This is a genomic window from Pedobacter sp. AK013, assembly GCF_014205835.1.
GTDB lineage: Bacteria > Bacteroidota > Bacteroidia > Sphingobacteriales > Sphingobacteriaceae > Pedobacter.
In genome coordinates this window covers 1-57,671 of the sequence record NZ_JACHCQ010000037.1, presented here as the reverse complement: position 1 = coordinate 57,671, position 57,671 = coordinate 1, and the positions used below count along the sequence as shown (strand labels likewise).

At 37.9% G+C, this 57,671-nt stretch carries 38 protein-coding genes; 17 read left to right on the top strand and 21 right to left on the bottom strand.

Annotated elements, in window-relative coordinates:
* Positions 1–58 precede the first annotated feature (58 nt).
* Positions 59–1,360 (bottom strand): UDP-N-acetylmuramoyl-tripeptide--D-alanyl-D-alanine ligase, encoded by a 1,302-nt coding sequence (gene murF / locus HDC90_RS20920; RefSeq protein ID WP_184469877.1) that lies wholly within the window; start codon positions 1,358–1,360, stop codon positions 59–61.
* 179 nt (positions 1,361–1,539) lie between these two features.
* On the opposite strand from murF, the gene HDC90_RS20915 reads away from it, so the two are divergent.
* The 15 genes from HDC90_RS20915 (at position 1,540) to HDC90_RS20845 (ending at position 30,749) form a co-directional block, all read left to right on the top strand.
* Positions 1,540–4,584 (top strand): SusC/RagA family TonB-linked outer membrane protein, encoded by a 3,045-nt coding sequence (locus HDC90_RS20915; RefSeq protein WP_184469875.1) that lies wholly within the window; start codon positions 1,540–1,542, stop codon positions 4,582–4,584.
* 11 nt (positions 4,585–4,595) lie between these two features.
* Positions 4,596–6,014 (top strand): SusD/RagB family nutrient-binding outer membrane lipoprotein, encoded by a 1,419-nt coding sequence (locus tag HDC90_RS20910; protein WP_184469873.1) that lies wholly within the window; start codon positions 4,596–4,598, stop codon positions 6,012–6,014.
* A gap of 162 nt (positions 6,015–6,176) precedes the next feature.
* Positions 6,177–8,666, top strand: coding sequence for a M14 family metallopeptidase (locus HDC90_RS20905; protein ID WP_184469871.1), 2,490 nt, complete (start codon positions 6,177–6,179; stop codon positions 8,664–8,666).
* Positions 8,667–8,971: 305 nt separating this feature from the next.
* Positions 8,972–11,944 (top strand): TonB-dependent receptor, encoded by a 2,973-nt coding sequence (locus HDC90_RS20900; RefSeq protein WP_184469869.1) that lies wholly within the window; start codon positions 8,972–8,974, stop codon positions 11,942–11,944.
* Positions 11,945–11,955: 11 nt separating this feature from the next.
* Positions 11,956–13,368, top strand: a complete 1,413-nt coding sequence (locus HDC90_RS20895; protein ID WP_184469867.1) for a RagB/SusD family nutrient uptake outer membrane protein — start codon at positions 11,956–11,958, stop codon at positions 13,366–13,368.
* Between the two features lie 533 nt (positions 13,369–13,901).
* Positions 13,902–17,075, top strand: coding sequence for a TonB-dependent receptor (locus HDC90_RS20890; protein ID WP_184469865.1), 3,174 nt, complete (start codon positions 13,902–13,904; stop codon positions 17,073–17,075).
* Positions 17,076–17,101: 26 nt separating this feature from the next.
* On the top strand, positions 17,102–18,622 hold the full coding sequence (locus HDC90_RS20885) for a RagB/SusD family nutrient uptake outer membrane protein (protein ID WP_184469863.1): 1,521 nt from the start codon (positions 17,102–17,104) through the stop codon (positions 18,620–18,622).
* A 328-nt stretch (positions 18,623–18,950) separates the two neighbouring features.
* Positions 18,951–19,118 carry a hypothetical protein gene (locus HDC90_RS20880; RefSeq protein ID WP_184469861.1) on the top strand — a complete coding sequence of 56 codons (168 nt, stop codon included), beginning with the start codon at positions 18,951–18,953 and terminating at the stop codon, positions 19,116–19,118.
* Between the two features lie 203 nt (positions 19,119–19,321).
* A complete protein-coding gene (locus HDC90_RS20875; protein WP_184469859.1) occupies positions 19,322–22,468 on the top strand; it encodes a TonB-dependent receptor in 3,147 nt (1,048 codons plus the stop codon).
* A gap of 12 nt (positions 22,469–22,480) precedes the next feature.
* Entirely contained in the window at positions 22,481–23,950 is a 1,470-nt protein-coding gene (locus HDC90_RS20870) for a RagB/SusD family nutrient uptake outer membrane protein (protein WP_184469857.1), read from the top strand.
* A 33-nt stretch (positions 23,951–23,983) separates the two neighbouring features.
* Positions 23,984–24,385 (top strand): hypothetical protein, encoded by a 402-nt coding sequence (locus HDC90_RS20865; protein WP_184469855.1) that lies wholly within the window; start codon positions 23,984–23,986, stop codon positions 24,383–24,385.
* Positions 24,386–25,630: 1,245 nt separating this feature from the next.
* The gene (locus HDC90_RS20860) at positions 25,631–25,780 is read left to right on the top strand and encodes a hypothetical protein (protein ID WP_184469853.1); all 150 of its coding nucleotides are present in this window, start codon (positions 25,631–25,633) and stop codon (positions 25,778–25,780) included.
* A gap of 191 nt (positions 25,781–25,971) precedes the next feature.
* Entirely contained in the window at positions 25,972–27,324 is a 1,353-nt protein-coding gene (locus HDC90_RS20855; RefSeq protein ID WP_184469851.1) for a TonB-dependent receptor plug domain-containing protein, read from the top strand.
* 20 nt (positions 27,325–27,344) lie between these two features.
* Positions 27,345–29,078 (top strand): hypothetical protein, encoded by a 1,734-nt coding sequence (locus tag HDC90_RS20850; protein WP_184469850.1) that lies wholly within the window; start codon positions 27,345–27,347, stop codon positions 29,076–29,078.
* A gap of 33 nt (positions 29,079–29,111) precedes the next feature.
* Positions 29,112–30,749, top strand: coding sequence for a RagB/SusD family nutrient uptake outer membrane protein (locus HDC90_RS20845; RefSeq protein ID WP_184469847.1), 1,638 nt, complete (start codon positions 29,112–29,114; stop codon positions 30,747–30,749).
* Positions 30,750–30,859: 110 nt separating this feature from the next.
* Here HDC90_RS20845 and HDC90_RS20840 read toward each other — a convergent pair whose 3' ends face one another.
* Positions 30,860–31,267, bottom strand: a complete 408-nt coding sequence (locus HDC90_RS20840; RefSeq protein ID WP_184469845.1) for a DoxX family protein — start codon at positions 31,265–31,267, stop codon at positions 30,860–30,862.
* Position 31,268: 1 nt separating this feature from the next.
* Positions 31,269–32,168 (bottom strand): LD-carboxypeptidase, encoded by a 900-nt coding sequence (locus HDC90_RS20835; protein WP_184469843.1) that lies wholly within the window; start codon positions 32,166–32,168, stop codon positions 31,269–31,271.
* 40 nt (positions 32,169–32,208) lie between these two features.
* Between HDC90_RS20835 and metG the strand changes: the two genes are divergently transcribed.
* A complete protein-coding gene (gene metG / locus HDC90_RS20830; RefSeq protein ID WP_184469841.1) occupies positions 32,209–34,317 on the top strand; it encodes a methionine--tRNA ligase in 2,109 nt (702 codons plus the stop codon).
* Positions 34,318–34,468: 151 nt separating this feature from the next.
* Here metG and HDC90_RS20825 read toward each other — a convergent pair whose 3' ends face one another.
* The 4 genes from HDC90_RS20825 to HDC90_RS20810 form a co-directional block, all read right to left on the bottom strand.
* Complete coding sequence (locus tag HDC90_RS20825; protein ID WP_184469839.1) at positions 34,469–35,335, bottom strand: PorP/SprF family type IX secretion system membrane protein; 867 nt, start codon at positions 35,333–35,335, stop codon at positions 34,469–34,471.
* Between the two features lie 43 nt (positions 35,336–35,378).
* A complete protein-coding gene (locus HDC90_RS20820; protein WP_184469837.1) occupies positions 35,379–42,263 on the bottom strand; it encodes an MBG domain-containing protein in 6,885 nt (2,294 codons plus the stop codon).
* Between the two features lie 433 nt (positions 42,264–42,696).
* The gene (locus tag HDC90_RS20815) at positions 42,697–44,469 is read right to left on the bottom strand and encodes a hypothetical protein (RefSeq protein WP_255497787.1); all 1,773 of its coding nucleotides are present in this window, start codon (positions 44,467–44,469) and stop codon (positions 42,697–42,699) included.
* Between the two features lie 237 nt (positions 44,470–44,706).
* Complete coding sequence (locus HDC90_RS20810) at positions 44,707–45,426, bottom strand: SDR family oxidoreductase (RefSeq protein WP_184469835.1); 720 nt, start codon at positions 45,424–45,426, stop codon at positions 44,707–44,709.
* Between the two features lie 333 nt (positions 45,427–45,759).
* Here HDC90_RS20810 and HDC90_RS20805 point away from each other — a divergent pair, with 333 nt between their 5' ends.
* The gene (locus HDC90_RS20805) at positions 45,760–46,812 is read left to right on the top strand and encodes a site-specific integrase (RefSeq protein WP_184469833.1); all 1,053 of its coding nucleotides are present in this window, start codon (positions 45,760–45,762) and stop codon (positions 46,810–46,812) included.
* A gap of 166 nt (positions 46,813–46,978) precedes the next feature.
* On the opposite strand, the gene HDC90_RS20800 is transcribed toward HDC90_RS20805, so the two are convergent.
* The 14 genes from HDC90_RS20800 to HDC90_RS20735 form a co-directional block, all read right to left on the bottom strand.
* Positions 46,979–47,482 carry a hypothetical protein gene (locus HDC90_RS20800; RefSeq protein WP_184469831.1) on the bottom strand — a complete coding sequence of 168 codons (504 nt, stop codon included), beginning with the start codon at positions 47,480–47,482 and terminating at the stop codon, positions 46,979–46,981.
* A 118-nt stretch (positions 47,483–47,600) separates the two neighbouring features.
* On the bottom strand, positions 47,601–48,062 hold the full coding sequence (locus HDC90_RS20795) for a RadC family protein (protein ID WP_184469829.1): 462 nt from the start codon (positions 48,060–48,062) through the stop codon (positions 47,601–47,603).
* 158 nt (positions 48,063–48,220) lie between these two features.
* Positions 48,221–48,961 (bottom strand): hypothetical protein, encoded by a 741-nt coding sequence (locus HDC90_RS20790; protein ID WP_184469827.1) that lies wholly within the window; start codon positions 48,959–48,961, stop codon positions 48,221–48,223.
* Positions 48,961–49,491: a Pycsar system effector family protein gene (locus tag HDC90_RS20785; protein ID WP_184469825.1), complete on the bottom strand. Its 531-nt coding sequence runs from the start codon at positions 49,489–49,491 to the stop codon at positions 48,961–48,963. The genes HDC90_RS20790 and HDC90_RS20785 overlap by 1 nt, the downstream gene beginning before the upstream one ends.
* A gap of 28 nt (positions 49,492–49,519) precedes the next feature.
* On the bottom strand, positions 49,520–50,224 hold the full coding sequence (locus HDC90_RS20780; RefSeq protein ID WP_184469823.1) for an adenylate/guanylate cyclase domain-containing protein: 705 nt from the start codon (positions 50,222–50,224) through the stop codon (positions 49,520–49,522).
* A gap of 215 nt (positions 50,225–50,439) precedes the next feature.
* Positions 50,440–51,435, bottom strand: coding sequence for a hypothetical protein (locus HDC90_RS20775; RefSeq protein ID WP_184469821.1), 996 nt, complete (start codon positions 51,433–51,435; stop codon positions 50,440–50,442).
* 267 nt (positions 51,436–51,702) lie between these two features.
* Positions 51,703–52,095, bottom strand: a complete 393-nt coding sequence (locus tag HDC90_RS20770) for a hypothetical protein (protein WP_184469819.1) — start codon at positions 52,093–52,095, stop codon at positions 51,703–51,705.
* An 86-nt stretch (positions 52,096–52,181) separates the two neighbouring features.
* On the bottom strand, positions 52,182–53,051 hold the full coding sequence (locus HDC90_RS20765) for a DUF5677 domain-containing protein (RefSeq protein ID WP_184469816.1): 870 nt from the start codon (positions 53,049–53,051) through the stop codon (positions 52,182–52,184).
* Between the two features lie 2 nt (positions 53,052–53,053).
* Positions 53,054–53,233 carry a hypothetical protein gene (locus tag HDC90_RS20760; protein WP_184469814.1) on the bottom strand — a complete coding sequence of 60 codons (180 nt, stop codon included), beginning with the start codon at positions 53,231–53,233 and terminating at the stop codon, positions 53,054–53,056.
* A 330-nt stretch (positions 53,234–53,563) separates the two neighbouring features.
* Positions 53,564–54,742, bottom strand: a complete 1,179-nt coding sequence (locus HDC90_RS20755) for a HEPN/Toprim-associated domain-containing protein (protein ID WP_184469813.1) — start codon at positions 54,740–54,742, stop codon at positions 53,564–53,566.
* 4 nt (positions 54,743–54,746) lie between these two features.
* Positions 54,747–55,094: a hypothetical protein gene (locus tag HDC90_RS20750; protein ID WP_184469811.1), complete on the bottom strand. Its 348-nt coding sequence runs from the start codon at positions 55,092–55,094 to the stop codon at positions 54,747–54,749.
* Between the two features lie 111 nt (positions 55,095–55,205).
* Entirely contained in the window at positions 55,206–56,156 is a 951-nt protein-coding gene (locus HDC90_RS20745; protein ID WP_184469809.1) for a hypothetical protein, read from the bottom strand.
* 418 nt (positions 56,157–56,574) lie between these two features.
* Positions 56,575–56,673, bottom strand: a complete 99-nt coding sequence (locus HDC90_RS25790; protein WP_221451914.1) for an HNH endonuclease — start codon at positions 56,671–56,673, stop codon at positions 56,575–56,577.
* 90 nt (positions 56,674–56,763) lie between these two features.
* The gene (locus HDC90_RS20735) at positions 56,764–57,558 is read right to left on the bottom strand and encodes an AIPR family protein (protein WP_370576660.1); all 795 of its coding nucleotides are present in this window, start codon (positions 57,556–57,558) and stop codon (positions 56,764–56,766) included.
* Positions 57,559–57,671 lie beyond the last annotated feature (113 nt).

Sequence of the window (57,671 nt, the reverse complement as noted above, 5' to 3'; positions counted from 1 at the left end):
GAATGACGTACGTTACAATAATATTCAATTTGAGGCAGCTTTTCTTTTAGAAGAGAAGCTATAAATATTGCAGTAAACTTTCCAGTTTCATCCCTCTCGAACCTTTCAATAAAACTAAATGATCTTGAACAGGGTTTTCTTGCAAATATTGGACTGCCTCTGTTGGGGTTTCAAAAAACAGGCCTTTAATGGCATCTTTAAATGCATAAAAATCTTTTCCAATAAAAATTAACTGGCTCAAACCGCTTTCGCTGGCCTGTTTTGCAATTATTTTATGCTGGCCGTGAGATTCCGGACCTAATTCGAACATATCGCCCAAAATCGCAACCTTTTTATCGGCCGATAACACTGCGATATTTTGAAGTGCAGCGGTCATACTGCTTGGATTGGCATTATAAAAATCGCAGATGACCGTGTTTTTTTCGGTTTTGGTTAACTGCGACCGGTTGTTCTTCGGCTGATAGTTAGATAAACCGGAATTGATTTCATCAGGAGTCATGTCGAAGAAATCGCCGATACAGATTGCGGCAAGAATGTTTTCGAAATTGTAACTGCCTGTTAAATTGGTTTTTACCGACGATGAAACCTCATGGTTTGTCCAATCTACTTCGATAAAAGGATCGCTGCTTTTTAACGCGCCTTTAATGGTATTACCATTTTCTGTGCCATAATAAATGAGCTTGTTTAAGCCTGCCGCAGTACTCATCTCTATTAAATAAGGATTGTCTCTATTGATAAAAGTGTAACCATGGGTCTCTTTTAAATAGGCATAAAGCTCGGCTTTACCTTTTTTTACGCCTTCAAAGCCACCAAACCCGTCTAAATGCGCCATTCCAATATTGGTAATAATGCCGTGGGTGGGCTGGGCGATGGTACAAAGCATTTCTATTTCCTTTTGGTGATTTGCGCCCATTTCAATTACTGCAATTTGCACATCGGTAGTAATGGATAATATAGATAATGGAACGCCGATATGATTGTTTAAGTTGCCGAAAGTGGCAAATGTTTTATATCGTTCTGCCAAAACAGCATTTACCAGCTCTTTACTCGTTGTTTTACCATTGCTCCCGGTTAAGCCAATAACTGGGATATTAAGCTTTTTGCGATGATGGCGTGCCAGATCCTGCAAAGTGTTTAATACATTTTCTACTAACAGGCATTGACTGTTAGTAGCATACTCTTCTTCATCTATAACAGCATAAGCTGCTCCCTTTTCAATAGCTTGAGCAGCAAATTCGTTAGCATTAAAAAGATCTCCTTTAAGTGCAAAAAAAATACAATCAGGGGTAATGTTTCTGGTATCGGTAGAAATAATGTTGTGCTGTAAGTAATGCTGATAAAGGGTTTCTGTACTTGTCATTTTAAATAAATTGCGAAAGTAAAATTACGAATCAAGCCCAAATAAAGCACTCTTTTTCCAATCTTCATTATTTCTTCATCAATTTCCTTTCAAAAGGCGTTAATTTCATTGTTTATAAATGAATTGTGTCTGTTTTTAGCACCGCTTTTCGATCATTATTAACTAAACTAATTTATATCATGAAGAAACTACTACAAAGTTTGTTCATCCTGTTGTTATTTGCATCTGTTGCAATGGCACAAGAGAGAACCATTACGGGTACGGTTACCGCTAAAGAAGATGGTATGCCAATTCCCGGGGTAAGTATTAAGGTAATGGGCACCAATATAGGCGTGTCAACTGGGGCAGATGGGAAGTTTTCAGTGAAAACTTCATCAGGAGCAAAAAGCTTACAATTTTCATCTATCGGATTTTCAACGCAAACTGTTAATATCGGTGCTTCTAATGTAATTAATGTTGTACTGGTTACTGATTCTAAAGTTTTAGGTGAAGTGGTTGTTACGGCTTTAGGCATAAAAAGAGAGAAACGCACACTAACCTATTCTACTCAGGAAGTTAGTGGAGGTGCTTTGGTAGATGCAAAAGAAAATAACCTGGTTAATGCCTTGGCTGGTAAAGTGGCAGGTGTGCAGATTACAAACTCCAGCGGCGCAGCCGGAAGTTCTTCGAAAATTATAATTAGAGGTAGTACTTCATTAACTGGAGAAAATGGAGCGCTTTTTATTGTAGATGGCGTACCGATTGATAACACTGAAGCGGGTAATCCTGATGGTGCCTTAAGTGCCGGAGGAACAGCTAACCGTGCCATTGATATCGATCCAAATATTATAGAAAGTGTAACGATATTAAAAGGCTCAGCAGCAAGTGCATTATATGGCTCAGCAGCAGCGCGTGGCGTTGTTTTAATCACAACAAAAACAGGTAAAGGAAAACCTTCAATATCTTTGAGTTCAGGTATTACCTTTGATACCCCCATTTTGCCAGAGTTTCAAGATAAATATGCCCAGGGTAGTAATGGTGTATATGTTGACGGGAATAATGGTAAGCTAAGTTCATCTTCATGGGGACCACTTATAGACGGTTTAATGGTGAATGGACAGCCTGTACAGAAGCATGATCCTAGGAAAGAATTTTTCAAAACAGGTTTCACAACCGATAATACTTTAGCCGTAAATGGTTCAACAGATAACTCTACTTATCTGGTTTCTTATTCTTATCTAAAAACGAACGGAACTGTGCCTTCGACAGATTTTGGCAGGCACTCATTATTCACAAAATTTTCCAATAAAATTACAAAAGACATTACTTTTACCGGGCAGTTTAATTATATAAATTCTATAAATAATCGTTTAGCTGAAGGGAATGGCTTGGCTAGTCCGTATTGGACCGTCTATGCAGCTCCCATCTCATGGAATCCATTCCCAACGACAAATCCAGATGGCACACAGCGCGTTTACCGAGCTGCTAGAAATAACCCGTATTGGTTGGTCGATAATACAAAATTTACCTCAGCTGTTAACCGCTTTTTACCTGTACTTACAGTAAGTTATAATCCTTTGCCATGGTTAACCATAACAGAACGTGGTGGAGCTGATATCTATAATGATGCAAGTATCTACCATGAAGCACCAGGAATAGTAGGCGGTGAATCTGCAGATGGAAAGGTTTATGATCGTGAAATAAATTTTAAGCAGTTTAACAATGACATTATTGTTGAGGCTAAGAAGAATTTTAATGAAGATTGGTTCGGTAGCATAATAATTGGAAATAATATTTTGAGTAAATCTGTGAAAACGGTGTTTGACAAGGGAGTAGGTTTATCTGTAAGTGATTTTTATAGCATTAGTAATGCCTCAACTCAGATATCTAGCGTAACCAACTTGTTGAATAGAAAAATTGGTTATTATGCCCAATTAAATACCGAATATAAAAGGATGCTCTCTTTATCCTTGACAGGGCGCTACGATGGCACTTCTGTTTTGAGCCAGGATAAAAATTATTATCCATACGGTTCTGCTTCTGCCGCATTTATTTTTAGCGAACCACTTCATTTAGACGATAATCCAATATTAAATTTTGGTAAAGTTAGACTATCATATTCCTATGTAGGGAACGATAACGTATATCCTTATGCAACAAGCACCCCTTATTTACATCCTATAATTTCAAATATAGAGTTTCCTTACCAGGGTCAAAATGGCTTTTTATTAAGTAATACCTATGGTGATCCGAACCTGAAAAATGAAATTGTAAAAGAATTTGAGACAGGGCTTGAATTGAAAATGTTTAAAAGCAGGTTAAGCATGGAAGCTACTTATTTTGACAGGCGAAGTGTTGATTTGATTACAACAACTCCAATTTATCCGTCATCGGGTTTTAATGCAGCAACAATTAATGCCGCCAGTATGTATAATAAGGGTGTCGAATTAATCCTTAATGGTACACCAATTAAAACCAAAGATATTACCTGGAATATTGGGCTTAATTTCTCGAAAATTAAAAATGAAGTTACCGATTTAGGAGGCTTGGATAATATACAATTTGCCGGCTTTACGAACCCAGGTATTTTTGCCTTTAAAAACCAGCCTTATGGCGTAATATATGGTTCCAGGTACAAAAGAAACAATGATGGTAAACTATTGATAGATGATAACGGATATCCTGTTATCGATGATCAGTTAGGTGTAATCGGAAATACAGTACCGAAATGGAATGCGGGCTTAACCACAAGTTTCACTTATAAAGGATTGAGCTTGTCTGCTGTATTCGACATGAGGTATGGCGGTGATGTTTATAACTTAGATGGCCATTATTTAGATTTTTACGGGACAACCAAAAAGACTGAAGATAGAACGGCCACTACAGTTTTCGACGGAATTAGAGAAAGTGATGGGCAAGTAAATACAAAAGTTGTAAAGCTGGATCAGGGATATTACCAAAACAATGAAAGCGTTGTTGATGAAACAGGTGTAGAAGATGGTACTTATTATAAATTAAGACAGTTAACCTTAGCCTATAGCTTTAGTCCTTCACTTTTAAAGAAAACGCCATTTAAAGGCTTAAGTATCGCCGCGACTGGCAGAAACTTATGGGTATATGCTCCACATTATACAGGGTCAGACCCAGAAGTGAGTTTGTATGGAACAGCTAATGGAGCCAGTTTTACCAATTTCGTTACCCCAACAAATAGGAGCTATAATTTAGCAATAAAAGTAACCTTTTAATCTAAAAGAACATGAAAATTATATATTATTCAATAGCCACTATGTTACTGCTTTCTTTTAGCAGCTGTAAAAAATTCCTTGATGTTAATGAAGACCCTGATCATCCATTAAAAGTACAGGAATCGTTAATTTTAACCCCAGTCGAACTTTATACCACTACGCAAATTGCTGCTGGATATCCAACAGTTACTACATCATATTGGACACAGCAACTGGCGCTAAATCAAGAGTCGCCAAATATCGATACCTATCGCATTACCCCTACTGATGTAAACAATACCTGGAGCTTTGATCTTTATCCTGCTATTTTTTATAATTTGCGTACCATGATCAGTAATGCGGATAAGAAAAACAATACTAGTTATTCGGGGGTTGGAAAAATATTACTGGCCTATAACTTGGCCGTTTGTACTGATTTATGGGGCGATATACCTTACACACAGGCGTTTAATGCCTTGGATGGGCCTAAGCCAGTTTACGATTCGCAAGAAAGCATTTACAAGGTTATTCAAACCATGCTTGATGATGCCATTGTAAAGCTAAATACACCCAATACGAATAAAGCAATGGGGGCAGACGACCTCATTTATGGTGGGAATTTAGCTGCCTGGAAGAAATTTGCTTATACCCTTAAGGCAAGATATTATCTGCGTTTAAGTAAAGCCGCTGGTTACAATGCCGCGACTCAGGCTGACTTGGCACTTACGGCTCTTCAAAGTGGATTCGCCTCAAATGCAGATAATGCATCAATAACATATGCAGGTTCGGCAAAAGCAGAAAGTCCTTGGTATCAAAATACATTGCCGGGTGCTGGCGGCGTTGTTTTGTCTTCTTATTTGGTTAATATTTTAAAAGTAAATAACGACCCAAGGTTGCCAATTTTGGCAAACCCAGGTTCAGGTGGTGGCTATATTGGAAGAACAAGTGGTACAGCGGCGGCAACAGACCCAAGTACATACGCAACCGTAGGAACATTTTATGGCGGATATATTGATGGGAATGATAGTGGTTCAGCAGCTCCTGTATTCCTGGCTACTTATGCAGAAGCATTATTCATTAAAGCGGAGGCTACACTTTACAAATCTGGAGCTGCTGCGGCAACACCAATTTATAATAGTGCCATTGGAGCCCACATGGATATGCTAAAGATTGCTGCTGCAGACAAGGCTATTTATTTGGCCGCCCATGCAACACTTGATCCTTCAGTCCCTCTAAAAACAATAATTGGCGAAAAATACATTGCCGATTTTTTATCGCTCGAAGTGTATAACGATTGGCGTAGAACAGGGTATCCTGCTTTATCAGTGGTTCAAAATGCCTTTAAGCCTTATATTCCACAACGTTTTCCTTATCCATCTCAAGAAATCACTTCAAACCCGCAACCTCAGCAAAGTATAGCTACTTCTACTAAGGTCTGGTGGGCCAACTAAGTTTTTTAATCTTTTTTTAAAGGCAATCCGATTTTTGGGTTGCCTTTTTGGTTTTTGAGCCCCGTTATCTGTTTTTATAATAATTTAACCACAAAAATGATATGAATGAAGGTGTTCAAATCATATTTATTTTATGTATTATTGGTTAAACAATTATTTTTCATGAGATACGTCCTGTTTTGCATTGCTTTATTCATTAATCTAGGTGTTTATGGCCAAATACAAAGTCCCGATGATTTTTTGGGGTACCAGCTGGGTTCGCACTTTACCCCGCACCATAAAGTAGCCGATTATTTTAGACAAACTGCTGCGGCTTCAACCAGGAACATGAAACTGATAGAATATGGTAAAACCAATGAGGGTAGGCCATTAATGGTAGCCGTTGTTTCTTCGCCTGAGAACATAGCCAAGCTGGAACAGATCAGAAGTAACAATTTAGTTTTGGCAACAGGTACGAACAATAGTGTAGATTTAACAAATCAGCCTGCTATACTCTGGTTGAGTTATAATGTACATGGTAATGAGGCAAATTCTACAGAAACAGCTATGAAAATGCTTTATACGCTTGTGTCTGGTTCGAATAAACCAGCTACCGAGTGGTTAAAAAATACAGTGGTGGTGATTGATCCTTGTTTAAACCCCGATGGAAGAGATCGTTATGTGAATTATTTTAATAGTGTGGTGGGAAAAACACCCAATTCTGATCCATTGTCAAGAGAACACATCGAGCCATGGCCAGGCGGTAGACCAAATCATTATTATTTTGACTTAAACCGCGATTGGGCCTGGCAAACCCAAATCGAAAGTCAGCAAAGGTTAGCGCTATACAACCAATGGATGCCCCAGGTGCATGTCGATTTTCATGAGCAAAGTTATAATGAGCCTTACTATTTTGCGCCGGCGGCAGAGCCAGTTCACCAGGATATTACACCTTGGCAAAAAAGTTTCCAGGTGGTGGTAGGTAAGAACAATGCCAAATATTTTGATGCAGAAGGTTGGCAGTACTTCACCAAAGAGCGTTTCGATTTGCTATACCCCTCTTATGGTGATACTTATCCCTTATACAATGGATCAATAGGTATGACCTATGAACAGGGCGGAATCAGGGCCGGACTATCTGTGGTAACCAACGATGGAGATACCTTAACCTTAAAAGACCGTATTGCGCACCACTTTACAACAGGAATGTCGACCCTTGAAGTAACCTCTTTAAACCATAATAAATTATTAGAGGAGTATAAGAAATATTTCCAACAAGAATTGGCCAATAGTCCTGGCATTTATAAAAGTTATATTATAAAAGCGACTAATTTATCCCGCTTAAAAAAACTGGCTGAACTGCTAACTAAAAATAAAATCGAATTTGCTTTTGGTGGTGATAAAACGGGAAGAGGTTATGATTATGATACCCAAAAGGAAGAAAATTTTAGCATCGCCCGTAACGATTTAATTGTTAATATTCAGCAGCCAAGGGCCGTTTTGGCTAACGTTTTATTAGAGCCCCAAACCCTCGTAACCGATTCTAATACCTATGATATTACAGCTTGGGCCCTACCCTACGTTTACGGATTAAAGGGTTATGCCAGTAAAGAAAGTATTAAAGGGAAATATTCAGCAATTGAAGAGCCAAAGATAATCAGTAATGAACTTGAGAAGCCCCTAGCCTGGTTATTTAGCTGGGGAACAAGCGAAGATGTTCAGGTTTTAACGGCGCTGCAAAAGGAGAATATAAAGGTTAGACAGGCTGATCAGCCATTTTCTGTAAGTGGTAAAGATTATCCTGCCGGGACCCTAATTGTGTTGCGGGCAGAAAACGAAAGACTGATCAAAGGGATGAAGGATAAGGTTACTTCGATTACCAAAACCCTGAACAGGCCAATTCAGGCCATTAGCAGTGGTTTTGTAGAGAAGGGAAAGGATTTCGGTTCTAACGTTTACCCATTGTTAAAACAACCTAAAATTGCCATTGTATCTGGTGCTGAAGTTTCTTCTCTGGCTTTCGGCGAAGCCTGGTTTTTTCTTGAGCACGACTTAAATCTTTCACCGGTTATCATTAATGCTAAAGACCTGAATAACCTCGATATTAATAAAGTAAACACCCTGATTTTGCCGGATGGAAGTTACAGCCCTTTTATAGGCGATGGTTTAGCCGCTTGGCTAAATAAAGGAGGAAGATTGATTTTGATGGAAGATGCCATCGAAAGTGTATTCGAGAAAAAAGGATTTGATATTAAAAAGAAGGAAGCGCTTGTAAAAAAAGATGAAAAGCCAGAGGCAAACAAGCTTCTTTTCAAGGATAAGGACAGGGACGATTTCGAAACCACCATACCCGGTGCAATTTATCGGATCAATCTCGATGCCAGTCACCCGTTTTCTTACGGCTTGGGTAAAACCTATTACAGTTTAAAAACAGACCGGAAGATTTATGAACCTTTTGTTAAAGGCTGGAACGTGGGGTTAATTAACGATAAAAGCTTAATGGCAGGTGTAGTGGGCAAAAAAGCAAGGGAAGAGCTTAAAACCGGGCTCCTTATCGGTGTACAAGATTTCGGACGAGGCAAAGTCGTTTATCTGGCTAACGACCCCTTATTTAGAAACTTCTGGGAGGGCGGAAAAACCTTATTCGGGAATATCATTTTTTGTGGGTATTAAAAAATACCACCAAAGTCAATTTTATTCTCGCTTTTTAGCATAATTTTCTACTGCGGAAAATACTACTAGGTTAAACGTTTAATATGCTATAATAGCAAAATCTGTGATGCTAATTAGTTTTATTAGCACGGCCCATACCTCTAAATTGTAGCAGAAAATGTATTGAAAATGTGACCATAATCAGACATTAGATATGTCATTTAAGTGTCATTATGACTAGTATTTTAGTTAAATTTTGTTAAATTGTTACTCACCTCTATTATATTAGCGGTTTAAACAATTAATCATTAATTAACTTAAATTTCATGAAAAAACTTCTACAAAGTTTGTTCATACTTTTGTTTTTTGCATCTACCGCAATAGCTCAAGACAGAACAATTACTGGTACGGTAACATCTTCAGACGACAAACTGCCGATTCCTGGAGTAAGCGTAAGGGTAACAGGGACACAAATCGGAACCATTACAGACGCGAATGGTAAATACTCCGTTAAAGTTCCCTCGGGTTCGAAAACCTTAGATTTTTCTTTTATCGGTTATCTAGTTAAAAACCAGGTAATAACCGGATCAAACACAATTAATGTCACTTTAGAAGCTGATGCTAAAACTCTTTCAGATGTTGTGGTAGTGGGTTATGGTCAGCAGAGCAAAGCGCTTAGTACCCAAACTACGACCACAGTAAAAGCTGAGTCTTTTAAAAATATGCCAATTCAAACACCTCAGCAAGCTTTACAAGGACAGGCTGCGGGCGTTAATATGGTTAACTCTTCTGGCGTTTTAGGCTCTGAGGCTCAAATCACTATACGTGGTGGTTCATCAATTGCAGCTGGAGGTAGACCGTTGTACGTTGTAGATGGTGTTCCATTAAACTCGGCTGGTGGTGAATACACTCAAACTCAGGGTGGGTCTTCTGGTTTGAATCCTTTAATCAACATTAGCCCGAACGATATCGAAAGCATGACAGTTTTAAAGGATGCTTCTGCAGTTGCGATTTATGGATCGCGTGGTGCAAACGGCGTAATCTTAATCACTACTAAAAAAGGAGCTGCTGGTAAAACGAGAATCACCGCAGACTACCAAAATGGGTTTTCTTCTCCAACTTCCTTAGATGAAATGATGACTGCAGATCAGTTCCGTCAGTTCAGAACAGATTATCTTAAAGCAAACAACACAGCCGTACCTGCTTATCCAACTACAAGTTTCGACTGGATTGATGCAATTGTGCGTACTGGTAAATCAAATACCGTAAACGTAAATGCGACTGGTGGTGATGAGAAAACACAATTCTACTTAGGAGGAACTTATTCAGACGAAAGTGGTTATACCATTGGAAATAACCTGAAGCGTTTATCAGGAAGACTAAATCTGAATCATAAATTATCAGATAAGTTTACTGTTGGATTAAACTATAATCTTTCTCATGTAGATATGGATCGTATTGGTACTGAAAATAATACTTATGCGCCAATTACAGCTGGTTATCTGCAATTGCCTTATGTTACGCCTTACGGACCAGATGGTCAATTCCAAAATACAGGTTTCGTTGCCAATGTTATTGCAATTGCTGAAACAGGGATCAATAAAAACTATTCTGATAGAAGTACAGGAAATGCATTTTTAGACTGGAAGATTTTACCTGGATTAAAATTCAAAACAGATTGGGGTATTGATAACTATGCTATTGATGAAAAATACAGAGAAACAGATTTGTTAACTCCTGGAGGTTATGCGTATAGAACCCACTATACTGATAATAAATGGGTAAGTAGTAATACATTAAATTACGACAAGACCTTCGGTAAACATACTATTGGTGCATTAGCAGGTTATAGCTTTGAAACGGCTACATTGACTAAAATGATGGTTGAAGGTTCGGGTTTTGTGAGTGATGATCTTCCAAACGTGGGTTCGGCTTCTACACCAATCACAGCTTCTGAAGAAGTATTTGATTGGGCACTTCAGTCAGTATTCGGACGTTTTAACTATGATTTTGATAAAAAATATCTATTTGAAGCATCATTAAGAAGAGACGGTTCTTCAAGATTTGGTCAGAATAAAAAATACGGTACATTTTATGCTTTATCTGGGGGATGGTTAATTTCTAACGAAGCATTCTTTAATAAAGACAATAAGATTGCTCAAAATGTTAAGTTAACAGCAAGTTATGGTACTGCGGGTAACGACAATATTGGTTTCTATCAATATTATGGAACATTCTCAGCGGGATCAAACTACTTGGGTGAGGCCGGATTAACACCAAATGTGGTTCCTAACCCTAACTTGAGCTGGGAAGAAACTACACAGTTAGACATTGGTCTTTCTGCCAGATTATTCAAGGCCATTGATGTTCAGTTTAACTTTTACGACAAAAAGACTACAGGTTTATTGTTAAACGTTCCGTTCCCATATACTACTGGTTATGCATCTGCATCACAGAACGTAGGTAAGATGAGAAACAGAGGTTATGAGGTTACGATCAACTCGGATAATATTGTTGGTCGTGATTTCTCTTGGAGAACTTCATTCAACATCGGTTTCAACAAAAATACCGTGTTAGAGTTACCAGCTAACCCTGATGAAGATGGTCGTAATTTTGTATCAGGTGGTACGGCACAACGTGCAATTACCGGTTACTCTAAAAACTCTTTCTACTTAATCCGTTATAACGGAATTAATCCTCAAACAGGTAATGCGGAGTGGTTGAAAAAAGATGGTTCAGTAACTACTTCACCTCTTGCGTCTGACCGCGTAATTGTAGGAAAAGGTGACCCTGATTTCTCAGGAGGTATTACCAATACCTTTACCTATAAGAACTTCGATTTATCAGCTTTCTTTAACTTTAGTTATGGTAACGATGTTTATTTAGATGGTTTACAGTTTTCAGACAACTTTGGCACAGGCTCTTATAATAAAAGTGTTAAATTGTTAAATTATTGGAAACAACCAGGAGATAATGCTTTTGCTCCGGCGTTAAATAGTTCAACCAGAACAACTTTCCAGCAGGTGTCTACGAAACAATTATTGGATGGTTCATACATGCGTTTGAAAACGTTATCTGTTGGTTATAGTTTTCCTAAGGAGTTTTTACAAAGATCAAAACTTTTCTCTAGCATAAGACTTTATTTCCAAGGTCAAAATATCTGGACCATTAAGGATAAAGACTTCAGAGGTGATCCTGAGATTTCTGCGAATGGTGCTTCTAACCAGGTTCTTGGTCAGAGTTTCTTTGCTTTACCACAGGCAAAAACCTTTACTTTCGGTGTAAATATTGGCCTTTAAAAATTGAAAAGATGAAATTAAAATATTATATCATAACATCAGCCCTGGTATTATCGTTATTTGGGTGTAAGAAAGAATTGGAGAAATTACCACAACAAGATTTGTCTGATCAACTTGTTTTTAATTCTCCAGCAACAGCTCTAGGAGCTTTAAGAGGCGTGTACAGTACGGCTCAAACTTTTGACTTTTATGGAAGTTTACCACAAGTGATGGGTGACTACATGGGGAATAATGTTGATTTTGTAGGGACATTTCCAACTTTACAAGAGCTAAACACTTTCTCCAGTGTATCAACAAACGGAAATGTGGCTACGATGTGGCAGGTTCACTATCAGGTGATTACCCGTGCAAATACAGTTATCTTTAAGATCAATGATGTGCCTGGCCTATCAGCAGCAGAAAAATCGCAATACGCAGCTGAAGCGAAATTTTTACGCGCATTGGCTTATTTCCAATTGGCTAATTTCTTTGCTCAGCCTTATCAGGTAAACTCGGGAACAAATCTTGCTGTGCCTTTAGTTTTAGAATACTTTGACGGAACTATTAAGTATCCATCAAGAAATACTTTAAATCAGGTTCATGCACAGATTGTTCAAGATTTAACTGAAGCAGCAGCGGCCTTACCTCAATCATATACTGATGCCGCTGAAACCCGTGGCCGTGCAACCAAAGGCGCAGCTTTTGCGCTTTTATCAAGATTGTACTTATATAGAGAAGAATGGGCTAAAGCAGAAAGTGCAGCTAGAAGCACTTTGGCGCAGGGTATTTATGATACTGCACCAAACTATGCCTTCTATAGTGGTAATACTAGTGAAGATGTATTTACGATTCAAAACAGTGCTATTGATAACGGTAGAACAGGTTCTGGTGGTTGGGCTTCATACTACAATCCGGCAGCTTTAGGTGGACGTGGTGATGCACCTTTCTCTCAAGATTTAATTAATGCCTATACATCAGAGCCTGGCGATAAACGTTATAATTTAAAGATATCGGGAACTGCGGCAGATGGTTTACCTCACCTATTTACCTCTAAATTTCCAGATGCGGTAAACAATTCTGACAACTCACCTGTTATCCGTACAACAGAAGTGTATTTAAATCTCGCAGAAGCATTGGCTCGTCAAAATACAATACCAAATGCAGAGGCGATTACAATTTTGAATACCAGAATTAGAAATAGAGCAGGACTGCTTCCTAAAGCTGTAGCTACTCAACAAGCCCTGATTGATGCTTTGCTAATCGAAAGACGTAAAGAATTGGCTTTTGAAGGACATAGCAGAATGGACTTGCTTCGTAATAGACAAGCGCTTAGATCTGGTAATGCAGCAGCAGCGTTTGGCGGTGCTAAAACCATACTACCAATTCCTCAAAGAGAGATTGATAATAATCCTGGCTTACAAGGTCAACAAAATACAGGTTACTAAAAAAAACCTATAATTAAGATCAAGCGATATCATATTAAGTTATGATATCGCTTTTTTATTTTTAATTTTTGCCGAAGTATCATATACTTAAATACAAAATCACTTCATTCAGCCTATACTGATAATTATGCGATTTGTCTAATAGTAAGAATATTTAGTATACAACATAATGCTACTATTAAAAAGATGCCTATAATAATAGAAGACCTCTTTTAATGTTAACAAAATTTAATGTGTAAATTTTCATTGAAAAAACTGTGTTTTTTGGCACAGTTTTTTTATGTTTTTAATAGCGGCAATACGGCCTATAAACTGCAATTTTCGCTTATACAGGGATAAAATATGGCCATAACTGCCCATAATATTCTACATTTTGCGGAAGAACTCCCCAATTCCGCCTTTTTAATCAGACAGGATTATTGTCAAAATAAAGTCATTATAGAGGTTAGTTTTGTTAAAATTTGTTAAACTGTTAGCAAACTCCATTATATTTAGGAATTCAAATAACTATATCATTAACTAACTTAAATTTCATGAAAAAACTTCTACAAAGTTTGTTCTTATTGATGTTCGTCGCAATAAGTGCGATGGCTCAGGACCGAACAATTACTGGAACAGTAACATCTACCGAGGATAACATCGGCCTTCCAGGTGTAAGTGTTAGAGCCATCGGGTCGCAAGCAGTAGCCGTAACAGGCGCTGATGGAAAATACTCCCTACGGATCGGCTCTTCAGTTACAGCAATCCAATTTTCATACATTGGCTTTACAAGCAAAACAGTCAATGTTCCTTCATATAATATCCTGAACGTGGGATTAGCTTCTGACTCGAAGAATCTTGCTGATGTTGTCGTTGTGGCTTATGGTACTCAGAAAAAAGAATCGATTACAGGTTCTGTATCTAGTATTAGTGCGAAAGATTTGGAGAAAAGGACTGTAACCAATATTACGGCTTCATTACAAGGATCGGCGCCAGGTATTTCTGTATTGGCATCTAACGGGCAACCAGGAAATAGCTCTGCTATTCGTATTCGTGGCTTTGGTTCTTATTCATCTTCAAATAGCCCACTTATCGTTTTGGATGGTGCGGTTTATGATGGTAATATTGGTGATATTAATCAGAATGATGTTGAGAGTATTTCGGTATTGAAAGATGCATCTTCTTCAGCTTTATATGGTTCTAGGGGTGCCAATGGAGTGATTATCGTTACAACGAAAAAGGGTAGATCAGCAGAACCGGCAATAAATGTTAACTTTAGTCAGGGATGGTCTACTCGTGGAATTCCTGAATACGATCGTTTAGATGCTGCTCAATATTATCCTGCAGTTTGGCAAGCGATTAAGAATAACTTAATGTTTTCAGCTTCTCCAGCGTTAACAGATGCTGCAGCATCCACAAGAGCGTCGGCAGATGTGTTTACGAACTTGGTTTATAATCCGTTCAATGTTCCTGGAGGTCAAGTTGTTGGTACTGATGGTAAGCTTAATCCCAATGCATCTTTATTATATAACGATTTTAACTGGTATGCGCCTTTGGAGCGTACAGGAAAAAGAACAGATGCAAACATTAGTACAGCAGGAAGAAGCGATAAAACAGATTACTTCGTTTCATTAGGTTATTTAAAGGATAGTGGTTTCATTTTGAAATCAGACTTCCAACGTTTTAACGCACGTGTAAATGTAAATACGAAACTAAGGTCGTGGTTAAAAACAGGTTTGAATTTATCAGGTGCGATGTCTGATGCAAATACTGCAAGTGATGCCTCTACAGGAAATGGTTCAAGTTTTGTTAATCCGTTTTCATTTGCAAGAGGAATTGGGCCAATTTATCCAGTACATGCCTTTGATGCAACCGGACAGCCAATTGCTAATACTTTAACAGGTGAGCAATGGTATGATTATGGTATCCATCCAGGAGCTGTGAATCGCCCATCAGGAGCTTCTCCAGGTCGAAACGTTGTTTATGAAACTATGCTTAACGATAATGCTTATAGAAGAAGCCAGTTAAGTGCAAGAAGTTATATTGAGGTGAAATTCCTGAAAGATTTCACTTTCACTCCAACAATTAGTATGGATTTGAGAAACAATAATGTTGATCAGTTCCAAAACCCAATCGTTGGTGATGGTGCCGGTTCGAATGGTTACAAGTTCCAAAGTAATGCGGTTACTAAATCATACACCTTCAATCAAATCTTAAATTATAATAAAACGATTGGAAAACATACGATTTCAGTACTTGCAGGTCACGAAAACTATAATTTTAAATATAAAATATTCCAGGCAGATAGAACAAATATGGTTGCTCGTGGTAACACAGAGTTTGCAAATTTTGTTACATCATCTAGTTCATATGGTAGAGAGGATAACGATCGTATTGAGTCTTATTTATCTAAAGTTAGCTACAATTATGATGATAAATATTTCATTGATGGATCGTTAAGACGCGATGGTTCTTCAAGATTTTCTGCAGAACAAAGATGGGGAACATTTTTCTCAGCAGGAGCTACTTGGGCCATCAAAAAAGAAAACTTCTTAAAAGATGTAAGCTGGTTAGATGATTTAAGACTAAAAGTTTCTTATGGTCAGGTGGGTAATAACGCTTTGCTTGATGGTAGTGGAAATAGCAGATATTACGGAGATAGAGCCTTTTTTGATCTAGGTTCGAATAGCAATACTGAAGGTGGTGTTTTATTGGCGTCTATTGCTACACCTGATTTAACTTGGGAAAAACAAAACACGCTAAATACAGGAATTTCATTCGCGTTTTTTGGAAGAAGATTATATGGTGAATTAGAATACTACAACAAGCAGGTAGATGATTTGATTTTTAGTGTCCCTCAGCCATTATCTGCAGCGGTTACTAGTGTTTATCGTAACATTGGTGCCATGTATAACAGAGGTGTTGAGCTTCAGTTGGGTGGCGACATTATTCGCGAACGGGATTTTACCTGGGGCCTAATTACCAACTGGAGTATTTTTAAGAACAAGATTACTAAGCTTCCTCCAGAAACGCCAACAATTATCAGTGGAACTAAAAAACGAGAAGTAGGACATGGAATCTATGATTATTGGTTAAGACAATATGCAGGTGTTGATCCAAACGATGGGGCTGCATTGTATGTACCTGCTGATGGAACGCTTGCTGCAAACATTCGTACCGTGAATGGTGTACAATATGTAACCAATCAATCATTTGCAAAATTTGATTATTCAGGTACAGCAATTCCTGATTTGATGGGCTCATTTGTAAATACATTCAGTTACAAGGATCTAACGTTGTCGTTTATGGTAAATTACCAGGTTGGAGGCAAAGCTTATGATTCTGTATATCAAGGTTTAATGAGTACAGGTTCTTATGGCGGTGCATTGCATCAAGATATCTTAAACTCTTGGACTCCAGCAAATAATACTTCAGATATACCAAGAGCTGATTTTGGAGCTACTGCAAATACTAACGCAACATCCAACAGGTGGTTAATTGATGCTTCTTATTGGAGCTTACGTAATGTTAACTTATCGTATAATTTGCCTAAAGCTTGGTTAAACAAAATTAAGGTGCCAAGTGCCCGTATTTTTGCAACAGGCGAAAACTTATACCTTCATTCAAAAAGAAAAGGATTAAATCCTTCTGAATCTTTTGACGGTGTAAATGGTAATACTTACCCGCAAAGCAGAAACTTTAGTTTGGGTATTAATTTAACCTTATAATCTTTAAAAATAGTGTAGAAAGAGATATGAAAAAGCTTTTAATATTAACCAGCTTAATGGTAGCTTTAATCGCGCCCGGCTGTAAAAAGGAATACCTTCAAACCAAACCAACTGATCAGATTGCTTTGGAAGAGGTGTTCACTTCAACAACAAATGCAAGCGCTGTAATCAATGGCATTTATGCCTATATGAATACCAGAACTACAACCACCACCTCAAACGCACAAGGTAAACCAGGTGTTGGTGGTATACTGTTGGGTATTGATTTTATGGGAGAAGATTTGCATCAGGCAGCAGCTACATGGTTTACTTCAACCGGTGAGGGTAACTATGTGTCGCCACGAACCGATACACATGCGAGTAACCTATACTATTACCGTACCTTTTACCGTATGATTAACAACGCTAACTATGTGCTTGATAACATAGATTTACCAAGTGTAACAGGATTAGAATCGGAAAAAATTAGGTTGAAAGCAGAAGCTTTAACTATTAGAGCCTATGCTTATTCATATTTAGTGCAATTTTACGGAACAAGATATAATGCTGCAGCAAAGCCGAACGTTCAATTGGGCGTTCCATTGGTATTAACTACAGCTGACCTTATAAAACCACGTGCTACTGTAGAAGATGTTTACACTCAGATAGTAGCTGATTTGGATAAGGCAATTGCTTTAAATTCTACGACGAAGACAAACAAAACACATGCTGATGTTTGGGTGGCAAAAGGTTTAAGAGCAAGGGTTGCTTTAACAATGCAAGATTATCCAAACGCAGTTAAATACGCAAAAGATGTGATTGATGGGGGTAAATATCCATTAATGAGCCAATCTGATTATGTAAGTGGTTTTAATAATAATGCGTTATCTGAATTCATGTGGTGCGCAATGCCTACTACTGAACAAGGAGATACATTTGGATCCTTTTATGCTCAAATTGCTTATAATGCAAATACCACTTACATGCGTGGTACACCAAAAATGATTAATTCAAATTTATACAATCAAATACCAGTTAATGATGTGAGAAGAAAATTATGGGAACCAGCTCCTACAGCGGCTAACTTTCCACTTCCTACGACAGCATTTACGCGTCGTGCATATATGAGCAGAAAGTTTTCTGTAAAAACGGTAGGTGACCCTTCTTTGGGTGATACACCTTGGATGAGAAGTGCAGAAATGTATTTAATTCTTGCTGAGGCTTATGCTAGAAGTGGCCAGGATCCGCTAGCTCAAGCTGCTCTTTTTGCTTTGGTTTCTAAAAGAGATTTAACTGCAGTACAAAGTACTAAAACGGGAACTGCACTTGTTGACGAGATCATGATTAACCGTAGAGTTGAATTGTGGGGAGAAGGCTTCAGATATTTAGACCTAAAACGTTTAAATCTACCTTTAGATAGAACTGCTGCAAATGTTCCTAATTATGTAGGTACATCAGTAGCAAATCTTTTGACTATTCCTGCGGGTGATGTTAAATTTTTGTTCTTAATTCCTCGTGATGAGTTGAATGCAAATCCTCTCATTCCACAGAGCGCTCAAAACCCATAAATCAAAATCTTAAAATTTTGAGGGCTGTCTTGCTAGGCAGCCCTTTTTTGTGGGCATTTATTACATAATTAGGCATCTGTTTCAATGTTTTGTTTGTCTTATTGTGTTTAAAATGTTTTTATTCTGATTTAGTGTCTAAAATAGCTTTGTGTGTATGCTTTTTCTTGATTTATGATAATTACGACTGTTTTTTTTGAAAAAAAAATATACTTATTTTGTAAATAATGGCGTTATATGATATTTTTTTTATAGAATTTGTATTTTTTGCTTGTATTAAATGTTTTTAAGTGGTATTTTGGATTAATAATTAACTAAACTAATTTTTTTTATGAAAAAATTTATGCAAGGCTGTTTAACTTGTCGATTTATTGCGGATTTTGCAATAACATATGATGAAACGGTTGCAAAACCTCCTTTAATGTCGGATTATCCATTCCTTCTTTCTGATTTAGATGCTAGAATGAAATTACAATTGATAGAACCAGCACAGTTGTAAATTACAATAACATATTTTATCCATTCAATAACAATATTATTTCTCTTAACTTAAAAATAGCAGATTCTCTAACTGTAGGAGGCTAATGACTTCTTTACAAGGGCATTGATTTCTATTAAATAATGCAAATTTAAAAGTGTAAAATTTGCATTACAAAATACTAAATCCTATATTGTACTATTATTAACTAAACTAAATTTTTTATGAAAAAACTTCTACAAAGTTTGTTCATATTGCTATTTATTGCCACCTCAGCAATAGCGCAAGATCGAACAATCACCGGAACAGTTACGGCTCAGGAAGATGGATTACCACTTCCAGGGGTAACTGTTAAAATCAAAGGTGCAACCGGTGGAACCACAACCGGTGCAGATGGTAGGTATTCTCTTAAAGTCAATACCAAAGCAACCGTACTCGAATTCTCTTATATAGGTTTCTTAAGCCAAACAAAAGCTATTGGTGGTAGTAGTGTAGTTAACATACAGCTGCAAAGTGATTCTAAAACATTATCCGATGTAGTTGTAACAGGTTATACCACACAGTCAAAAAAGGATGTTACTGGGTCAATAGCAAGTGTAAGCGGAGAAAAGCTTAAAAACGTCCCCGTACAGAGTTTTGAGCAGGCACTCGCAGGTAAAGCAGCAGGTGTAAACATCATTCAGCCAAACGGAGTTTTAAATAACCCTCCTGTTTTTAGGGTGCGTGGTTTTAACTCTATCTCTTTGAGCTCTTATCCATTAATTATTGTTGATGGTATTCCTGTGTTTACTGGGGATCAATCCGCTAACAGTGCTGCGGGTAACGCATTGGGAGATATCAACCCTTCTGACATCGAGTCTATCGATATCTTAAAGGATGCTGCTTCTTCTGCCATTTATGGCTCAAGGGCGGCTAACGGTGTTGTGGTAATTACTACTAAAAAAGGTAAACAAGGTGTAACCAAAATCAATTACGAGGGTTGGGTAGGAACCACAAAGGCTCAAAATCTCACTCCCTTATTAAACGCAGCAGAATACGTTCAGATCAAAAATGAAGCTAGAACTAATATAGGCCTTGCACCAGCATTCTTTTTACAAACAAAATCAGATGGCTCACAAGTAGAAACAAATTGGTATGATTATGCCTATAGAACAGCAACATCCCAAAATCATGCCTTAAACTTTTCGGGAGCAAACGAAAAAACATCTTATTATGTTTCACTTGGTTATAGTAATCAAGAAGGCTTTATTTTAGGGAATTCATTTGAAAGAAAAAATGGCAGAGTAAATTTAGATCATAAATTATTTAAGAATGTAACTATCGGAACTAATTTTTCTTACAGCAATACCATGAACCGTGCCCCAAATACAGGCTCGCTCCCTGGACAAACCTTTTCAACTGTTGGGTTGGGCAGGCTAGCTATAGTGTTACCTCCTAACGTTGCTGCTTATAATGAAGATGGATCTTATAACATGAATGGATCTGCAGTTGGTTTAGGTGCGAATACTATTGCTTCTAATTATCCAAATGCTGCAGTTCTGGTAAATGAAGATAAAAATACATCTGAAAGCGACCGGATCATTGCTAATGTTTATGCCTCTATTCAATTGGTTAAAGGGCTAAGCTTTAAAACCACTTATGGATTAGATAATTTAAAGATTGATAATAACGCTTTTGTGAATCGTTTACAGGGCGATGGTGTTGCTTATAACGGTGGTGCTACCAGTAGTTTTGTTAAGAATGCCAGGTGGAACTGGTCTAATACCTTAAACTATGCAAATACCTTTGGAGACCATAGCTTAGGCGCTTTAATTGGTGCTGAAGATCAACAAACAAAATCTGATGGTTATGGCGCTACCAGGCAAAACGTAATTGATCCTTTCATTAAAGTATATCAAGGAGCCTTTGGTATTATCACCCCATCGGGATTAGTACAAGGCGATAATTCATTCCGGTCTTATTTTGGAAGTTTGAGCTACGATTATAAGAAAAAATATTACTTATCTGGTTCATTCAGAAGAGATGGTTATTCGGGCTTATCAGCAGGTAATAAATATGGTAACTTTGGTGGTGCTTCAGCAGGTTGGGCAATCTCTGAAGAAGGTTTTTATAAAAATTCAGGCTTAAGTAAAGTATTAACTCGCATTAAATTACGTGGCAGTTATGGCGAGGTTGGTAATATTAATATCGGTAATTACCCATCTCTATTTTTATATAGCCCAGGTTTATACGGATCTGACCCAGCATTATCATTCTCTCAAGCAGGTAATCCCGATCTTCAGTGGGAAACCAGTAAGAAGGCTGATGTAGGTGTTAATTTAGAGTTTTTAGGTGGTAGGTTCTCGTTGGAGGTTGATTATTATCATAATAATATCGATAACCTAGTTCAAAACGCTCCTCAGGCACCTTCAAAAGGTGTTCCGGGTAACGCCATTACTACAAACGTTGGTAAGATGTATAATAAAGGATTTGAATTTACTGTAAATTCAAGGAACATTGATACTGATAATTTCACATGGTCAAGCACTTTTACATTTAGTACATTAAAGAATGAAGTTACTGCTTTAGGTAATAACAATGCAGATCTTTTTGGAGCTACTTCTTTAGAAACGGCAAATATTACTCGTGTAGGTTATCCAATTGGATCAATTTATACCGTACAAACAGCTGGTGTGGATCCGGCAACAGGTGAACGAATTTTTATCAACAGAAATGGTGAAAAATTAAGATTCAGTTTCCAAAGAGCAACAGCTGCCCGCTACCAATACCTTGACGGACCTAAGGCGGGTCAGAATGCACCAGCAATTGATGCTGCGCTTGATGCCGTAATTGATGGCCCTTCAATTCCGAAATGGTTTGGTGGTCTTGATAATAATTTCCGGTATAAAAATTTCGACCTTACCTTGGGTTTAACATTCTCTGGTGGTAATAAACTTTATTATGGATCATTAGCAGGCCTTCGCGATCAACGCTTTTGGAATAACGAAGCAGGGGTATTAAACAGATGGACCACTCCTGGACAGGTAACGGATATTCCTCGTTTGGTTTACGGGGATAATACTTCAAATGGATCAGCCTTTGCACAATCTCAAAATGTTTTCTCTGGTAATTTCTTAAAAGTTAGAAACTTAGCTTTAGGTTATACGCTGCCAAAAACACTTTTAAGTAAATATGGCGTTTCGAACATTAGAGTATATGCTCAATCTAGCAACCTTTGGATTATATCAGGTTATCCAGGGCCGGATCCAGAGGTTTCTGTAAACGGAAACTCTACAGCAACTGGAAATAGTGGTAATTTGGCTCCTGGTGTTGATAGGAACTCTGTGCCATCAGGCAGAACATTTACTTTCGGTATTAATGTTGGATTTTAAAAATTAGAGATCATGAAAATTAAAATAAATAATAAAGTAAAATATCTTTTTCTTGTCGCACCATTTTTCTTTGCAACATCATGTAAAAAGGATTTCTTAAATGCTGCACCTGATACGGCCTTGCCTATTGAAGATGCCTTTTCAAATCCTTCAAGAATTTTATCTCAGGTTAACGGGATATATGCAGGGGTAAAAAATGGGCAGTTTTATGGAGGAAGATTTTTAATCTATAATGATATCCGAGGAGAGGACTTTATAGTAAACAAACCGAATGGAGTAACTGGTTTAGATACCTGGAGGTTCAATTTAACTTCGAATACCAATGAGGTTGTTAACTTATGGGGTGCAGTTTATGCTGCTATAAACAGAGCCAATTTGGTTATCGAAGGCGTAAATGCTAATGCATCTTTACTTACCCCGGCGGTAGCAAAGCAATATATTGCAGAGGCTAAATTTTTACGTGCCTTATGTTACTACAGCCTATTGCAATTATATGCTAAACCTTACATTACTGATAACGGTGCTAGTTTGGGCGTGCCACTGAGACTTAAAGGAGAAAAAGATTTAACAGGTAATGATTTAAAAAGAAGTACAGTAGCAGAGGTTTATACTCAAATTTTAAAAGACCTAAACGAGGCCGAGCCTGATTTAGCTTTGACTTTAACTGCAACTAGGGCATCTAGAAATACCGCAATTGCGTTTAAAACAAGGGTATATCTCTCAATGGGCAATTTGCCTGCTGTGGTAACTGAAGCAAATAAGATAGTTAGTGCAACTGCGCCGTTTCAAGCTACAACGGGTGCTCCTTTGAAATTGGAAAGTAATGTTTCTACGCTTTTTGGCGGTTCTTATACGGGTAATGCAACAGCTACTGAAGTTGCATTAACTTTGCCTATGGCCGATCTTGATGCCCCTGGTACACAAAATCAATTGGCATATTACTATAATGTTTTTCCGAATGGAGCCGGAGGTAACGAAGAATATTTCTTAAACCCTACAGGGATTTTCGGAAATGCAGCTTTTGCCGCCGCCTCAACTGATGCCCGGAAAGGCTTAACAGCAGTTTCTGGCGCTAATACTTATTTAACTAAATTTAAAAGACCATCTCCATACACAGATTATGTTCCTGTAATTAGATATGCTGAAGTTTTGTTAAACTTAGCAGAAGCCACGGTGGTAACCGATCCGGTAAGGTCTATTGCATTGCTAACCGCGGTTAGACAACGTGCTAATCCGGGTTATGTGTTTCCGGCGGCTGATTTATTACCGGCAAACCTTAAAAATACTATCCTTACAGAAAGACGGATAGAATTACTGGGCGAGGGATTAAGATCTCCAGATGTAATGCGACTAGGCGCAGGCTTCGTGGCAAAAAGCGGGGCTCAAGGTAGTGCTCCTGCAATTCCATTTAATACCGCAGGCTATATCTGGCCAATATCGGCTAATGAAGTTCAAAACAATAAATTAATTGTTCAGAATTAATTTTATGTTATACAATTTTAATCTATGATCAATATGAAAAATCTTTTAATTAGTGCCATTGCTACCTTTTTAGTTTTTATTATTGTAAACAATGTGAAAGCTCAAGTACAACCGGATAATCCAGAATACATGGCTGGTTGGAATTATTACAATACAAGTATGAGTAATGTTAAATGGAATATTACAACATATGGTGCTAGCACTGTTGAATTTAAAAATAAAGCAGGAGCAGTAATATTTACATCGACCATTTCTGGTTATGACGTAAATCAATTATCTGCGATGGCTGAGATCTTTAGAAATTGGCAAGCTATTTATGAGGATCTTTATCAGTCAAGTGGCGACATTTATTACAGGGGGGCGAGTGACCTTTTAGAGAATTATGCATTAAATCCCGGTTTAATGTTCTATGGAGGGCCTAACGATTCTTGGTAAATTTAATTATCTGAAAGTCTTTTATTTGGAAAAGACTTTCAGATATTATATTCAAATCCTATCCACACTATATTTCCCAGGGCCTATAAAATCAGTCCGAAAAATACAAAGCCTAATTCATTTCCTGGCTATCATCTTTTTATATGTATCCAAATAATAGCTATCATTTTTTTTAAAACTAGATAGCATCTTCTAAAAGCTAACCAGTTTGTTATAAGTGGTTTGGTGTATGGTCGGCTGAAAATTTAAAACCGTAAAATTTGCTTTATAAGATAGCAAATCATGTCTTGAATTATTATTAACCGAACAAAATTATTTTTTATGAACAACCTTTGTAGAAGTTTGCTCATATATCTATTTATTGCCTCCTAAGGCAATAACGCAAGAAAGAACAATTACATCTCAGGAAGATGGATTGCCTCTCCAAGGGATAAGTATAAGAATTAAAGACGCATCAAACTCTGAATTCCTTACAAGTGTTTCGAGTAAATTCTCTATTAAGGTAAATGCAAAAGCCAGGTGCTAATTTTTTCCTCAGTAAACCATTCCCCGTATAAGAAATTGTTATTGGAGGAGATGTTGTAAACGCATTTTTAAAAACAGATTCAAAGTCTCCATTAGAAGTTGTTGTAACAGCATTAGGCCCAAAAGAGAAGCCAAATCGTTAGGGTTCGCAGCTATAAGTCACTTAGGATAAATTCTATGATTTGGTTAGAGGGTGTCTTCAAACAGTTATCTAACAATCCCCAGGTTCAGCAGTCTTTATCTCAAAACTAAAAAAAACTCAAATTGAAGGTCAGGGCGAACTTGCTTAAAAGATCACCTAAATGGACTTCTGGGTAAAGCTATAAACATTGGTGTGATGTAGCATTAACCTACGATTCAAGAAATAATATGCACACTAAAATAGAAAACCATGCTAGATAAGTTTATTTGGGTGATAAGAGAAAAGATTTGTTAAATATATCTTTTAAGAGCTGTAAGATGTTAAATATAAAGTTTAAAAGATATAATTGATAGTGTTATAGTCTCGTTTTAATGTATTTGTATCTTTTTTGATAAACTATTTGATGATTTTGATTTGTGTTAGTGCTGTTTTTGGTGTTTTTTATGTTTAAAATGGTGTTTTTTAATGATTTTTGTTTTCTTTTCTCTAAAATAGCTGTTTTTTTGTTTTTTAAAAATTTGTATAACGTTTTTCTAAGTGTTATATTGGATTGTTAAACGGAAACTAAACTATTATTTATGAAACAACTCGCCCAGAGTTTGTTCTCATTGTTATTAATTGCAACCGGAGCAATAGCACAAGAAAGAACAATCAAAAGCACTGATGTGGCCAGGGAAGGCTACAAAGATCCCCCAGTAACAAGCATTCAAATTAAAGATGCGACTTAAGAACCACCGTTGGCGCATTTAAAAAAAATTAAAATGAATTATCCTATTCATTCACTCAAATATTCTAGTCATTAATCATTAAGCTTTAAACCAGCGCAGTAAAAATATGTGCAGTTTTTATTGTTGAATTTGTATTGCAGAATACAAGACCGTTGCACGATTATTAGATTATTAACTAAACTAAATTTTTTATGAAAAAACTTCTACAAAGTTTGTTCATATTGCTATTTATTGCCTCCTCGGCAATAGCGCAAAATCGAACAATCACAGGAACAGTTACGGCCCAGGAGGATGGATTACCCCTCCCTGGCGTAAGTGTTAAAATTAAGGGTACCAAGAGTGGAACCATAACCGGAGCAGATGGCAGGTACTCGATCAGGGTAATCTCAGGTGAGACTTCACTAGAGTTTTCTTTTATTGGCTTTTTGCCGCAGACAAGAACGATTGGATCAGGAAATGTAATCAATGTCATTCTGGTAGACGATTCAAAAACACTTTCGGATGTGGTTGTAACAGGTGTTGGCGTAGCTACTCAAAAAAAGCTCGTGCCAATTGATGTAGCAACATTAGATGCTAAAGATTTCCCGAAAAGTGCCACAACAAATGTGACACAGGCATTGCAAGGCCAAATTGCAGGTGCTCAGATCATACAAAGAAGCGGTCAGCCGGGTGCTAATGCACAGATCATTCTGCGTGGATTTACTAACCTTTCTAGCGCTTCGCCTTTAATTTTGATAGACGGCGTACAGGCGAGTTCCGATCTATTAACCTCTATTGATCCGAATACTGTAGATCATGTGGAGGTTGTTAAAGGGTCGGCCGGCGGGATGTTATATGGCGCCCAGGGTGGTAATGGTGTAATTCAGATTTTTACAAAAAAAGGAGCTAAAAACAGCAAACTGATTATTGACGTGGCCTCTAGGTACAGCAATGATAGGATTGTTAGATTAAATGATCTAATTGCAACTAACCATCACTGGGTTACTGATGCTAATGGCAATATAGTGGCAAGTAATGGTGCTATATTAGCACCAAGTGCAATTGGTGTATGGCCAAATCCCACAGCATTACCTTTTGGTACAGACAAAACAGTTCAAAACAACAAACCTATTTTATTACCCGTTTATGATCATATAGACCAAGGAAATAAAGTAGCTAACACCTTTACTAATTCATTAACAATTAGAGGTGGATCAGAGAAGTCTGATTATTCATTCGGAGCTTCGAACCTTTCTCAGCAAGATGTATATAGTAATAATTACAATAGAACAAATTTGAACCTGAATTTCGGATTTAATCCTGTTAAAGGATTAAATTTTAGAAGTGCTACACAATTAATCTACACAAAGGAGGATTTATTATCGTCTAACCGTTTCAATTTGGTCAACTCTTTGCAATGGATTGATTTTACATTCCAAAACCCAACAAACGGACAGTATGTAGTTAAGCCAAGCACTTTAACTGATGGAAATAACCCGCTGGCAGAACGCGAAGCCAGAAACCGCTATAGTAAAACACCAAGCTTGTACAAAATTTTAACCTGAATTATAAATTTCCTAAATTCTTGGAATTCGACGTTAAATATGCGTTAGACACCCGGCGTTGGGAACAAGGTGATTTTTATTTCAACCAGGTAGGAAGGGCTCAAACTGTTTTCTATGGTTCGGTGATTGAAGGAAGCATCACTAAAGAATATGAAAACTCAGCAGTGAATTATGGCAATGCCAGTGCGTTCTTTAGAACCGATTTTCAAAATGACTTCAAGCTGAAAGTGCCGATAAAAACCACTACCCAGGTTACGTATGATGCCAGAAGATTCAAAAGTAATTATTTTTATGCCCAAGGCGTAACCTTGCCTGCCTATCCACCATTTACCTTGTCAAGCGCAACAACAAGAACCGGTGGCGAAAGCTTTGAAGAGTCTTTGATTTATGGTTTCTTGGTAAACCAAACGGTTGAGTATGGTAACCTTTTTGGTATTTCTGCTGGCTTCAGATCTGATTATTCTTCTGCTTTTGGTGGCCAGGGCACGGCTGCCACCTTTCCAAGAGGAACTGTTTTCTTCAACCCATCAGAATTCTTTACCAATAAAAGTTTAGTATCCAACTGGAAACTGCGCGCAGCATATGGTGAGGCAGGTGTTCAACCAGGTATATATGACAGGCAGGTAACTTTCAGTAGAGGGAATTTTGGAGAAAGCGGATCAACACTTTATACTAGGGCTACCGCAAATAATCCAAATCTGCTCATTCAAAAAACAACAGAATTAGAAATAGGTACAGATTTAAACTTAACTCCTTTAAAGGGTAATTGGTTAAGTAGTGTGGTACTGAACGGGACTTATTGGAGCAGAAAATCTAATGATGTTATTCAGGAAGCACCTGCTGCACCTTCTACAGGTGCAACAGGAGTTAGAGACAATTTAGTGAGCTTAAAAAGTAGTGGTTTTGATATTTCAATGGACATAAGCGCCTATAAGTCTAAAAACCTCGATTGGAATTTTGGCTTTAGATTAGGTAAGGCTAAAACTGAAGTAACAGCGGTATCTAATAACGTGCCGATTACAAATGGCGTGTTCTATCTCGCTCCAGGTGGAAATTTAGGAGATTTATATATGCAAAGACCATTAACCAGTATAGATCAGTTAAAACCCAATGGAACAAGGTATATCCCTGAAGCCAGTGCGGCAGGTTATGCTGTAGCCAGTAATGGTTATGTAGTGAACTTGGCCAACTATAATGTTGTATTAACAGGTGCTGACGATTTGGCTGTAGCAGGCAATGTGAATCCCGATTTCACCAGCTCATTCATCAATAACTTTACATTATTTAAAAAATTAAGTATAGGCGTTCAATTTGACTGGGTGCAGGGAGGTGATGTGTATAATCAAACCAGGCAATGGATGTACAGAGATAGGTTGCATAAGGATTTTGATGAGCCTGTTACTATCGCCGGGCAAGAAGGTTCATTTGTTGCATTTTATAATAGTCTTTACAATACCAATACTCCATTATCTCATTTTATTGAAGACGGTAGCTATTTAAGATTAAGAGATTTGTCAATAACGTATGATTTAACAAATGTGCTTAAACAAAAGTGGTTAAGAACGATATCAGTTACAGCTACGGGCCGAAATTTAGCTACTTGGACTAAGTATAAAGGACTAGATCCTGAAGCTACATCGGCATTAACAAATCAAGGGGGTACAATTTCTGGTATGGGGTCGTTTACTGGTGTAGATTATTATGGTGCGCCAAATTTGAAATCGTTTCAATTTAGTCTCAATATTGGTTTCTAATAAATGATTTATAGAACTTTTAATTTAAAAAAGATGAAGAAAATAATAGCATTTTTTGCAATAGTCGTGTTTTTGACAAATTGTAAAAAGTCCGAATTGCAGTTGGATGATCCCAACTCGCCAACACCAACAGGTTCATTGGCTTCGGTAAAGGGAGTAGAGCAGTTTGCTTTGGGGATTTGGAGTAAGTTATACGTTGGAAACAATTTACTTGTACATGCGATGAATATGCATAGTTTCATGGGTGATGAACAGTGGTGTTCTGCCGGTAACTGGGGATGGAGGTATGTGAACCAAGTAGATAAAATTACTTTACCAGCACCATATAATAAAGTTATACCAGGTGTATTGGTAATTGATCAACCTACACAATTGAAAGCTTTAAATAATCTCTCAGCAACCAATGGATCCCAAACAAATGCTTTGATTTATGAATGGAATCTGGCTTATTTTGTTAACGGGCAGGCGAACTTCTTACTCCAGGCTATAGAAAATCCAGCAATTGCAATTCCGGCAACAGAGAAGGCTACATTACAGGCGTGGGCTTATTGGTGGAAAGGGTTTGCTTATTCGCGTATCGGCTCTATGTATGTTGCTGGGGTAATTAACGATAAAACGGATGGCAGTACAGATTCTCAGTACAAAACGCGTCAGCAGATGATCACTGAGGCAAATGCTAACTTTGATAAGGCAATCGCTTTGTTAACGCCGATTGCCGCTGCTGATGCTGTGTACACCTCAACAATGAATGCAATTATCCCTGCTTTTAATAAACCAACACCGAATGTTGCCATTACACCACAAATGTGGATCAGAGGATGTAATACCTATAAAGCCAGAAACATTTTGGTAAATAAGAAAGTTGGTGAACTGACGTCCGGAGATCTAACCACCATTAAAACACTAGCCACCGCTGGTTTGATTCAGGGAGATATTACGTTCCTATTAGGAATCTCAGCAGTTGCTGCCGAAGGGATTTCTCCAAATAACCAACAGCATATTTTATTATGGAATTCGCATGCTAATAACCCTGGTTGGATGTATCCATCTGAGCGGTGGGTACAAGACTTTAAGTCTGGTGACCAACGTTTTGTAAAAGGAGTTAGTACGTTGCCTCTTGCTGAAGTGAACAGACAAGCCCGGGGTTATCAATTTGGTGGACGGTATTTCTTCACTGCAATTCAAAATGGAGGATATTGGTCTACAAATGCCAGAACTGGTTTTGCAAATTTTGCAGGTTCTTGGGAAGAAAATGCCCTCATGCTTGCTGAAGTTGAAATTAGAAACAACAACATCGATGCGGGATTATTGTTTGTTGATCGCGTACGTACTGCTAACGGTGCAGGTTTGGCTGTTACAGTTGGAACCGGTTTAAATCAGGTGCAGGCACTTGAGGAATTGAGGAGAGAACGTAGAATTGCACTTACCCTTAGGGGACTGGCATTTTACGATGCTAGGCGCTGGGGTGTTACCACAAAAGCCAGTGCAGGTGGAGGTAGAGCAAATGCAAATGTAGTTGTTCCAAATGCAGAGATAGGAGCAACGCCGGCAGGAAGCTGGACATTATTGCCCTGTTTTATAGACTATAACTATTGGGATTACTGGGATGTTCCTGTACATGAGTATAGTTACAACAGTCCTGCTTCTGGTAGTCCTGCAATTGCAAACTAAAGATTCTTTTTATTTATTTAAAAAAGCGGCAGGTATTTAATCTGCCGCTTTTTTTAGAGACTAATTTCTGAGTCTTTAAGATAGAAGCGACTATTGAAATTGCACTAAGATCACTTCTTATCCACGCTGTATTTCCCTGGGCCAATAAAAATCAGTCCGAAAAATACAATGCCCAATTCAATTGCATGGCTGGCTCCGCCTAATCCATCTCCTTTACCGAAATGAACTAAAGCTGCTATAATCATCGTAAAGATCAATAAAATTAGCGCCGGACGGAAAAAAAGCCCCACTATCAATAGGAAACCGCCAAAAGTTTCGGTAGCGGCTGCCATAAAGCCCCAAAATATCGGTAAAAAATTTATGCCAATTACTTTCATACTTCCGCCTAAATCAGTCCAGCCGTTTGGCCCACCTGCAAGTTTTGGGAAACCATGAATAATAAACATGACGCCTAAACCCAAGCGTAGCAGCAACAGGCCCGTATTGCGGTATTTTCCTAAATTGTCTAAAATTGCCATCTCATAAATATTTAAATTGAACGTTGTTTGTTTCTACTTTTAAGTATACCTCAGCACCTAAAACCATGCTGAGATTATTATCGATATGCCCCGTTGGAAAATTAAAGCAAACCGGGAAATCATAGGCCTTAACAATATCCCAGATTACCTCATCAGCCGTTTGCCCAAAAGAAATCTTTTCTTCTTCAATTTCATTAAAGGCACCAATAATCAAACCCTTTAAGGCTTTTAGTTTGCCCGCTCTTTTCAGCATACGCAACATACGGTCTATACCATATTCTTGCTCGCCAATATCCTCCAAAAAGAGTATTTTATCGGTAAAATTCATTTCCGAAACCGAGCCCTGTACCATGGTAAGCAAACTTAAATTACCACCAATCAAAATCCCGGTTGCTTCTCCTGCCCTATTTTTAAAGCTACTTTGGTAAGAATAGGTCTGTTTTTCTCCAAATAAAGCCTTTTGCAAAGAAAGTAAAGCCTCGGGTGTAGAGGTATCAAATGTATAAGGCATTTGTGCGTGCATGCACTGTGTATTGCATTGCGCAACCAAGTGCGATAGCAGAACGGTAATATCGCTGAAACCTACGAACCACTTCGGGTTTTTGTTAAATTCTGTAAAGTCCAGGTCATCAATAATCCGGATGGTGCCGTAACCACCACGGCCCGAAATAATTGCTTTTATAGATGGATCGTCTAAAAAACGCTGAATGTCTTTAGTTCTTAAAGTATCAGTTCCGGCAAATTGGTGGTGGCTGGCATATACACTATCGCCAATAATAACCTCCAAACCCCAACTTTCTAATAGCGCTATGGCATGGTCTATAGGTTTGGGTAATTTCTTTGCCGGACATACCAAGGCAATCTTATCTCCTTTTTTTAAATACGGGGGCTGCTTAATCATCTTCAAAACACTTATCTTTGCCAAATTAATAAAAATTGTTTTGGATAATAGTAAAATAAAAAGATATACCGTAACTGCAGCGCTTCCATATACTAATGGACCAGTTCATATTGGGCACCTGGCTGGTGTTTACATCCCTGCAGATATTTATGCACGTTATTTAAGGTCGAATAAACGTGATGTAAAATTCATCTGTGGATCTGACGAAAATGGTGTGCCCATTACTTTAAAAGCCAAAAGAGAAGGAATTACACCTCAGGAAGTAGTAGATAAGTACCATAAGATTATTGGCGATTCTTTTAAAGAGTTCGGCGTATCTTTCGATATTTATCACCGTACTTCATCGCTTACCCATCACCAAACCGCTGCCGATTTCTTCGAAACCCTTTACGATAAGGGTGTTTTTACCGAAGAGATTACCGAGCAATATTACGATGCCACTGCAAAACAATTTCTGGCCGATCGTTATATTACCGGTACCTGCCCTAAATGCGGTAATGAAAACGCTTATGGCGATCAATGCGAAAACTGTGGGTCTACGCTTAATGCAACCGATCTAATCAATCCAAAATCGACCTTATCAGGTGATAAACCAATTTTAAAGGAAACTAAAAACTGGTTTCTGCCGCTGGATAAGTACGAAGACCGTTTAAGAACTTATATCGAAAGCCATAAAGAATGGCGCCCAAATGTATATGGACAATGCCAAAGCTGGTTAAATGCAGGCTTGCAGCCCAGGGCAATGACCCGCGATTTAGACTGGGGCGTACGCGTTCCACTTCGTGATGCTGAAGGTAAAGTACTTTATGTGTGGTTCGATGCCCCTATTGGATATATTTCTGCAACCAAAGAGCTGTGTAACTATGCGAAGCTTGATGTGTGGAATCCTAAAGCCGAAGAATATTACATCAATAGTTACGAAAGCGATAAATGTGGCTGGGAAGAATACTGGAAAAGCAACGAAACCAAGTTAGTTCACTTTATTGGTAAAGATAATATCGTTTTCCATTGTATTATTTTTCCAGCGATGTTAATGGCCCATGGTGAATATACTTTGGCTGATAATGTGCCTGCTAACGAATTTTTAAACTTAGAAGGACAAAAAATATCAACTTCTAAAAATTGGGCAGTGTGGTTAAACGAGTATTTAAGAGAGTTTGAAGGGAAACAAGATGTATTGCGTTATGTATTAACTGCAACAGCTCCTGAGACTAAGGATAACGACTTTACCTGGAAAGATTTTCAGGCCAGAAATAATAATGAGCTGGTTGCTATACTTGGCAATTTTGTAAACCGCGTGGTGGTACTTACGCATAAATATTTTGGTGGTTCAGTGCCTACCTGCATGGAAATTACCGATGTAGATCAGGCTGTTATTGATGAATTGGCTGGCTACCCTGCTAAAATCTCTGCATCCATAGAAAACTACCGTTTTAGAGAGGCTTTATCGGAAGTAATGAACGTAGCCCGGTTGGGTAATAAGTATCTGGCCGAAACCGAGCCTTGGAAACTCATTAAAACCGACGAAGACCGCGTAAGAACAATCTTACATATTGCGCTTCAAATAGCGGCCAATATTCAGATCCTGATCGAACCTTTCTTGCCGTTTACAGCCGAAAAGTTAATGAAGATGCTCCAAAATGGCGGTCATGATTGGGCTGATGCTGGTACGGTTAGCCTGTTAAAGCGTGGTCACGATATTGGAGAAGCTGTGCTCTTGTTTGATAAAATTGAAGATGCAGAGATCGACTTCCAGATCGAGAAACTGAATCAGAGCAAAGCTAGTAATGCAGCTAATAGTGTTGTTGCTGTTCCGGCAAAAGAAAATATCCAGTTTGACGATTTCTCGGCAATAGATATCCGTGTTGCTACAATTGTAGCCGCAGAAAAGGTAGAGAAAACCAAAAAGCTGTTAAAATTAACAGTAAATACAGGTATTGATGAAAGAACAGTGGTTTCTGGTATTGCCGAATATTATAAACCAGAGGACATTGTTGGCAAACAGGTAAGTATGGTTGTTAACCTGGCGCCGAGGGAGATCAAAGGCATTTTATCACAGGGCATGATTTTAATGGCCGAAAATGCAAAAGGCGAACTCACTTTTGTGGCACCAACAAGTAAGTTTGAAGATGGGAGCGTGGTAAGATAGGGCATTTCAGCATTCACAGTCGTTTATTCTAGATCGTGTCACCAATAGTGCGCTTATAAACATAAAATAAATCCGATAGGAGTCTGCGTATTTTCATAAAAAACAGACTCCTGTCCTATCGAAACGGTCTCTTTCAATAAATTATTATTGATTAAAACTTCAACCGCAGGTTAACCTCAAAATCGCCATTGGTATAATTGGATAATGATGCGGTTTGCATAGTATGCGAAAAACCAAGGAGGTATTTTTGCTGATAATCCATTCCAATACCAAAACTCGCACTTCCACTAGTGTGGTAAAAGGCGTTTAATAATATCTGTTTCTTTGCAAAACTTAGTTGTGCACCCGTATCCCATATATGATCAAAACCTTTAACGCCTCTAAAAACAACTTTTGGTTCTAATTCTGCCTCATTTACTTCAATTTTATAGCCGAAAGCCGAATAAAAAATGGGTAAATCAGCTACTGCACCATTATTATTACTCCAGAATAAATTCTTTAAGTTGGGCAATGATACTTCCAAGCTGATTTTACCAGAGGTTAACGCCAATCCGAAATCACCATCGAAATAGGTTTGACGTTGGTTATAAAGGCTGATTAAATTATCATTTGGATTACCGTTAATTTCGTCTAGAGCTAAACGTTGGTTCCTTATTCCTGCCGAAAGGCCAAAGTGCAATGTGGATGCCTCGTTAATTTGCAAGTGATAAGCATAGCTGGCTAATGCACGTACATATCGTTGCAGACCAGCTTTATCTAATGTTATATTAAGACCAATACCAACCTTTTTGTAACCATACTCTGCCGTTAGGTTCTGTACTACTGGTGCGCCAGGAATATCGTTGAACTGTGAACGATGAGATAGGCTTAATGACCATCCTTTCTCAATCCCTGCCATTGCCGGGTTGCCTAAATAGCGGTTTGTATAATATTGTGCTTGCAAGGGGTTTAGCTGTGCCCTGAGTACCGTTGGAGCGAAACTAGCGATAGCAATAATAATTGAAAGCCTTATTTTCATATGAGTTATATTAGAGGAACTTGACGCCAAGTTCTACATTGTGTTATTGTTGCCTAATTATGGTAATGAAACCTTTTTGTTTTAATTTTTCAGGCCCAAAATCGATGATGTAATAGTAAGTACCTTCTGCCAACGCCTGCCCGTTTACTGTTCCGTCCCATGTATTGTTATACCCTTTCTGGGTGAATAAGATTCTTCCAGCCCGATCAAATACCCGCACCAGATTGTTTGGATATGCATCTATGTTTGCCACAGTCCAAAGATCGTTTACGCCATCACCGTTCGGCGTAAGAATGTTATTGGCTTTTACAGCTTGGAAATCATCACGAATGTTTATGGTAAAGCTACTGCTCTGGCTACAGCCACTGGTATTTCTTGCGGTAACAATGTAGGTAGTGGTTTGGCTTGGCCTAATATTCAGCACAGCTGTATTTTGGCCTGAAATAATTCCATTAGCATTGGCCCAGCTATAGGTATTGCCTCCTGTTGCCGTTAAGCTTAACGTTTCGCCTTTACTTACACTATTTCCTTTACTGCTAGAAATCTCAATATCGGGCAATGCATTAATGGTTAAGCTTCCATTTACATAGTTAAAACTATAGTTATTGGCAACTGCACCAGCAGGCGTTAATGTGTAGCTACCAGCCAAAGAATTGCTATTGGCATTAGCAGTTACCGTGGGTTTGGCACTAAGGTTATTTTCATTGTCGCCATATTTAAAACCGGAATAACTTGCATCAAACGCCGGAAGGTTATTGCTTTGACACATCACCTTATTATTGGCGGTTATGGCGAGTACAGCTTTGGTGATGGTTAGGTTAGCCGGATTATAAGTAATGGCATAATTTGTACCAGCGCTCAAGTTGCCTTGTCCAATGGCATAACTACCAGCATTTTCGCCAACTGTTCTTGCTAATGAGCCTGCAAGTGCATCAGCACCTAACAAACCGCTGTAGGTATAGGTTAATGTCGGATCAACATCGCCATAAACTTTACTTTTTGCAGCGGCAGTAACGACTAATGTTTTTGCAGTAATCGTTAAGCTTGCCGGAACATAGTTGATATTGTAATTGCTTCCTGCCGTTAAATTTCCTTGGTTAATGCCATAGGTACCAACATTCTCGCCAATAGCCCTTAGCAATGAGCCCGTAAGCATATCTGCGCCTACCAAACCTGTACTGGTATAGGTTAATACAGGATCGGTATCGCCATATATTTTGTTTTTTGCCTGTGCTGTTATGGTCAGGTTTTTTGAACTAATGGTAAAATCAGCTGGTGTATAAACAATGGCATAGTTGGTGCCCGCCGAAAGGCTTCCATTCGTTATTGCATAAGTGCCTACATTTTCGCCTGTTGCCCTGGCCAACACACCTGTAATCACATCAGTACCAACTAAACCCGAGCTGGTGTAGGTAAGCAAGGGATCAACATCGCCATAAACCTTGCTTTTGGCTTGGGCAGTGATGGTCAGTACTTTATTGGTAATTGTTAAGGTGGCTGGCACATAGGTAATGTTGTAGTTGTTCGTTGCAACGAGCGTCCCCTGACTGATGGCATAGGTGCCCACATTTTCGCCTGTTGTCCTGGTTAAGGCACCCGTAACCGCATCAGTACCAACCAAACCCGAGCCGGTGTAAGTAAGCGAGGGATCAACATCACCATAAACTTTACTTTTTGCTGCCGCATTAATGACTAATGTTTTTGCGGTAATTATTAAGTCAGCAGAAACATAGTTGATGTTGTAATTGCTTCCAGCTGTTAAACTCCCTTGATTGATGGCATAGGTGCCTACATTCTCGCCTGTCGCCCTGGCCAGCATACCTGTAATCACATCAGTACCAACCAGACCCGAACTGGTGTAGGTGAGTGAGGGATCAATTTCGCCATAAACCTTGCTTTTGGCTTGGGCAGTGATGGTCAGTACTTTATTGGTAATTGTTAAGGTGGCGGGTACATAAATAATGCTGTAGTTATTCCCTGCTAAAAGTGTACCCTGACTAATGGCATAAGTCCCCACATTTTCGCCAGTTGCCCTGGTTAAGGCACCCGTAACCGCATCATTACCAATCAAACCCGAACTGGTGTAGGTGAGTGAGGGATCAACATCGCCATAAACCTTGCTTTTGGTCTCAGCCGTTATAGTTAATTCCGCTTTAGTTATCGTTAAGCTTCCGTCCTGATAAGTAATGGCATAGTTATTTGAGGTATAACCTGTTGGACTGATAAAATAGCTCCCCACATCCTTGGCCCCGGTTGCCGTGCCTGTATAACTTAATATGCCTTGCAGAACCTGTTCATTTTCTCCATTCACAAATCCATTATAGCTTACCCCATTTCCTCCGGTATAAGCTACCGCATTATAGGTTTTATTGAAATTATTAGCGGTAATGGTGAGTGCTTTTTGTCGCACATTGATATTGAAGCTTACCGGGGTGGCCGCATTGTGGTTCACATCTCCGGGTTGACTAGCTGTTATCGACGCCGTTCCTGCAGCCAAAATCTGTACCTGTCCGCTTGTATTGACCGAAGCCACCGCAGGATTGCTGCTGGCGTAATTCACTGGTAATCCGGATGAAGCAACAGCTGAGGCATCAATAACCGTATTTCCGTATGTTAGCTGAAGCATGGCACCTGTTACCTGGTTATTAAACGTAATTACGTTGGCCCCAGATGGCACGATGCTTAATGTTCCATTTTTGTAGTCGAAATCGTAATTGGCGGCAAGCAATCCGCTAGGCGCGATTACATAATTTCCTGTATTTACAGCACCCTGCGCGTTACCACCATATACTAATGTTCCACTTAATACCGCCTGCGTTTCGCCATTTACAAAACCATTATAGCTTACACCATTGCCACCGCTAAACGTCAAACCATTATAGGTTTTGCTAAAATCATTGGCTGTAACTGTTAGTCGCTTTTTGACAACCTGCACCTGGAAACTTATTGGGGTAGCCGGGCCGTAATTCGAATCGCCAGCCTGGCTTACCGTTAGGGTGGTTGTACCTGTTCCCAACAAGCTTACCTGACCCGAAGCATTTATGGCTGCTACCAATGGGTTGCTGCTTTGGTAAGTTGCTGTTAACCCGGAACTGGCATTGGCGGATGCATTGAGATCGGCATCACCATAGGTTTTGGTTAATAGGCTGCCCGCAGCCTGGGCATTAAAATTTAAAGTATTTACATTATTAAGCGAAATAACCAATTGTCCGTTTAAATAACTGATGGCATAATTGGATGCAGTTAATCCCTGAGGAACAATGGTATAGCTGCCCGTATTTATTGCGCCCTGGGCGGTGCCACTAAAACTCAATGTTCCAGAAAGCACGCTTGGATCTTCACCTAAGGCAAATGTGCCATAGCTTACTCCGTTGCCGCCGCTATAGCCAAAGCCATTATATACCTTGCTAAAATTGTTTGCAGCAATGGTTAATGGCTTTGGCGTAATTGAAGCAGTGGCACTAAAGAGATCACCCACATTTGCTATCTGATAATTTCCGGCTTGTGCACCACTTAGCAACAGATTGGCTATAGGCAAAGTAATCGTCTTGCCAGTGCCCGCCTCTTTTGTATTGTATTGAGCACTGGCCGAACTCAGGCTTAATTGTACATCGTCGTTGTTAATGATATCGCCATTGGCCAACATCAGATCTGAAGCTTGAAAAGTACCAGTAGTATTGGCATCGTAAACCTTACTGAATGTGGCCGTTGGTTTAATGCTTACGTTAACCGGCTTTTTATTTATCGTTAGGCTGAAAATAACATCTGTAGCTGGATCGAAGCCACTACCTCCAACTTGGCTGGCCGTAATGTTTACAGTCCCTGCCTTTTTGATGTTCAGTTTCCATTTGTTGGAATCCGCGGCATCCTGCAAGGCTTCGGCAATGCTGTTATCAGCAGAAACATAGGCAACCGTTAAGCCAGAACTTGCCGTTGCACCAGGTTCAAAAGGCAAATCGCCATAGGTTTTGCTTAAATTATGGGCAGTAATGGTTTGCGATTGCACCAGCGCTTCGTAAGCGCCTAAATCAATATTGGCACCTGTTAAACGTGGACTGCCATCGAGGTCTTTGGTATTGGCATTCAGACCCGAAAAGAGGCTTTGGTCGCCGGCATTGATAAGGACGCCTCCTGTTTTTGGCCTATAATCGCCCCCAGTTGTTAAAGCTGGCGCAAGTGGCGATATAAATAAATCTGTTGCCGTTCCATTAAAAGCAATCAATCCGGCACCACTTGCCCCCTGTACCAAACTATTTTTATAAATGGGTACATCTGTAGCTGCATTGTTTACCATGCCTGTACTATTGCCAAACACAATGGTATTTTGTACTTGTGGCGAAGCACTATTGGTATTGAAGATTACACCTCCTGTATTAGACAGGTTGCCACCAATAGTAACATTAGTTAATACTGGCGATGAATTGTTATTATAAATGCCCGCGCCATTGTTGGCGGCATTGCCACTAATGAGCACATTAATAAGCATTGGTATTGCTCCGGAACTATTATACATGGCTCCTCCATTAGCATCTGTACTATTTCCACTCAATGCAACATTAATTAGCCTAACCGCACCTGTACCAATATTAGCTATTCCAGCACCGCCACCGCTGGTTCCGAGCGAAAAATTATTACTAATGGTTACATTGCTAAATTGGGCTGTTGATGCCATGTTAGCAATAGCCCCGCCAAATCGACTTCCTGTAACAAGGTTGCCCATAAAACTGCAATCGGAAATAACTGGGCCTGAACCAGCATTGTACATGGCCCCTCCACCTTCATCGCCCCAGCCCTGACCAGCAATATTGCTACTTTTATTATTTACAAAGCTACTTTTAGCAATCGCTGGACTGGCCACCGCGCCATTAGTTGGAGCACTTATAAAAATGGCTCCGCCCATACCTGCTGAAACATTGTTGTTTTCAAAAGTACAATTGGTAATCGTGGGGCTGGATGAAGTGATGTTCATTCCCCCACCCTGATTTTTAAATATGGCCAAACCGTTAACCGTGATATTGCTTCCACTTCCATTCCCCCCTTTAATGGTAAAGCCATCCAATTCGGCAAGGCCTACATCACCCGCAGCGATGAGCACATGGTAGGCATTTTCACTGTTATTGGCAAAATTAAGGGTAGCACCGGCACCGCTTACAACATCATCATTGTTAAAATCGCCACTGAGTATACTTTTATTAACTGTTAAAGTCAAATTACGATTGGCAAGCGTCGTTTCTGTTCCGGCTAAACCACCGTAAAGTTTTACGTTTTTGACCAGCAAAAAAGCATTATCCCGTCCTGCGGGATTACCGAAATCATTATCGGCTGGATTATACAATGGTTTGTAAGTACCTCCTGCTACCCAAATCTGCTTTACCATACCCGCTGTAACCGCATTTAGGTTTCTGGCTGCAATTAAAGCATCGGCCAGTTCGGGCATGGCATTGGCCCAACTATCTCCAGCACCATTGCTGCCTTTCTTTACATAAAGGACTCCATTTGCATCTGGCACGGGAGTAGGATTTTTTACTGTTAAAAAATACGCTCTCGAACCTGTATAAGGCCCATTACCATTAGAGGCATCGGTGCTCGTTATCGTAAAATTAAAAGTCCCGATGGTTGTTGCGCCGCCATTCAAAACACCTGTAGAACTGAGGGCTAAACCCGCCGGCAAAGCACCTGCTGTAATGGCAAATGTATAGGGTGCTGTACCCCCACTGGCAGTAATTGTCTGGTTATAAGCAGTAGCCGTGGTAGCATTTGGCAAAGTTGAAGGGCTTACCACAATAGTTGGTGTATTTACCACTAAAGTATAGGTTTGTGTTCCAGTGTGTGGTGCGCCTATTCCGGTTGATGAACCTGTCGCGGTAACCGTAAAACTAAAAATGCCCCCACTGGTTGGCGTTCCGCTTAAAACCCCACTATTGCTTAATGTTAATCCTGCAGGCAATGTTCCATTAGTTACTGCATATCTATACGGTGCAATACCGCCAGTTGCAGTAATTGCCTGGCTGTAGGCAGTACCAACGGCAGCACCAGGTATCGAGCTGGGCGCAATTATAGTTACCGGAGGGGCAACAACCAAACTATAGGGGCTGGTGCCCGGGTAAGATCCTGAAACGTCAGTGGCATCAGTGGCTTTTATCGTAAATGAAAAGCTTCCGGAAGCTGTGGGTGTACCTGTCAAAACTCCTGAAGTCGTATTGAGGCTTAACCCTGCAGGCAATGCCCCCGCACTAACCGCGAATGAATAAGGGGGGGTACCCCCGATACCGGTAAATCTTAGATTGTAAGAACTCCCAACCGTAGTTGACGAAATGCTGGCCGGATTAATAATTATGGTAGGAAGTGTATTGATTAGATTGCTATCCTTTACCCAGGTAAAGCCATCTAAACAAACATATCTGAATCCCCCGTTTGCAGTAATCTGCAGTTCATCAATTAATAGGTTCGAGTAGTTTTGTCCGTTAAGATTAGTTAGATCAATCAGCGTATAGCCATTGGTATTGCCCAGACTTGTTGCAAATCCGGTACTTTTGGTTTGCGTAAATTTTGTTATACCACTCAGTTTTCCGGTTATGGTAATACTCCCGGTTACATTCAGATCAAGATTCAGAGCTGAAAGAAACATCCAGAACCTGTTTACTTTAAATAAATTAGAGGTTGTTTTGATGCTGAAAGAGGGAGGGGACTGAATATTGTTAGAATTGTCGATGTATCGGTTATCAACCGTATTTCCATTCCACCCTGTTCCCGGGTAATTCCCTTGAATGTCAAAAACACTTACATGAGAAATGATATTAAAAATAACGCCATTATCTGTAAAACTTGGGCTCCCATGAGATTCGGTTTCAAAAGTTTCAGTACTGGTTTGCCCCCATAAAGTTGTTGTATAGAATAGGGCGATAAGGAGCGGTAAAATTCTTTTCATTTTTAAAAATTTAGATGACGATAAAGCGTACCTATTGATAAATAAACTGGAAATGGCACCTGCTTTTCATCGTACGTTAAACTCGTTGCATACGTTGATCAAAGAGCCACCAAACCAGTAGCATAACCAGTAAAGCCACCAAAACAATGGTAACTACAGCTTGTACGGTTGTTCGCTTTGGATTGGACATAGGCCAAATTTAGGCGTAGAAAGTGCCTTCAGACAAGAAAAAGGTGCGGACAAAAAGCGGACAATTGGGGATTTCAGTTATGGGTTGTGAGTTAGCATTGGAAAGCTCCGCACTTAAAAACGGCTGCTAATTACTGAAAACTTTCAACCCGATTGTCTGTCAACGGGCTCAGGATTGACAACTGTTTTTATTCGTTGGGCCGTCCTCTTTGTTTCTTGTCAAGTGGCCTATTGGAAACTTACCTTAAACCAAATCGTTCAGGTCACAAATGTATTTTTCGAGGGTTTGGCCTTCAGGCACTGTAATCCGTTGTTTTAACCTACGCTTGCTACGGGCAACACTAGAGGCACTAATGCCAAGCATATTGGCAATTTGGTGGTTATTTAAGTCGAGGCATATTAAGCTCGCCAAGCGTTCTTCTGCAGGATTTAAGTGAGCAACAATTTGTTTCAATCGAGGAAAAAACAAAGGATAGGCCTTGCTAAAAGCTTCCTTAAACCTGAGCCATTCCTCATCTGTTACAAGCACATAATTGAGCAAGCTATCGCTAAGGTTATCTGTTCCGTTTGCTTTGATCGTTCTTTCAAGGTTTCTGATCAGTTTTTCCTTTTGTCCAATGTTGAGTGCAAAGGAATTGATTCGTTCCCTGGCTTCTTTTATTTCGAGGTCTTTGGCCATCCGATCGCGATTTAAAATCTCGGTTTCGTGCTTAACTTTCAGTTTCTGTCGGTTATAAAGCAAAAGGCTGATTACTGCTAAAAGAAAAATACCGCCTAAAATAAAATTCCGGATTATTTTCTCCTGTCGCAATTTGGTGCTGATGTTTTCCAGGTTAGTTTGTATATCATCAAACTCTATTTTGGTCTTAATGGCCGACAACTGTTTAGAGCCAAGTTCTAAAAGGCGTTCGTTATTGAGCCTATTGTATAAATCGTCATATTTATAGGCACTGTCTGGCACCTGGAGTTTCCGGTAACACATCACTATACCCTTTAACGCGAGTAGCTTTTGCTCCACTACATAATATTCGCTCTGCAAGGCCCAATGGTAAGCCTGTTTCCATTTAGATACTGCTTCTTGATATCTATTGTACTTAAAGTCCAGGCCGGCCAGGATGTTCTGGGCAATAGCCATGTTATTGTACGATTTAATTGCCGTACTGTTTTGCAATTGCAGGTTCACCAAAGGTATACCCTGCGCTTCCTTACCCTGCAAAATTAACGTATGTCCGATGTTTCCTTTGGCAATGCCCAACCATAAAGATTGAACATTCGCATTTTCATCGGGTGTTTTTATTAAGGTATCTATAATCTGCTGATAATAATATCTGGCACTGTCGTACTGATTCAGCTTGAGATAGGATGCACCAATAATATCCAGTTGAAAAATATAGACTCGTGGGTCCCAGGTATCTTTTCTTACATTTTTAAACGTCAAACATTGTAAACCATATTCGATACTTTTTCTGTAGTTATTGCTCTGGTATAAGCCCAAGCTTACATTAAAAAAACGATTATGTACGTATTTAAAATGCGAAAATCCAACCTTATGTTCCAGTTCTATTGCTTTTAGGTTATAGAGCACATATCTGTTGGTTCCCTTGCCAACCTCTGCACAAAGGGTGTATACTTCGGCCTTAAGCTGGTCATCTTTCAATTTGTACGCAAGCTTTATGCAGTCATAAATATTTGTTGAATCCTGCGGAAGAATTTTCAGGCCCAGTTCAAATTTCCCCAAGATTTCGTACATGGTTAGCCGTACTTTTAACCGGTCATCTGAATTTTGGCCAACATAAGCATGTAATGCTTTGATAAGGCGCTGATGCTGGGGCAGGTTTGTCTTCCGACTTTCTTTTTGCAGCTTTAATTGCGCATAACCAACTTCAGCCCGATGTGTTTGGCTGGTATCGTCAACTTTCCAGGCATTAATAAGGGGTTCGATCAGCTTTTGCTGAGCAAAAACAGGAACAGAACAACAGCATAACAATAGCGCAAGGAGAATTAACCTGTTCATCATTTAGAGGTATCGCTAAAATACAGTTAATAGTTGAAGGTTAAAAATTGGACAGGATAAACAGATTGTTATACCAATTGTAGATCATGATTGGGTGAATTGCGATTCTGCATGGCCGAAAACTTGAAAGGTGAACTCACTTTTGTGGCACCTTTAGAAAAGTTCTGGGAAGGTATAATCAGCCATTTGAAATTAATCAAATGGCTTTTAATTATTTATCTAGCTGCATAAAAACTTAATCTAAGGGTTCATCCGGTTAAAATATGCGGCTATCGTCTCATTATTGGCCTTCGCCCTGTCTGCACTTGTACCAAAAGTTAATTCTGTTTTGCCTTCTTTCATCTGCGCAAATACCGATTCTACAAAGTCGCTTACCGATGGGTGTGCATTATGTATCCCTTTACCGCCCAGATCGGTATTTAAAGCTGGAGGAATCATTTCAATAACCTCGATATCCGACTTTAGGCTATGACGTAAAGAGAGCGTAAAAGAGCGCATAAATGCTTTGGTTCCACAATAAACAGGTACCGCCGATAAAGGTACAAATGCCAATCCCGATGTTACATTAATAATGGTATCTAACGAATTTAGCTGGCTAAACAATTTTGTTAAATGGAGCGGCGCTAAAATATTCGTCGTAATTTCAGCATCGGCTTTTTGGTAAAAATCGCTGTCCTTAATGTTCATCCAGTTCTGGATGCCTGCATTATTAACCAATACATTTAAATCGCCGTGATGTTCCGCAATCCAGTTATACAACTCAATCCGATCAGCTTCAACGGCCAAATCGCAAACTTTGGTTATAACAGAAGGTAGTTTTTCTGCGGCTTCCTTTAAAGCTGATTCTCTTCGGCCACAGATAATTACGGTATTGTTTTCTCGGATAAACCTTTCTGCTAGCCCGAAACCTATGCCACTTGCACCTCCTGTAATCAGGATTTTATTTTTTGTTAGTTTCATGTCCTTAATAAATTTGATAGAACAAAGATGAGGCTATTGAAAAGATTTATTATGGTGAGTAGTACAGTTTTTATTGATGCGACTAAAGGCCAGATAATCTCGACAGGGCATTGTTATAATTGATTTTTTTAAACAATTTCCTTGAGTTAAATGCTGGTTAAAATGAATTTTCTTGCGACAAAACTTTTGTTATATTTGCGCAATAAATGGTCCCGTAGTTCAACGGATAGAATAGAAGTTTCCTAAACTTTAGATATGAGTTCGATTCTCGTCTGATTGTCAACACTTTAAATGATTTAATCTTAGCCTTGGGGCATCAAATGAGGTTAAACCATGTTTACAACACCAAAAATCTTTACACCTAAAACGTCAAAAGGACGTTGCTATGTAATTTACAATTATGATGGTAAAAGAGTCCGTCATTATAATGGCAACTGCTTAAATCTTAACATCAATCCCAATCAGTTTACCAATATCAAGGATAGAGACAGACTTGCTCAACAATTGTTATTTGAGGTAAACTCAGCTTTAAAAAGCGGTTGGAATCCTTTTGAGATCGAATCTGAAAAACCAAGTCTAAGACAGTCACTATCAATGATACTCGCTGAGAAATTGGAATCTAATCTTTGTGACCTTTATAAACGTAATCTAAAGGCTGTACATCGAATGTTTATCGATTTTCTGTCATCGTCTGACTTAAACAGTAAATGCGACAGTTTGAAGCTCGATAAGGTTGAAACTTTCTTAAATAAGTTCCAAACTAGTGAAAGAAATTATATTAATAGGCGTAGATGCCTAGGTATGTTCTTTAATGAAATGGTTAGGAAAGGATTTGCCACACAGAACATCGTAAAAAATACAAAACCTGCCAAAGCTAAAGCATCATTGCATGTTCCTTATTCGGATAAGCAGTTGAGAAATGTACTTGATTATTTAAAAACCAATCAGCCAAATCTCCACTTATGTTGTCTGCTGACTTATGGGTGTTTACTTCGACCACACCATGAAATACGGTTATTAAAGTTGAGGCATATTGTTAAGGACTTTACTCAAATTCAGTTATCGGGAAGTGAGAACAAAAGTAAACGTATCAGAACTGTTCATATTCCTGCTTATATTCAGGATGTGCTTCGTGCAAGATTAATTAATGTCGACAATCCTGAAGCAAATATTTTTACGCTTACGACTGAGCCTTATAGCGTTGGTTACTTTAATTTGATGTGGGGAAAGGAGAAAATCAAGATGTTTAAAGAAAGAATTCTAGAAGCTAACCAAACGATTTATTCATTTAGACATACAGCGGTTATTAATGTTTATCAGAAAACTAAAGATTTGCATATCGTACAGCAACTTTTACAGCATTCCAACATGAGATTGTCACCCTAAACTATTTAAGAGGCTTAGGGGAGATGAATGACGATAAATTAAAGGATGTACTGCCATCATTATAGAGAAAATCTATCATGATTCTTTATGTTATAAAATTATAATGCCCTGGGCGAGTAGCCCAAGGCATAATTATGTTCTTGATAAAAACTTTATTAACTATAATTTAATATAGACTGTCAAACCCAGCCTGACTTAAGACAAGACAATTCATCCCACTTCGATTTTCACAAGTTATTGACTTATCCTCAATCATTTCATCAATAGCAATACCCAGATACTCTTGTTCCCTAGGATTTAAACTTTGCATTAAAACCTGATTTATCCATCTATCTTGTATTACATGATTTGGCTTGCTATTCTGACTTCGAAATTGGGTATTTATTGCATCTTTAATTTTTTGTTTCGTTTGAACTTCATTAATCGGGTAAATGTGTTTATAACCATTTTCAGTTAGCACCAAACAATATCCTATAGCTTTATTTTCCTCAACTATATAATCTTTACCAACTAGATCCTTAATGGAGTCATTAATTAAAGTTTGTTCTTTAGGGTTTAATGATGGTAATAAAACTTGTGTTAGCCATCTTTCCGGTAATATACCATTCGGCCTTGATTTGGTTTCCCTGAAACGTTCAAGGATGCGAGCATTTAATTTTTCTAGACTCATAAATGTAATTTAGTATAGTACTAAGTTCGTGATTTAAGAAAGTCTTTGCAATTACGGAGTGAAAAATGACAAATTAAATCGCATGAGGTGATTAAATTGTGCTTTGTCATAAAGTTAATTAAATCATTCCATCATCGGCAAAACTGTAATAGCTGTAGTTGGTAACTATCAAATGGTCGCACACCTCGATATCTAATAGCTTTCCTCCCTCAGTTAACTTTTGGGTGAGTTTCTTGTCAGCCTCACTAGGATTTGTATTGCTGCTCGGATGGTTATGCGCCAATATTATTTTACTACTATTCGTCTTTAAAGCAACAGAGAATATAATCTTCGCATCAGCTAATGTTCCTTGTACTCCACCAGTGGATATATCAACAATTCCCAATACTCGGTTACTGTTGTTTAGTAAAATCACCTTAAATTCCTCTAATAGCTCAATCTTTCCCAAGTGCCAATGTTGCATTAATACTTTGTAAGCATCTCGAGAACTGTTGATTTTTGGCCGTTCCGTAATGTTGTAGTTTGATTTGTAGCTTACTTCGACTTCAGCCACTTTAAATTGGTTTTGTTCTTGTACCATAAGATTTGAATTAATTATGGTACGATGGCAAGCTTTAAGATCAACTAAGCAAAGGAGGAACGGATATAAATAGGCTGTGCGGTTGCCATAGGAGCGTTTATGCCGTAGATCCTTTAAGCGTGTTGAGATTACAAGCTTAAATTAGTGTAATGATTAATTTATATGATACATTGATAACTTGTCTTGTAGAAGTTTTCTGTGGCATCATTATAAGTTAAATAGTGCTTTACCCACATGTCATTTGATCGTTCATATCCAAAAGCATCCTTAAATTTGTGATAACGTAGATCATCAAATAAATTTATGTGCACAATATCTGATATACCAATATGGCTAATAGAACTGCATTGATCACTTATAACTGTAGATTTGTTCACGGCATTACCAATCCATATCAAATCTTGAGTTGTATTATCTCTACCGACTCCAATTTTGGAACAAAGTATCTTTCCGAAATCGATACCTATTCCAAAGTCTACGGCCGAATATTTAGATAGTAGTGGATTTATTCCTGACTCGGAGCTTGTAATCAAATAATTAATTTCCATTGCAGCTCTAACAGCATTGTTTATTGCTTCTTTGGAATTCCCTTGAAAGAACGCTAAGACACTATCACCATTAAAACTTCTTACATCTCCTCCTAAAAAAGTGGCAACCTTAACCGTCGTGTGTAGATATGCTTTATGTATTTTAGCTATTGTGGGGCGATTGTGTTTATTTAATACTTTTGTTGAACCGCGCATGTCGATGTATAATACTGCTGCGTAGAAACTCAACCCGGAACCGTTAAATGTGAGTTTTGTATCTGATATATCGGGCACGTAACTTACCTCTTGAATAGGCACATTTGTCTCAAGTATCTCTTTTACCTTGTTCGTTATATCTTCTTTCAGTCCCATTATTTATCATTGTTTAAGCATAACTTGTATATCACCCATACCAATGGGCTCAAGAGACCAGAAAAGGTGAAAGCAATAGCTGCATTAAAGTATTTGAATTTTCGACTTGCAATCTGACTTGTGATAATTACTTGACGAGCAATATCATTCTCTTGCCTTGTTCCAGAGCTAATGCATCCATACTCTGCCTCGAGTTTCGCAATCAATGGATCTGGCTCATAACAAGCTAAGGTTGCATAGAACATCAAATTATCACTCTGATACATCGGAACATTATTTGTTTTGTGTTTGATCTTTGCAATCAGTGAGCAAAAACTGACAAATACAGATACAGAACACATAGCAATAGCATAGTATAGGTACCAAGTTACTAATTGGTTAGCATCTTTGAATAATTGTGCAAAACCAACTATTATTGCTCCATTAAAGGCGATTAATGTTGTGTTTTTAGTTTCTCCAAATTTAACCATCTCGAATGCGTGATCGTATTGTTTTTGAAGGTATTCTACTGTATTATTATTCAAGCTCATGTGTACATTTAAATTAGATTATCTTGAACTAGGGCTTCAAGGGTGTATTTGTTCTGTAGACTTTATGTTGATTTCCAGATATGTTGACAAAAGTTGAAGTCCAAACATCATGTGTCCCTGTTTTATAAACAGTTGCAACTTTATCATAACTTGCTTCTGATATGTATACCTCATAAGGATATTCTCTGATGTCGGAAAGCTTTGCCGCAAAACTTGGTGCATCTCCAATCCAGATTAAATCATTATTGTTTCTAATTCCTGCCCTAACCGCTCTTGCGTCACTTACATGAACCCCAATACAGTGTTTTATCTTTATCTCATTATTTCGGATAGATGCAAACTCTTTTGTTGCCTTCGGATTTATTAAGTTTGTCACAACCCAATCTATTTTCCTTGCGCAATTCACAGCATTGGTATTCTTGTAATCTCCTATAAAAACCCCCATTACTCTATCTCCATCAAAACTCCTAATTTCTCCTCCATGATGCTTAATTAGCCGAACTGCAGCGTCTAAGTAAGAACGGATGATTTTAGCCGTAGTTTGCCATGGGCACAATCTTGCCAAGTTCGACGATCCAGCTAAATCCGCATATAGAAAAGTCGCAGTTAATTTAACCGCTCCATTCTTCAGTATAATATCTGTTGTTTCTGGTATTACCATCCCCGTTCTTTCGTCCCACGTTGTACCTAAAACGCTATCTATTTCCGTTTCAATTGTTTCTAAAATTGCCATATAGTAATAGTATCAATACAAATTACTGCATTGAGTTCATGTTGCATTCGTAAATTGATTCAGAAAATCCAATGCCAAAGCTAAGGTGTGGATTTATCACGAAACTGTTAAGAGGAACTGAGAGCACTGTTAACCCTAGCTAATATACAATTATCTTAAACAAATTCAAACAAGGCATTATCCTTCCACTTTAAATATCCATGCTCATTAATATTCTATTTACAATATGACATTGCGAAAATTGAAACCTTACCAAGCATATCATCGCTAAGTTTATATTTCTTCCGCAAATTACGATAGGACTGTTCATCTAGTTGATCAATCATTGCCATGTGCTTATCGCCATAGTCTGGATACTTTGCATCAGCTTTATGGATATTATCAAGCTCAATTTTCTTCAGCATCTCCCAAAGGATGCATAAGTCTAATCCCCTCTTCTGTAGGTATGCTTTAAGTTTCTCAACTTCGATTTCATCCTTAGTTTTGACATTATCTGCGCTATTACTCAATGCAATTATCTTAAAATCATTATATGTGATTCTGGGTTCATTTTCATTTGGTCCCTTGATTAACATCGCTATCCAATTGGATTTATCTTTAAATGCTTCTTTAGATGTAAACAAATAAACTGCAAGTACTGTCGCTTTATCATGGGTTTCGAAAACATCTTTATTGCTGTTGAGGTTATAGATTTCTAACGCCGCATCTTCTAAAGCTTCTTTTGTGTAAATAGTATCCTTGTAAATGGCATATTCAATAAGCTGAGCTTTGTAACTAGTTTCTAACTTCTGCTCGTTGATAACTTCGTATTTAATTGTGGCTTTGACAGTGGGTGTCACCTTTTTTTCTGTTAGATGCACTTCAACCAAGTTATCTGCAGGTATCCATCCTATATAAGTTTTTGATAACCAATCCGGCTCAATTACCTTTACTTTACACCAATTATCTTTGATTTCTGTTATTATTACTTTACTGGTACCATCTAGTAAACAGTATTCCTTGTGGATTTCAGAAGAGTTGATACTATCAATTAACTTTGGCGCTGATTGTGATGGTAAGGTAAGGAGAAAGGTAGTTTTGTTAACGGAATAGAACTTACCTTTAGTTTTGGAACCAGATTGATCTTTTACTTTGTTTTCCTCTTTTGAATGAGGACTTCCACAACCACCTATGATGAATGCAATTAGTGCAGCTAAGATGTAATATTTCATGGTGAGAGCTTAATATCTATAATTTTAGATCAGGTTTAATTAAGTATGCTCAAGCTAAGATAGATGGTATTTACTTTATTCGAATACGGTAAACCGTAAATACTCACATTTAGTGAGATGGAGTCTAACCTTTTCATTTTAAAGTGATATATCATCGCTGTGGTACCATACGTACAAAATTTCTGTAAGCATGTTATGTTACAAGCTTAAATTTGAAAAATGATTAATAATAATACTTAGCATCATGTATACATACTCAACACTCTATTAATATATACGAATTACCATTCTCTCTTCTTCTTTTCCCCATTGTACTTGCCATGCTTTTCCGTTGATTTGGTCAAGCAAAATGAAATTATACGTGTTCATAGTAGGATAAAGGAAGAATCTGCCATTTTTCTCTTCGGCAGGACTTACCTGAGAGACATCCGAAAGTGTACTCTCAAATCTATACTTGCTCTCTGTACCCCATTGAACTTGCCACATTTGGCCATTTCTAGTGTTCAACTTAATAAAAGTATACATGTTTCGAGTGGAAAAAAGTCGATACACGACCGTACTATCTGGTGAAATATTTTGAACAGGGGGTTCCGATGTACTTTGAGCAAAAGCTGTAATTGAAGACAAACCAATAATTAAAGAAATCAATAGACCTTTCATATTTTTAGTTTTTTATGTTTTAGAAGAAGCTAATAAGGCTAATGAGTAGATTTTAAGTCCATGTTGGAATGTTATATAATAATTAATTATGGTTCTTGTGAGACTTTAGAAGTATTCTTTATCTCTAGAACATGGAATAATAGATTTAATGCTTGTCTTCTATTGTTATACGAATGATTCCAAATTTCCTTAATGTCGTCTGAATAGGATATCAATGTAAATGCTTCATGGATGAGCATGCCGAGGTGTAATAAAATGCATGAACTGTCTTTATATAATTTCTTTTCTAATTCATCTTTCTTGCTAAAATCAAACTCTGGATCGAATGTACCAACATGATAAGTACAGCCATATAATGAACCATGAAGAGCTTCGGAAGCATCAGAATAGTATTGGATTTTGTTAATTGTAAAGAATACATCCATAAACTTACCCCATTTCTCAAGAACCTCTATTCTTTGAAACAGAGTTTTCTTTGTCCAGTTCAAATTTGGCTTTGTTTCTGAGAACACCTCAAGAGCTTCTTTTACAATAGGGATTTCCTTGAATTTTGATTGTTTATCCTTTCTTGCAGATATATTATCTATATATAAATCTAAATCATCCTCAATTCTAAAACTGCCTATATTGTGATATTGCTTGTAGATTGGATGTAGAATAAACGCCCGATACTCGTGCTCATCGCAAACTCCAACGTAACAAAAGTTGGTTATTGTTTCCATAAAAGCACGAGCAAGCATTGCTGATTGTGTTGTGAAAGAATCTGTTTGACTAGCCAATTGAAGAAGAGCGGCTCCTGTCTGCCCACAGCTTATCAATAAAACCCCTGCTTTAGCAATTCTTTCATTTTTAATCTTCGGTATTGCTTCTTTCAAAAGCACTAGCTCAGATCCGAAGAAACTTATCGCTTCTTTATGGTAGTTTTTAAGGTTATCAAGCGTATGTGTAGATTCCATTATTAGTGATTTATTACAACAATTGAACCATCATCATCCTTGTAAATTAATTGACTAAATTCAATTTGCAAATGACCTCCTCGGTCTTTTAGTCTATAGAAATCAAGACCTCCGAAGTAAACCTCTAAATCTTGATCCTCTTTTTCTAATTGCTCTATTAATTCTCTTACTGTTATTTTCATTTTAAGTTGGTTTGGGGCTGTTGAAATAGTTCAGGATTTGAACCCGCGTTGAGAATTTGTGGGGTTGCGATGAAGATAATAAATGATCCACCATTAATCACTTACTAAAATAGGCAGTTAAATTGAGTATTGAATACAGAAAAGCGTAAATACTCATATCTAGTATTTAGGTTGTATACTTTTATCAATTGAACATTAAGAAACAAATAACTGTAATTAGGTTGGATGCACTTATCGCAAAATTTCTATAAGTGTGATGAGATGATAAGGCTAGAATTGAAATATTATTACTAAATCACCCTTTTAAGTCCTAAATATCCAAACTTTCGTTTAATTATGAAATGCTTTAAGAATTACCTCTAACAATTGTTCCATTTCAAAAGAGTTTACTCCGATGCCTTTTTTCAACTTATCTCTAAATTTACTTTGAACAGTTTCTTTGTAGGAGATTTGCCCTTGATATTGCTCCATTTTGTCATTATATCCTTTCCACTGCACAGGTATAAAATCTTCGCCATCCTTTAAGATATCTTCTCCCAAGTAAAGTTCTATCCCACAAGCTAATTCGTTTATATTCATTCGTTCCATTCCCGTTGGCCCTATCGTTGGATAAGAATTCGCTAACTTTATGTTGGGGAACTTTATGGCTTTTATATTAAATGGGAGTTTATCAACGTGAATCCTTTTAAGCTCGTGCCTCCCTGCTGTATCGTTATCAAATATCGCAATCACATAATGCTTTATATTCAATGCAAAAAAGGCTGTTATTAATTTAACTAAAGTAGATGCATTACTTTCATGTTTAAAATCATTATTGCTGAAGTCAATAAAATGGTAATATGTAAATAAATTAGGATGAAGATTTCTTAAGCTGGCACTTATAAACTCGCTGTCTGTTTTTCCTTCTGTTATAACTATTATCTTTTCTTGTTTGATTTGCTTGACATCTTCAATATTTATATAACCGTTATCTATCAGCTCATTTAATTCATATTCAATGATGCTTTCTGGAGGTAGAGCAGACAAAACGCAGTATAAATATGTAGCAAATGAAAGACCATGGAAAGACAATTCATCAGTAATAAGACTTTCGGTGAAATTTGTGTACAATTCTTCATAGTGGATTATACCACTAGTCACAATTAGTTTTATAGTCTCTATGTAGTGATTAAAGGTGACTTTGCTTAATGAAAACTCATAGTGGTCATTAATATTTGCATTTACTTTCGCATTTCCAAATTCGATTTTAGCACTGCTAAGAGTATGTCCATAGATTTCTAATCTCTGTTTGCAGACACTGGCTGTTTGCTTAAATCCTTTAAATATATAATTATTGTCATTTTTAGTAAAAGCATCCCCCCAAACCAAGCGATTTCTTTCCCTATTTAATCTCTCTTCTTCAACAAAGTCTTGATCAGTGAATAGCAAGTTAACAGCTTGCTCATAATAGTTATTCTTTAATGTTAAGATTGGATATTCAGCAACCGTTAAGTTAGATAAGGTTCCCATTTATCTATATTGAGTAATTGTAATATTTTCCATCTTGGTAATCATAGATATTAATAGATCCATCGGTCACAGTTCCATTAAAATAGCTTCCTGTTTCATAATCATAGCCTGAAAATGTAGTGCCCGTTACGTTAATATTTATATATTGGCCAGTTGCGTAATCATACAGAGAGGATATATCTCCAGATAGGTAGTTAGATCGAGAATTGTCGTAAACATTAACCGAATTATCAACAGATCCACTAAAATTGAAATAACCAGATGTGGAATAATCAAAGATTGCGGTTGAATCTCTGTGTAATATAAACCTGCCTGTTATATAGGCGACAGCTCTTCTTTTACTTGCTTGCATATTAAGCTTAGGTTGATAAAATCTTTACATTAAAGGTAAATAAATTAGGCTAAAAGATGCTGACTATCTTACTAAATTTATACCGAATAAACCTAAGATCGATAAAACTCATCAGTTGAGTGCATCTCCTGCATTGTTTATAATCTGCCTGTCCATTGTTGCAAATCTTAAGTTGCCATTTACCACAACTTGCTCTAGAATAGTCATTTCATTGAAAATATTGATAACATCAGGGAATAGCTTGATATAATCTAGAATGAATTTACTTAATACCGCAGATAATGTTTTTATATTGTACATTGACATTCTTATGTGTGCATCTTTTCCATTATGAAATAAGTCTCCATATTGAAAAACACTTACGTTTGAAGGGTGAGCATAAAGTGAAAAATAGGTATAAAGTGTTCCAGTAAGTTCCTGCCTAAAACCCATCTCATCAATTATCGCTTGCCAATGTAGATTCAACACCTCAGTATTGCTAAGCTTTACCCTATAATCTTTATCTTTAATTGCTTTCTTGATCTTATTTTGTTTGTCCTCAGGCAAATTGATAAAAAGGGTTGTTTCATAGATACCTTTTATAAGATTATCAATTGAAATACTCTCGTCAACGAGTTTTTTCTTGTTTTCTTCTGAGCTGATCGCCTCACCAAATCTCTGCCTAAACTTTAATCCCGCAATCACCCATAGATTGTAAGCAACTAGTTGATTGTCTTTATCATTAGGCAAGCTATAGACAAGATGGAAAGTTGATACAAGTTCTGTTATATTTCTTGCTCCAGAAGCAATAATGGTAGGATCAATGAAATTCAATAATCTTTTACCATTTTCGCCATTATAATTCAATCCATCAAGCAAACCACGTAAATTCAAGGTTTTACTAAATACCATCTGCAAAGTTAGCCTTGCTTCTTCCAACGATCCATTAACAACTGGATCTATGTGTTGGTTGATAATCTTGAACAATAATTTGAGGTAAATATCTAAGGACTCTTTTGTATCGGTAAGTTCTTGAGCGAGCATTAACCTCATCGATTCTTTTCTTAGTTGTTCTTTCGTCATGATTAATTCCGTTTTCGAGCAAACTTCTTTGAATACATTAAATTTGTGGATATTACTCGATTTAAACCCGAGGTAGCTAATTGTATACTTTCTCTCATAGCAATGGGAATATATTAGGTTATTGGTAAGTTATTTAAATTTTGATACTGACAATGCTTTAGATGAGCATCTTGATATTTATAAACCTAGCTTATCTTTAGCGTCCTCTTCGCTAAGATAAATGTCATCTAAGAAACCCGTCAAGTCCACAGATCGAGTCTCATTTCTAATCTTCATTTCTCCTAGACTTTCTAGCTTCCCAGATACCAGGTCTCCAACCTCGCAGAATCCGAGCCAATCTTCCCAAATGCTAAAGAAAGTATTATTTAACTCTATAGCACAGACCTCATCTTTAACGTATTTAACCGTTCCTCTCATTTTAATTACCAATTTTATCAGATTTAGACCGATTGCAAGGTTCACATAGTAGCTGAATATTACGATAAGTAGCCGCCCCCCTTTGGCATAATATGGTCAAATTCTAGCTTTTCATTTCCTCCATATATAATTTATCGACCTCCATCTCTGTTTCACACTATATTGCCAATCACACTGAATGATTCGAAACTTAACCTCTATTTGCCAAAGCATATTCAACAAGGTTTTTTGTCTTTGACACAAGCTTTAAATCTTGCTTATCATCCATGTTGAAGTCAGCATTATCGATTATATTTATACACTTTTTAAAAGCTTTAAGTGATTTTGCGTCATCACTTAAGATGGTATACAATGAGCCACAATAGCCCTCCATCTTTTTCTGATTGTTGAGTGGTGGTAACCCTTCCGATTCATTAAGTAACCTAAACAACATTAGTATATGAAATTTTACTTTCTTATAAGCTCGATCTATATTATTTCTGCGGAATTGTCCCTCTAATTTATAGTACGCGAATGCACTTAGATAATAAGGCGCAAATGCATGGTCTTCGTTGAAGATCGGCATTTTCTTTTCATTTAATCTCCTAACAATTAAACCAAAAAAGCTCGTTACGTTATGCGGCTCATTTAGAAACATTGAGGCAAATGATTTAATCTGGAAAGGAAGGGTAATAATTTTAGTTTTTAAGATTGAACTATCAGAATTAAACTGTTTTGCTCTTCTCTCATAATAGATTCTATCTTCTCCAGAATATGAATTATAGTATTCTTCTAACGTTCTTTGAAAAGCTGTTAGGGCCGCAAGCTGTTCTTTTTTAATGGGTGTTTGGTTATTGGTCGCTAGGGTAATTCGTGTTTTAACATCATCATCTGTAGTTGCAATTAGTTTAATAGGGATATGCACCTTTTGAACATTACTTCCACTCTTATTGTTATATAACACGTTGCTGGTTTGGCATCCGTTAACAATTTGATAATCGAATATTGTAAATTGGTCTCCTGTTGTATATTTCGGAGAAACTGACCATGTGATTCCGTGGCAAACTGACCACCTGAATTGCTAGCGAACGATTGCAGCAGATGCTATAGGTATGGTGT

Bases quoted from the DNA above. Each gene is read 5' to 3' on its own strand.
- HDC90_RS20820 (WP_184469837.1), bottom strand. From the start codon at position 42,263: ATGAAAAGAATTTTACCGCTCCTTATCGCCCTATTCTATACAACAACT.
- HDC90_RS20780 (WP_184469823.1), bottom strand. From the start codon at position 50,224: ATGGCAATTTTAGAAACAATTGAAACGGAAATAGATAGCGTTTTAGGT.
- HDC90_RS20815 (WP_255497787.1), bottom strand. From the start codon at position 44,469: ATGATGAACAGGTTAATTCTCCTTGCGCTATTGTTATGCTGTTGTTCT.
- HDC90_RS20785 (WP_184469825.1), bottom strand. From the start codon at position 49,491: ATGAGCTTGAATAATAATACAGTAGAATACCTTCAAAAACAATACGAT.
- HDC90_RS20895 (WP_184469867.1), top strand. From the start codon at position 11,956: ATGAAATTAAAATATTATATCATAACATCAGCCCTGGTATTATCGTTA.
- HDC90_RS20765 (WP_184469816.1), bottom strand. From the start codon at position 53,051: ATGGAATCTACACATACGCTTGATAACCTTAAAAACTACCATAAAGAA.
- HDC90_RS20790 (WP_184469827.1), bottom strand. From the start codon at position 48,961: ATGGGACTGAAAGAAGATATAACGAACAAGGTAAAAGAGATACTTGAG.
- HDC90_RS20840 (WP_184469845.1), bottom strand. From the start codon at position 31,267: ATGGCAATTTTAGACAATTTAGGAAAATACCGCAATACGGGCCTGTTG.
- HDC90_RS20835 (WP_184469843.1), bottom strand. From the start codon at position 32,168: ATGATTAAGCAGCCCCCGTATTTAAAAAAAGGAGATAAGATTGCCTTG.
- HDC90_RS20860 (WP_184469853.1), top strand. From the start codon at position 25,631: ATGAAACAACTCGCCCAGAGTTTGTTCTCATTGTTATTAATTGCAACC.
- HDC90_RS20910 (WP_184469873.1), top strand. From the start codon at position 4,596: ATGAAAATTATATATTATTCAATAGCCACTATGTTACTGCTTTCTTTT.
- HDC90_RS20795 (WP_184469829.1), bottom strand. From the start codon at position 48,062: ATGGTACAAGAACAAAACCAATTTAAAGTGGCTGAAGTCGAAGTAAGC.
- HDC90_RS20890 (WP_184469865.1), top strand. From the start codon at position 13,902: ATGAAAAAACTTCTACAAAGTTTGTTCTTATTGATGTTCGTCGCAATA.
- HDC90_RS20760 (WP_184469814.1), bottom strand. From the start codon at position 53,233: ATGAAAATAACAGTAAGAGAATTAATAGAGCAATTAGAAAAAGAGGAT.
- HDC90_RS20770 (WP_184469819.1), bottom strand. From the start codon at position 52,095: ATGAAAGGTCTATTGATTTCTTTAATTATTGGTTTGTCTTCAATTACA.
- HDC90_RS20875 (WP_184469859.1), top strand. From the start codon at position 19,322: ATGAAAAAACTTCTACAAAGTTTGTTCATATTGCTATTTATTGCCACC.
- HDC90_RS20810 (WP_184469835.1), bottom strand. From the start codon at position 45,426: ATGAAACTAACAAAAAATAAAATCCTGATTACAGGAGGTGCAAGTGGC.
- HDC90_RS20870 (WP_184469857.1), top strand. From the start codon at position 22,481: ATGAAAATTAAAATAAATAATAAAGTAAAATATCTTTTTCTTGTCGCA.
- HDC90_RS20905 (WP_184469871.1), top strand. From the start codon at position 6,177: ATGAGATACGTCCTGTTTTGCATTGCTTTATTCATTAATCTAGGTGTT.
- HDC90_RS20750 (WP_184469811.1), bottom strand. From the start codon at position 55,094: ATGCAAGCAAGTAAAAGAAGAGCTGTCGCCTATATAACAGGCAGGTTT.
- HDC90_RS20885 (WP_184469863.1), top strand. From the start codon at position 17,102: ATGAAAAAGCTTTTAATATTAACCAGCTTAATGGTAGCTTTAATCGCG.
- HDC90_RS20805 (WP_184469833.1), top strand. From the start codon at position 45,760: ATGTTTACAACACCAAAAATCTTTACACCTAAAACGTCAAAAGGACGT.
- HDC90_RS20915 (WP_184469875.1), top strand. From the start codon at position 1,540: ATGAAGAAACTACTACAAAGTTTGTTCATCCTGTTGTTATTTGCATCT.
- HDC90_RS20775 (WP_184469821.1), bottom strand. From the start codon at position 51,435: ATGAAATATTACATCTTAGCTGCACTAATTGCATTCATCATAGGTGGT.
- HDC90_RS20845 (WP_184469847.1), top strand. From the start codon at position 29,112: ATGAAGAAAATAATAGCATTTTTTGCAATAGTCGTGTTTTTGACAAAT.
- HDC90_RS20800 (WP_184469831.1), bottom strand. From the start codon at position 47,482: ATGAGTCTAGAAAAATTAAATGCTCGCATCCTTGAACGTTTCAGGGAA.
- HDC90_RS20755 (WP_184469813.1), bottom strand. From the start codon at position 54,742: ATGGGAACCTTATCTAACTTAACGGTTGCTGAATATCCAATCTTAACA.
- HDC90_RS20880 (WP_184469861.1), top strand. From the start codon at position 18,951: ATGAAAAAATTTATGCAAGGCTGTTTAACTTGTCGATTTATTGCGGAT.
- HDC90_RS20900 (WP_184469869.1), top strand. From the start codon at position 8,972: ATGAAAAAACTTCTACAAAGTTTGTTCATACTTTTGTTTTTTGCATCT.
- HDC90_RS20825 (WP_184469839.1), bottom strand. From the start codon at position 35,335: ATGAAAATAAGGCTTTCAATTATTATTGCTATCGCTAGTTTCGCTCCA.
- HDC90_RS20745 (WP_184469809.1), bottom strand. From the start codon at position 56,156: ATGACGAAAGAACAACTAAGAAAAGAATCGATGAGGTTAATGCTCGCT.
- HDC90_RS20855 (WP_184469851.1), top strand. From the start codon at position 25,972: ATGAAAAAACTTCTACAAAGTTTGTTCATATTGCTATTTATTGCCTCC.
- murF (WP_184469877.1), bottom strand. From the start codon at position 1,360: ATGACAAGTACAGAAACCCTTTATCAGCATTACTTACAGCACAACATT.
- HDC90_RS20865 (WP_184469855.1), top strand. From the start codon at position 23,984: ATGAAAAATCTTTTAATTAGTGCCATTGCTACCTTTTTAGTTTTTATT.